The organism is Thioalkalivibrio sp. HL-Eb18 (genome assembly GCF_000364985.1).
Lineage (GTDB): Bacteria > Pseudomonadota > Gammaproteobacteria > Ectothiorhodospirales > Ectothiorhodospiraceae > Thioalkalivibrio.
The window spans coordinates 66997-123593 of the sequence record NZ_KB822961.1 but is presented as its reverse complement, the minus strand read 5'-3'; the positions used below and the strand labels follow the sequence as shown (position 1 = coordinate 123593).

Sequence of the window (56597 nt, the reverse complement as noted above, 5' to 3'; positions counted from 1 at the left end):
CCACGCCGCCTGGCTGGCCCGCCGCGCGGACGATCCCGCGTTCATCGACGGATTCCCCGTGTTCTACACCCCGCGCTACTGGGAAGAGCACATCCTGACCCTGCGGGAACAGGCGGCCGCACTGGACGAGCCTGCACTGGAACTGGACAGCCCGGGGGCCGTGGCCAGGGGCTACTGGGATCTGTAGTCCTCAGGCCTGCAGGTCAAAGTGCGATCCGAGGTGCTCGTTGGAGTTGGACTGCACCGAGCCATCGGGCATGAAGGTCTGGCCCATGTCCGCTTTGTCGTCCGGATCGGCGTCCATCCGGGGGGCATCGTCAGCCTGCTGGGTCCCATTGACCTGACCGCCAGCCAGCGGCATCGCGGTGGCCTGGGTTGGCGGGGACGCGTTGATGCCCTGGGGCGAAAATGCCGCCTCGTGTGCCGTGGGGGCGTGCGTGGTGGCCGCAGGCTGAGCGACATGCGGGGAGGTCGAGACGCCCGCGCCCAGCCCGTTGACCGGACCGTTCCCCTGCGCTTGCATGGCGGCCTGTGCCTGCTGGGCGGGCTGTGCGTGTGCCGCGGGCCCCGCCTGTGCCGCCTGGTTGCCGGCCTGCCCGGCGTTGTTCGTGGCCTGCGCCGAATGGGCCGGCCGCGCCAGGGCCGCCTGATTCATGCCAATGCCGTCGATCATGGGGTGCTCCCGGTTTTCATTGCATCCGGCTCCCAAGCAGCGACCATGCCAGAACAGTGGCATTGACCGCGAAGGGCACCATGAGGCGCTCCCCGGGGCGCCTGCCCCTTGTCGCTGCCTTGTCCGGGGCGGCAACCAATATCCGCCCGCCAGCAAGGGTGTTCCGGTCAACCCGGGGTTATTCGCAACCGATATCCTCGTGCCAGAGGTCCGGGTGGCGTTCGATGAAGGCGGTCATCAGTTCCTGGCAGGCGGCATCCTGCAGCACATCGACCTGCACACCATGCGAGCGCAGCCAGTCCTCCTCCCCCATGAAGGTGGCGTTTTCGCCGACCACCACACGCGGGATGCCATACAGTACGATCGCCCCGCTGCACATCGCGCAGGGCGAGAGCGTCGTATAAAGCGTGCATTCTCGGTAGACGCTCGCGGGCTGGCGTCCGGCGTTTTCCAGAGCATCCATCTCGGCATGCAGGATGGCGCTGCCGCTCTGAACCCGCCGATTGTGCCCGCGGCCGACGATGCGGCCGCCGTGCTCGATGACCGAACCAATCGGGATACCCCCTTCATCCCAGCCGGTTCGCGCCTCGTCCAGTGCTGCTTCCAGAAACGGATTCATGACATTCGTCCAGGGTTGCTCGCAGCGCATTGTGTACACTCAAACACGCGGGTTCTACACCGGCACCACCCAATCCCTCCCCGCCCTCCCTGTAGCGGGTTCGATACAAGAGGCCTACCATGCGCCGCCGCGTCATCGGCATTCCTGTCGGTATCCTCCTGGGCCTCGCGCTTGCCTTCGTGCTGGTGAACGTTGCCCTCTTTAACCTCCTGCCGAAACCCGACCGGGTGAAGTCTCCGGTGGCCATCGACTACGGCACCTCGGACAGTGCATTTCGCCGCGGGATGGGGCTCACGCTGCAACAGCCGATTGTTTCCGGCAATGCACTGGAACTGCTGCGTGACGGCGAGGCGATCTACGACGCCAAAATCGAGGCCATCGAGGCTGCCGAGCATACAGTCACGTTCGAGGTGTACGAGTTCTGGGGCGACCAGGCCGCGCGCTTCGCAGAGGCGTTTGCACGCGCGGCAGAACGCGGGGTTAGGGTGCATGTGGTCATTGATTACATCGGCTCGGTCCACGCCTCTCAGGAAAAATTCGACCGCATGACCGATGCCGGCGCGGAGGTTGTGCGCTGGCGCAAGCCCTCCTGGTATCAGATGTCACGTTTCAACCACCGCACCCACCGCAAGATTCTGGTGGTGGACGGTCGCACAGGATTCATTGGCGGCGCCAATGTGGCGGATTCCTGGGTGCCCGGTGAGGATCGCGAACCCTACCGTGACAACCACTTCCGCGTTACCGGACCTGTGGTGGGCAATCTGCAGGCCGCGTTCATGGAAACCTGGCTGGATGCGATGGGCGAACTACTGCTGGGCGATGCCTACTACCCAGAGCTGGAGGCTGAAGGCGAGCTGGATGCGCAAGTCGTCAACAGTGCCCCGCGCGAGGGGCGCCATCGGGTCCGCAAAATGTTCCTGCACGCACTGGCCGCCGCAGAAGACCAGGTGACCATCGCCACGGCGTATTTCTATCCCGACCCGGACTTTCTCGTCGCCCTGACCGAGGCCGCGGAGCGCGGCGTGGAGATCCGGGTACTCATGCCGGGCGACACCATGTCCTTCGGCTTCGTGCGTCACGCCTCGGTTAATCGCTGGCGACCGATACTGGAAGCCGGCGTGGAACTGTACGAATACCACCCGCGGATGTATCACTCCAAGCTGGTCAGCGTGGACGACCGCTGGGCCAGCATCGGGTCTGCCAATCTGCATAACCGATCATTCCGCCTGAATGACGAGACCAACCTGAACATTTTTGATGAAGACTTTGCCCGCTCGATCCGTGAACTGATCGAGGAAGACAAGGCCGATGCCGAGCGCATGACGATCGAGGCCTGGGAGAATCGCCCCTGGAAGTACCGGATCTATGGCTGGATCGCGCGCATTATTGGGCCCTACATATAGAGGGCCCGCGCGCTGGGTCAGTCGGTGACGGGCCGAGCCCGACCGTCGGCATCGAGCTGTACCACCAGCATATCGCCCGCACCGAGACTGCGCCCCGACAGCCCCATGACGTTCGCGCGATGCGTGACATATACCGCCGGTCCCGCATCGCGCGCGACCTCCGCCGCCAGATGTGCGTGCCACGCGCGCATCCAACGCTCCCGATCGGATTCGTTAGTGCGAAAGATCGAGCCCAACGCACCCAGGATCTGCGGCTCGCCATAACCCAGCAAACGGGCCGTATCCGCATTCCGGCACCATGGGCCGGCGAACACCCGGATTGCGTCCAACCCGGCCGCGCGCAGGCGCTCGCCAATCTCGCGAGCCTGCTCCCGCCCCGCCGCAGAGAGGTTGCGCTGGGTGGAACAGTCTTCCAGTTCGAAGCCCGCGGGGTCGCCGATCCCCGGCGCGGCCGCATGCCGCATCAACAGGATCCGGTGGGGCTCCTGTAACTGGGCCACGAGCGCGCGCTCGCTGGCCAGGTCATTCGCCCACAGCGGGGCCATGAGGATCCACCCCAGTACACAGACCACACCAACCAGCAGCCGCTTCACGGACGCGTTTTCCTCGAACGGTGACGCCAACAGGCGTCGAAATACCGGGGAAATGCGGTGGCCCCGTATATGCCTAGCGATTGGGGTGACAGACCCCGTGATCGCAGCGCGCCCGCCAGCGTCGACGGGCAATCCAGTTATAGGCCCGATCCATCAGGCGCACCACGGGAGGCAGCCGCGCGAGCACCGCCCCCAGCGCGCGGTAATACGGCAGCTGCCGCCAGACAACGACAAACGCCCAGGCGCCACTGTGGATCTGCCCCGTGGCGTCGACCGCGTGCATCCGCCGCATCGCGGCATCCCAGTCGATCCCCCACGGCTCGAGTGGCGAGGCGTCGGCATGGATATCTCGCCAGTCCACGTGACCCGCGTGATCCAGACGCTGGTAGTGCCCGATCTCGCGACGGCAAAGCGGACAGCCACCATCAAAAAAGACCACTGGACGCCGCGGGGAACCCATGGGGTCAGGCGTGACCCACCGGGCCCAGGTACTGGTGCTCGGACTGCTGCAAGGACCCCAGCGCGCGTTCGACGACATCCCGCGCCAGGTCACGCGTCATCTCCGGATGTGCAGGGATCATGTCCGTGCGCACGGCGAGTGCCATCGCCAGCGCCTGGAGCACGTCACCATTGCAGGTGTCGCCCAGCACCCCGATCTCGTGATCAAGGGTATCGACCAGCCGGTCAAGCAGCTGCTGTACGCGTACAGCGGAGCCGGTTTCGGGGTGCAAACGAAACTCGAAGGAAACAGCCTCACCGCTGGGTGTCGTATACCGATAGGGCATTACGTCCATGAGTCTCTCCTTCTCTTTCGCGTGGATGGGGTGGGGTCACCAGACAATACTCCGGCTTGCAAGGTTGGGCCACGTACGACACAAACAGTTCACCCGATGACGAGATTCCTCACCGGACGTCACTGAATGGGTATCCACGTGAAGGGCGCTAGTCGAGGTATTCTTTTGCCCATGAACGCCGTTTGCTGCTTGCACCCAGGGAGATACTGATGGCCCGTCAACAGCGCGGACTCATCGCACCCCTCCTGAGCGCGCTGGCCTGGCTGCTGGCCGGGGCGCTTGCTCTTGTGATTACCGTCGCACTCGGGCTGATTGTCCTGTTCGCCAAGGTCAACCCGCCTTATGGTATGGCCATGGTGGTCGCCACGGACTGGCAGACCGCCTCGCGCCTGCGCCCGGAATGGCAGCGACTGGATGATCTGCCACGCCACTTGATGCTCGCGGTGATCGCGGCGGAAGACCAGAACTTCCCCGTGCATCGCGGTTTCGACTGGGGATCCATGCGTCAGGCCGTGGATGACCACATGCTGCGGGGACAGCGCCTGCGCGGGGCCAGTACGATCAGTCAGCAAACGGCCAAGAACCTCTTTCTGTGGCACGAAAGATCCTGGATGCGCAAGACACTGGAAGCGGGCCTGACCGCGGGCATGGAGACCGTCTGGCCCAAGCGACGCATCCTCGAGGTGTACCTGAACCTGGCGGAATGGGGCCCCGGCATCTACGGCATCGAGCACGCGGCCCAGCACTACTTTGGCGTCCCGGCGCGCGAGCTGGACCGCCACCAGGCGGCACGCCTGGCCGCGATCCTGCCCAGCCCCGGTGCCTACAACCCGGTGCACCCGGGACCGCGGCTGACCCAGCGCATCGCCTGGATCGAACGCCAGATGAATCAGCTGGGTATCGCCTGGCTGGATCCCATGCTGCTGGAATAGTCCCTGCGCTCGCTCCGCGGGCGTGAAAATGCCTTGTCGTTTCCCTAGACTACATGCCTCCGCTGTCGCACGGATGCTCGCACTGGCGTCCTCCTGGCGACCCGCGAACCCCGTCCAAACCCGAGGTCCGCCCGTGTCCCCCAGCCGCTTTTTGCGTCTCCCCATCTTCCTCCTCCTGACCCTCTTCTTGCTGTCGCTGCTCATGCCCCTGGGGACCGTTCAGGCCCAGGAGGGCGGTGACGGACGCGATCTGCATGACGCGCTGATCGAGGCACTGGAAAACGAAGAGGCACGCGAGCGCCTGCTCGAGACATTGCGTGCCGAACGGACCGGGAACGACGAAAGCACGGCAGACGAGGCGGCCGTCGACACCGACGAGCCGATGTCGATCCCGCGCCAGATCGCCCAGGTCACACAATCGCTCGCAGAAGGCACGGTGCAGGAGATTCGGGCGCTGAACGAGATCGCCACGGACATTGGCGAACAGATGCGCACGATCGATCTAGTGGTGTTTGGCGCCGGCGTGCTGGACCTGGCGATCCTGATTGTGCTGACGGTTGCCGGCTTTCTGATTCTGCGACGCCTGGGCCACCCGATGTTCGCCGCCCTGGATCGCTGGGTGATTCACTCACCGAGGCAGTATCACCTGCTGCGTGCGCTTCCGGCGGTCCTGCTGGCGGCGCTGATCGACTTTCTGGTCGTCCTTCTGGCCTGGGTGGGGGGCTATGGGCTCGCACTCTTTGTCCTCGGGGAATCCGGCGAGATGCTCATGCGGCATTCGTTGTTCCTCAATGCCTTCCTGCTGATCGAAGTGACCAAGGCGGCCCTGCGATTGATCTTTGCCACGCGCTATCAAGGCCTGCGGCTGCTGCCGATGGCCGGTGACGAGGCGGCCTACTGGAATGCCTGGCTGGCACGCCTGGTGACCTACATCGGTTACGGCCTGCTTCTGCTGGTACCGATCACCAACAATCACATCTCCAGCGAGGCCGGCCGTTCGCTCGGCCTGCTGGTGATGCTGACCGCCTTCCTCTATGCAGCGGTCATCATCCTGCAGAACCGTCAACGCGTGCATGACCGCCTGATCCTGGTCGCCAACCGCGCCGGCTTCGCCTTTACGCGCATGATGCTGACGTTTCTGGCGAACGCCTGGCACTGGATCGCGCTGCTCTACTTCCTGACCCTGGCGATTGTCAGCATTACCCGCCCGGAAGATGCCCTGCCCTTCATGGCCAGGGCCACCGGGCAAACGATTCTGGCCATGTTCATCGGCGTCTTTGTCGCCAACGTGCTCAGCCAGATCATTGGCCGCGAGATCCGGGTCCCGGACGAGACACGGGTCAAGTTCCCGATGCTCGAGGCCCGCCTGAACTCCTATATCCCCAAGGCCCTCAAGACGATGCGCCTGGTGATCCTTCTGATCGTGCTGGCTGTCATCCTGGACGCCTGGGGCCTGTTCAATCTCGGCGCCTGGATTGCCTCCGATGCAGGCATGTATGTCCTCGGCACCGCGATCTCGGTCGCCCTGATCCTGATCGGTGCGCTGGTCATCTGGCTTGTATTCGCCAGCTGGATCGAGCACCGCCTGAGCCCGAATACCGGCGAGGGCGAGCCCGGCGCACGCGAGAAGACCCTGCTGACCCTGTTCCGTAACGCGGTCGCCGTCGTGCTGGCCGTGATGACCACCATGATCGTGCTGGCCGAGATTGGCGTGAATATCGGCCCGCTGCTGGCCGGCGCCGGTGTACTCGGCCTGGCGGTTGGCTTCGGCGCGCAAAAACTGGTGCAGGACATCATCACCGGGGTGTTCATCCAGCTGGAGAAAGCCATCAACACCGGGGATGTGGTCACGGTGGCCGGGATGACCGGCGTGGTCGAAAAGCTCACGATCCGCTCCATGGGGCTGCGCGACCTGTCCGGGACCTACCACCTGATCCCGTTCTCCTCGGTGGATGCCGTCTCCAACTACATGCGCGATTACGCCTATCACGTGGGCGAGTATGGCGTGGCTTACCGCGAGGATATCGACGAAGTCATCGTGCGCCTGCGCGAGGCCTTCGAAGAGCTCAAGGAAGATCCCGATCAGGGCCCGAACATCCTCGACGAGATGGAGGTCCATGGCGTGACCGCGCTGGCCGACAGCTCGGTCAACGTGCGCATCCGCATCAAGACCCTGCCGGGGATGCAGTTCGGCCTCGGCCGTGCGTTCAATCGCCTGGTCAAGAAGCACTTCGACGCCGCCGGCATCGAGATCCCGTTCCCGCACCAGACCATCTACTTCGGTCAGGAAAAGGACGGCAGTGCCCCGCCCGCGCACTTACGCCTGACCCAGGAAAAGGGCGAGGGCACCGACGACGGGCGCGACTACTCGAAAGACCAGCGGGCGCGCCCCAATCCGAAGCACAAGGGCGATTACGACGAAGCCGAGGACTGAGGCCGCGTGGAATTCGCACGGGCTACTTCCCCCGGGACGGAAGTCGAGCCATGATGAAGGCATGCGACTGCTGATTCTGCTCGCACCGCTCGTGCTGCTCCTGGCCTGGGCCCCGAGCTGGTGGGTACGCCAGACGATGAAGAAGTACAGCCAGCCGGAGGACCGCTACGACGGGACCGGCGCAGAGCTGGCGCGTGATCTGCTGGATCGCCATGGCCTGCAAGACGTGCGTGTCGAATCCACCCGCGACGGCGACCACTACGACGCCTTTGATCGCGCGGTACGGCTGTCGGAGGACAACCACGATGGCCGCTCGCTCACCGCAATCACCGTGGCCGCGCACGAAGTGGGTCATGCGGTGCAGCATGCTCAGGAATACCCGCCCCTGCGCATGCGCAGCAACCTGGTCTGCCTTTCCCGTTACGGCCAGCAGATCGGGGCCTGGCTGATGGTCGCAATCCCCGTGATCACTCTAATCGCCAGGCATCCGGCGCCGGGCATCCTGTTTTTCCTGGCCGGGATCCTGTCGATGGGGCTCGCCGCGCTGGTGCACTTCGTCACCCTGCCCACCGAATTCGACGCGAGCTTCCGCCGGGCCCTGCCCATGCTCCGCCGGGGCAATTACCTGCACCCGCCGGACTACCCGCATGCCCAGCGCATCCTCAAGGCCGCGGCCTATACTTACCTCGCTCAGTCCCTGATGAGCCTGTTGAACATCGCGTCCTGGTTCCGCTTCCTGCGCCGTTAGGGAAACACTGACGCATGGCCCGATGTCCGTTGTGCGCCAGCCTTCTGCACCCGTTCTTCAGCCGCGGGGTGCGTGATCCCTCGCCCGGGGGTTACCAGCGCTGTCGCCATTGTTCCCTGATCGTCCTCGAGCGCGAGTACTGGCCCACACCCAACTTCGAGCGCGACTACTACCAGACGCACGAGAACCGCCCGGATGATGCCGGATATCGGCGCTTCCTGGGCCGCCTGCTTGCGCCGCTGGAGGCGCACTGTCCACCGCCAGCACAGGGCCTTGACTGGGGCTGTGGCCCTCATCCGGTACTGGCGGACATGCTGCGTGCGCGGGGCTATTCCATGCAGGCCTTTGATCCGGTTTTTGCGCCCGACCGCCCGCACGCCGGCGAATGCTTCGATCTCGTCACCTGTACCGAGGTCCTCGAACACCTGCATGACCCGATCGCCACACTTGCGGGGATGGCCGCCCTTCTGCGCCCCGGCGGCACGCTGGCGATCATGACCGGCTGGCCGCCTCCCGCGGCGGCCTTTCATCGTTGGCACTATCGCCGAGACCCCACCCATGTGGCCTTCTACGGGCCCGACACCCTGCGCTGGATCGCCGCGCATCTTGGCTGGGAGATCCACCTGACGGCGCCGGACATTGCGCTTTTCGGAACCCCACGGCCCTAGGGAGACGCTGATTGAATCGCACGTCCGCGTTGGTGCCCCCTGTTTTCCGAGACAAGGCGCGTCGTGCAGCGGGTAGTGGTTCTACCCACAAGCGGCGCAACGCAGGATCGGGGAACAGGGGGCACCAGCCCCACCAGCCATTCAAAGCAGGGGCTCGGCCGCCCGTTGTTGATCAAAAACGGGCGCGCGCACAACGTTGCGGTTCCCTTGTGCAGAATGACTGCACGGCAGTCACCGCGCCTTGTTCGCACGCAAAAGCGACTCGAGCGCGGACGCGCGATTCAATCAGCGTCTCCCTAGTCAGCGTCTCCCTAGAGCGTCGAAAAACGAGAAGCCTGCAACGAAAACCGGGGTGCCCCGGAAACGCACGCTCGCGCCTGTTAAGCTGTTGTTAAGTCGCCACGCACTAAGCTTCCCACCGTACTTTCATGAGGAGAATTGTTATGACGAACCGTTCCCGGCCTCTCGCCGGTTTGATTGCCGCCGCCGCGCTCGCGCTCGCCAGCCCGCTGGTCATGGCCCAGGGCATGGGTCAGGAAGGCATGGGCCAGCAGGGACAGCAGCAAGGCGGTGCCGACCCGCAAATGGAAATGCAGCAACTGCAGCAGACCCTGGCCGAGACCCAGCAGCAGGCGATCGAGAACAACCCCGATCTGGAACAAAAGGGCGAAGAGCTTGAAAACCTGGTGCTCAACAAGATGGAAGAGGCCGGCTATCAGCCGCGCCAGGATCTCGAGACCCTGGAAGGTGCCGAAGAACGCCTGCGCGACCCGGACCTGAGCGCCGAGGAACGCCAGCAGGTAATTCAGTCCGAAGACGTCCAGCAGGCGCAGATGAACCTGCAGGAGGCCCAGCAGGCCGTGGCGCAGGACGAGGAGATCATCTCCGCTCAGGAATCGCTGCGTGAAGACCTGATGGCCGCGATGCGCGAAGAGAATCCGGACATCGATGATGTCATCGCGCGTCTGGAAAACCTGCAGCAGGAAATGCAGCAGGGCGGCAGCCCGGGCATGGCACCCCCGCAGTAAGCCACGCCGAAGCATACGCCGAAAGCCCCGGTCACCGTTGGTGACCGGGGCTTTTTTGTTTGAACCTCGACGGTCCATCACGCCCCGTTACATTTCTTATGCTCTATATGTCGCATTGAATACCTTTGATAGAAGAAAATAAGCCAACCTTCTATAATCTGCGCTCCCCTGACTGCGCCCGGCCCAAGCCCGGGCCAGACATGGCTGCCAATCACGTGACGACGGCCCTGGCAGCCATACGGCCCGGGTGCGCCGGGCACGCGGGATCGCTCGACTAGCCGTCGTCTTCGTCACGAACAGGCCAAGCGAGTACCGCCATGAATTCGATCCTGCTGCGCATCTTTCCGTTCCTGAGCTGGCGCCCCACCAAGGAAACGCTCAACGCGGATCTGATCGCCGGGATCTCGGTGGCCCTGGTCCTGATTCCGCAATCCATGGCCTATGCGCAGCTGGCCGGCCTGCCTCCGGTATACGGGCTCTATGCCTCGCTGCTGCCGGTGATGGTGGCCGCGCTGTGGGGTTCCTCGAATCAGCTCGCTACCGGCCCGGTCGCAGTGGTATCCCTGCTGACGGCATCGGCCCTGGTGCCGCTTGCGGCCGAGGGCTCCTCCGAATTCATCATGCTGGCAATCGCACTGGCCCTGATCGTGGGCGTGATCCAGCTGGTCATGGGCCTGTTCAAGCTAGGTGCGCTGGTCAGCTTCATCTCCCACCCGGTGATCGTCGGTTTTACCAACGCCGCCGCGATCATCATCGGGCTGTCCCAGATCAACAAGCTGCTGGGGGTCCCGATCGACACCTCCGGCCACTTCCTCCTGGGTCTCTGGGGCGTCGTACTGGAACTGGGCCACACCCACTGGCCCACCCTCGCCTTTGGCCTGGGCGCGATCGCGCTGATGGTTGGCATGAAGCGCGTCACCCCGAAGATTCCGGGCGTGCTGGTCGCAGTGGTCGTCACCATCCTGATCTCCTGGCTGATCGGGTACGAGCGCAAGGCCGACACGACGCTGGCTCAGATCGCACCGAGCGAGCTGGTCGAACTCGCCCAGCAGATCGAAGAGAAGCGGTCGCAAGCGGCCGATCTGGACGACCGCGTGCGCGAACTGGAAGTCGAGATCCAGGAGGCGGCCCGCGGCGATGCGCCCGCCTTGCGCTTCCAGCAGGAGCAGGCCGAACTGCAGCGCGATGAACTGCGCGCCGAGCTCGTCCCGCTGCGCGACGAGTTGCGCAACACGACGTTGCGCCGACTCCCGGCGACGGACGACGAACCCGAGCGCTTCATCGCCGATGATCACTTGACGGACGCCGAACGCGAACGCGCCGAGCGCACCGCGTGGCGGATCGAGCGAGTGGACGGCGACGAGGTCTCGCTGAATGGCGGTGGCGCTGTGGTGGGCAACGTACCCCAGGGCCTGCCATCGATCACCGCGCCGGAGATCACCTTCGGGACGATCACCACGCTCCTGACTACGGCCTTCGTGATCGCGCTGGTCGGCTTTACCGAGGCCATTGCGATTGCCAAGGCCATGGCCGCGCGCACCGGCCAGCGTCTCGATCCGAGCAAGGAGCTGATGGGACAGGGCCTGGCCAACATCGCCGGCGGCTTTACCCAGGGCTACCCCGTCAGTGGTTCGTTCTCGCGCTCGGCGGTCAACCTGAATTCGGGTGCCCGCACCGGTCTGGCGTCAGTATTCACGGCCGTGATCATCGGGATCGCACTACTCTTTCTGACGCCGCTGATCTATCACCTGCCGCAGTCGGTGCTGGCGGCGATCATCATGATGGCGGTGGTCGGACTGATTAACTTCAAGGCGATCAAGCACGCCTGGGTGGCCAACAAGCATGACGGGGCGGCCGCGGTGGTCACCTTCATCGCCACCCTGGCGATGGCTCCGAACCTCGACTACGGCATCCTGATGGGCGCCGGTCTGGCGATCGTGCTGTACCTGTACCGCACCATGCAGCCGCGCGTGTGCGAACTGGCCCGCTTTGAGGACGGGACGCTTCGCGAGGCCCAGCGCTACGGCCTGGAGACCAACGAGAAGGTCGGCCTGATGCGCTTCGACGGCTCGCTGTACTTCGCCAACGTCCCCTACTTCGAGGACGCGGTACTCGACCTGATTGCCCGCCACCCGCAGGCCAAGTATCTGATCGTGGTCGGCAAGGGCATCAACGAGATCGACGCCTCCGGCGAGGAAGTGATCCACCAGCTGGTCCACCGCCTGAAGGCGCGTGGCATCACCCTGGTGTTCGCCGGCGTGAAGGCACAGGTCCTGGAGGTCATGCAGCGCACCGGACTCGAGGACATCATCGGCAAGGACAACATCTTCAAGTCCACCGACCATGCGGTGAAGGAGATCTCCGAACGCGTGGGCGAACCGATCAAATGATGGCGAAAGCCCGCGCCAAGGACGGCGAAAAGGGCTGCAACCACCGACGTCAGTCGCTACACTGAGCAGGCTACGAACCCAAGAGGAGTTGACCCGTGTCCCGAGACCAGATCGTTCGCTCGAGTCGCAACCCGTCCAGTACCGGTTCCATCAGCGAGACCATCTCGACCAACAAGGTCATCCGACAGACCTACATGCTGCTGTCGGTCACCCTGGCGTTCAGCGCGGTGATGGCCTTTGTGGCAATGGCCGTGGGCGCCCCGGCGGTGCACTGGCTGGTCCTGCTGGCCGTGCTGATTGGCGGTCCGTTTGCCATCCATGCCGCGCGCAATTCCGCGCTCGGGCTGGTGCTGACCTTCGCCTTCACCGGCGTGTTGGGCTTCTTCCTCGGCCCGATCCTGAGCATGTACCTGGGCCTGCCCAATGGCCCGCAGATCGTCGGCAATGCCTTTACCGCCACGGCGGTCGCCTTTGTCGCGCTGTCCGGCTACGCCCTGGCCACCAAGAAGGACTTCAGCTTCCTGGGTGGCTTCCTGGTGGTCGGCCTGATCGTCGCCCTGCTCGCGATCGTCGCCAACCTCTTCCTGGCGATCCCGGCGCTGTCGCTGACCATCTCGGCGGCCGTGGTGCTGCTGCTGTCGGCGGCGATCCTGTTCGACACCAGCCGCATGATCCACGACCCGGAGGCCAACTACATCATGATGACGGTCTCGCTGTACGCGAACCTCTACGTGATGTTCCTCCACCTGCTGAACCTGTTCCACGCCTTCATGGGCGACAACTAACCGTCGCAGGCTGACAGGCAAGCGATTCGGGCCCCGCGATGCGGGGCCCTTTTGTTGGGAAACACTGATCAATGTACACGCTCGCGTTGGCACCCCAGGTTTTCCGAGGCAAGCCGCGTCGCGCCGGGGGTAGTGCTCCTATCCGCAAGCGTCGTAACGTCATTTTCCCTTGGTAACCGCCATGACTGAACTGCGACACGGGGTATTTCTCGACCTGTCCACGGTGGATCGTGACGACCTGGACCTCGCCCCCCTGCGCGAGGCCCTCCCCGAGTGGGATCTGCACCCGCGCACAGAGGCAGATGACATCGCCGCCCGCATTGCGAATGCCGAGGTGGTGGTCACGAACAAGGTGGTACTGGACGAGTCACGTCTGGGCACCGCCGCAAACCTCAAGCTGGTCTGTGCCGCGGCCACCGGCACCAACAATATCGATGTTGCCGCTGCAAACCGGCTGGGCATCACCGTCAGCAACGCGCGCGACTACGCAACGGACTCCGTGGTACAGCATGTATTTGCCCTGCTGCTGACGCTGGTCACGCGGCTGGACGACTACCGCGCCGATATCCGCGCCGGCCACTGGAGCGCCTCCGACCAGTTCTGCCTGCTGGACCATCCGATCCGGACCCTGGCTGGCATGCGCCTGGGCATCATCGGCTACGGCGTACTGGGGCAGGCCACGGCACGCGTCGCCCGGGCCTTCGGCATGCAGGTCCAAGTGGCCGCAAGCCTGCGGAAGGCAGTGCCCTCGCCCGCGGATGACGCGTATCGAATCCCGCTGCCGGAGCTGCTTGCGACCAGCGACGTGGTCAGCCTGCATTGCCCGCTGTCGCCCGAGACGCGCAACCTGATCGATGACAACGCTCTGCGGCAGATGCCACCGGGGGCAATCCTGCTCAATACCGCCCGGGGCGGTCTGGTCGATCCCGAGGCCCTCGCACGGCATCTGCACGAGGGACATTTGGGTGGTGCCGGCATCGACGTCCTGGAGCCCGAGCCCCCGCCCGCGGACTACCCCTTGCTGGCAGCGGACATCCCGAACCTCGTGCTGACGCCGCATACGGCCTGGGCCGCCCGCAGTGCCCGCCAGCGCGTGATCGAGGAGATTGCGGCCAATATCCGCTCTTTCGCCCAGGGGCAACCCCGCCATGTCGTCAGCTGATCCCTCCCGCACCGAGCGCGAACTGATCGCGCGGATCGAGGCGCTGGAGGTTCGCCTGGCGCATCAGGAGTACACCCAGGACGAGCAGGCTCGCGTCCAGCACGCGCTCCAGCAGGACAACCAGGAACTGCGCCGCCAGCTCCAGTGGCTCCGCGACCGGTTGCGGGAACTCGAGGACCAGGGTGGCAGTCCTGGAGCCGACAACGAGCCGCCTCCGCCGCACTACTGACCGTGACGCTTCAAATCCGCGCAGAACCCGGGCAGGAGGCCCGAGCCGGGGAGATCGACCGCGACCTGCAAGCCCATGGCTATCGTCACCTGGGCGCACCCCTGGTACTGGAGGTCGGCGCGGACGGGCTGTCGCTGATCCGCGAGGAGGGCCGGCGCGAACTGCGTCTGCATCTGGACTTTGCCACCGGCCGTCAGGGGTATCGTCTGGCGCACAGCGGGCGCCAGCGAGAGGGCCTGATCCGGGCCATGGGCAATATCCCGCGGGACAGCCATGTGGTAGACGCCACGGCGGGCCTGGGGCGCGATACGCTGCTGCTGGCCGCGCACGGCTTCCGCGTGGACGCCTGGGAACGCCACCCGGTCGTCTACCTGCTGCTGGCGGATGCCCTGCAGCGCGCCGCCCATGACGAGGCGCTGGCCCCGATCGTCGAGCGCATCACGCTGCACGCGGGCCTGGCCGCGCCGGGCACCCTGAGCACGCCGCCCGTCGCCGCCGTATTCGATCCCATGTTCCCGGAGCGGGCCAAGCGCGCCGCGGTCAAGAAGGACATGCAGCTGACCCAGGCCCTGATGGAGGGCGACCCGGATCCCGAGCCGGAAACCACACTGCAGACGCTGCGCAACGCGGCCACGCGACGGGTCGTCGTCAAGCGGCCCCTGCATGCCCCTGCCCTGGGTCCCGACACGCCCCAGGGCAGCGTCAGGGGCAAGAGCGTGCGTTTCGACGTCTACGCACCCACCGCGCAATCCTGAATCCGGGCCGCGGGACCCACGCCCGCCTCGGGATTACGAACCACCCAGAATCAGCCGGTCGTCTCCAGAGAAGCGATACTCGGGGATGGACAGGTTGCGCCGGGCATCCTGCCCGTCATACACCCGCCCGGCGGCGTCGTAGCGACCGCCACGGCAGCGATCGACAAACCCGCCGGACCAGCCATCGGCCTCGTCCGGATGAACCAGATCCAGCTCGCAGCCGAGATCGGTGCTCTCGCCGATCACCACCAGCCACTGTGGCCGCAGGCTGCGCAGTGGCAGCTCCAGCCCGTCCGGCTGCTGACCGCGACGGGCGCGCGGATCCACCAGCTCATCGTCCTTGCCCAGCGCCTGCTGCAGGTCGGAATCACGGTGCAGAACAAGGATGCGCCGGCCTTCCCAGTCCAGTCGCTTGAGCTCGCCGGGCCCGATCCCATCCAGCTCCACGATGCGACGCTCGCTCTCCCCACCCCCCAGCACGGACAGCGCGTAACTCCCCAGCACACCGGCAAACACGATCACAGCCCCCAGCACCATCAGCTTCAGCAGAGCGCGGATCCGCATTCGATTCAGGCTGTCGCCCGCGGGCTGTATCATCAGGTCTCCACCAATAACGAAATGTGCTTTGCGGCTGGCCGGCGTGCCTCTACACTACGCGGATGACTACAGCCAGACGCTCCGGAAGCCGCCACTACGTCGGCATCCACAATGACTTGTACGGCGGCATGACGCCGGTCGGCAATATTATCCGCGATGCCTGGGTTTTCGGCTTCCTGCCGGAGACCGAGACCTGCGAGGGCTGGGACCTCGGCCGCATCCAGCAGCTGCACGACCAGGTCAACGCCGAATGGGACAAGTACGACCTGCGCATTGCCAACCTCCCGCCCGATCTGCGTGAACGCCACACGCGCATCCACGATGCAGCGATCGCGCGGGCCCGGGAACACGGCTGGGTGCCCGGGCAGGACTACGATAGCGACATGGGCGACGACGCCTAGGGAAACACTGATCGATGTACACACTCGCGTTGGTACCCCACAAACCATTCAATGCAGGGGCTCGGCCTCCCGTTGTTGATAAAAACGGGCACGCGCACGGCGCTGCGGCTCCCTTGTGCAGAATGGCTGCACGGCCGTCGCCACGCCTTGTTCGTACGCAAATGCGACGAAGCGGCGAGCGTGTACATCGGTCAGTGTTTCCCTAATGCCGGGTACGGAAAGCGAACCGCTGATCCGCGCACTGATCGTAATCGCGGCCCTGCTCGCCGCGATCGCGGTCGTGCTCGGTGCGTTCGGCGCACACGCTCTGCAGGAGCGATTGTCCGAGCGCGCGCTGGCCACCTGGCACACCGGCGTCCAGTATCACTTCATCCACGCCCTCGCCCTGCTCCTGCTGGCGGCGCTGTGGGCGCACCTGGCCAGCGGCTGGGCCACCGCCAGTGCCGTGGCCTTCGTGCTCGGCATCCTGCTCTTTGCCGGCAGTCTGTATGCCCTGGCCCTGGGGGCCCCGCGCGTACTGGGCGCCATCGCGCCACTGGGCGGCACCGCCTTCATCCTCGGCTGGGTGGTCCTGGCGATCGCCGCCTGGCGAGCATAGGAAGGCGTTGACCCCGTCCGGAACGCCGACATCGCTTCATTCAGCGCTTCCTCCTTTATACTGCCCGCGCCAAAGCATCGACCGAACCGAGAGACCCATGAGCCAGCCCTCCTTCGCCGTATTTGCCGAACAGACCCTCGACGAGATCTACAACCGCCTGAGCGACCAGGACGGTCTCGACGACCTGGACATCGACCTGATCGACGGTGTCCTGACCCTCGAGTTCGAGGACGGGGCGCAGATGATCCTGAACCGCCAGGAGGCCGCGCAGCAGATCTGGCTGTCCTCGCCCGAGGGACCGGCCCACTTCGGCTACAACGAGGACGAAGATGCCTGGCTGGATGACCGTAACGGGGACGACCTGCACGAGACCGTGGCCCGCGTGATCGGGCAGAAGCTGGGCGTACGCGTCGAGCTCTAGGGAGACGCTGATTTAATCGCACGTCCGCGCTCGAGTCGCTTTTGCGCGGGAACAAGGCGCGGTGACTGCCGTGCAGTCATTCTGCACAAAGGAGCCGCAACGCCGTTCCCGCGCCCGTTTTTGATCAACAACGGGCGGCCGAGCCCCTGCTTTCAATAGCTTGTGGGGTTGGTGCCCCCTGTTCCCCGATCCTGCGTTGCGCCGCTTGCGGGTAGAACCACTACCCGCTACACGACGCGCCTTGTCTCGGAAAACAGGGGGCACCAACGCGGACGTGCGATTAAATCAGCGTCTCCCTAGTCCCGGCCCGACCGGCCGTCTTCACTCTCTTCCGACGGCGCCCCCGGGGATCCCTCCTCGTCCAGCGCCCGCAGGTGGGCCTCCAGCTCCGCCAGCACCGGGTGCGGCCGGTCCTCTTCCAGCGCGTTATCCAGTGCCCGGGTCGCCTCCAGCGCCGCGGGGTCCCCTCGCAGCGGCATGCGCGCGATCCCCAGCGCCAGCATCCGGAACTGGCGAAACACCAGGTAGCTGACGGTCGCGGTAATCAGCGCCGCCCACATCTGCTCCTGGAACCACAGCCAGACGGCGATTCCGTAGCCACTGAAGGTCAGCACGAAGATCCCCAGCGCGACACGATGGGCACGGGCCACAATGCCCTCCAGCACATCGCGATTGCGCAGGACAAAGTCACGTTCGAAATGCATGCAGTTCGGTCCTCGGCCGCCAGGGAAACACTGATTAATGCGCGCGCTCGCGCTCGAGTCGCTTTTGCGTGCGAACAGGGCGCGGTGACTGCCGTGCAGTCATTCTGCACAAGGGAGCCGCACCGCCGTGCGCGCGCCCGTTCTTGATAACAACGGGCGGCCGAGCCCCGTGGGGTACCAACGCGAGCGTGTACATTAGTCAGTGTTTCCCTTACGGCTATGGTTGCTGGGCGCGCCAGCGTTCGAAGGTCGGATAGTCCTCGTAGCCGCGCGTGAGCACATAGTCCATCACGTTGCGCAGCCGGTTCAGGTGCACGACCGAGTCGATGCGGATGATCTCCTCGCCCGCCTCGTCGAAGAAGATCAGCGTCGGCGCCCAGTGCACGTCCAGTTCCGCCGCCCACTCACGCGGATTGGTGCGCTGACCGTCCGGGGTCAGTACCGGCGTGTCACGGTCCTCGGCGTCCAGCTGGACGGCATCCATCAGGGCGATGCGGTCCAGCACCTCGTCTTCCTGCAACGGCTCGGTGTGCAGGATATCGCAGGCATGGCAGGCCTCGCGCTCGAAGAACACCACCAGGGGCCGTTGAGCGGGAATTTTGCTGCGATCCAGCGCATACGGCTCGTTGATGAAGAAGTCGCGCTCGTTGATGTCGTCCGTGTCGAACTTGGGCGGAGGATCGGCGCGGTCGAGATAATCACGGAAACTCATCTCGCGGTCGTGGCGCTCGGTCACGTAGTCGAGCAGCGCGCGGAAGCGATACGGCGGGTAATAGCCCCGCATTTGGTGAATGCGCTCGCCGTCAGCATCGTAGAAAGCAATTGAAGGCGTAAAGTTAAGCCGTTGTTCAGAAGCATATTCGCGTTCGAACCGGACCTCGCCATCGAGCCCCGTGACCTCGCGGTTTCCGAGCACGTCGATCGCCACCACGTCGAAATTGTCCGACAGCTGCGCGCGAATGTCCTCCTTCTCGAAATTCACCTCGAACAGCTGTTCGCAGTACGGGCAGTCGTCCATCCCGTAGTACACGGCCAGGCCCTGCTTGCCGCGCTCCACGGCGCGCTCCAGGTCTTCCGGCAGATCGAGAAAGCTGAGCTCGAACCAGTCCGGGGTGTGCAGACCGATGATGCGCGGCGCATCGTCGAAATCGAAACCCTCCTCGATCTCGGCCTGCGCCCACAGCGGCCAGCACAGCAGCAGCGCCAGCAGGCTGGCGATCGCGACTGGCTTTCCGATTGGTTTCACACCCACTCCGTCTGAATCAACTTACTGTTCAGACGGCGGCTTCAGCAACGAGGTTCCACCGAGATAGGGACGCAGGCGTTCCGGGATCGCGATCGAGCCATCCGCCTGCTGGTGGTTCTCGAGCAGGGCGACCAGCGCACGCCCCACCGCGACGCCGGATCCGTTGATGGTATGCACCAGCTCGGGCTTGCCGCCCGCCTGCGGACGGAAGCGTGCCTGCATGCGCCGCGCCTGGAAGGCCTCGAAATTGGAGCACGAGGAGATCTCGCGGTAGGCCTGCTGGCCCGGCAACCAGACCTCCAGGTCATAGGTGCGCGCCGCCGCAAAGCCCATGTCGCCGGTACTCAGCAGCATCACGCGGTAGGGCAGCTCCAGCGCCTGCAGTACCGCCTCCGCATGCCCGAGCAGCTCTTCCAGGGCCGCCTCGGACTGCTCCGGATGCACCACCTGCACCAGCTCCACTTTCTCGAACTGATGCTGGCGAATCAGGCCGCGCACGTCTCGGCCATAGCTGCCCGCCTCGGAGCGGAAGCACGGGGTGTGGGCGGTCATCTTCAGCGGCAGCGCACCGGCCTCGAGGATCTGCTCGCGCACCAGGTTGGTCAGCGTGACCTCGGCGGTCGGGATCAGCCGGAAGCGCTGGTCGCAGTCCACCGAGAACAGATCCTCGTCGAACTTGGGCAGCTGACCCGTCCCCTCCAGCGACTCCGGGTTGGCCAGGTACGGGACATAGGTCTCCTGGTAGCCGTGCTGCTGGGTGTGCAGGTCGAGCATGAACTGGGTCAGCGCCCGGTGCAGACGCGCCATCTCGCCACGCATCACGACAAAGCGGGAGCCGGCCACGCGTACCGCCGCCTCGAAATCCAGCCAGCCGCCGGGCAGGCCCAGATCCACATGGTCGCGGGGCGTGAAATCGAACTCGCGCGGGGTACCCTCGCGGCGCAGTTCGACGTTCGACGCCTCGTCCTTGCCAACGGGCACGTCCTGCTGCGGCAGGTTCGGGATGCGCATCAGCAGCGCGTCCAGTTCCTGCTGCACCGCCTGCAGATCGGCCTCGCACTGCTTGAGCTCGTCACCCAGACGGCCGACCTCGGCCTTCAGGGGCTCGATATCCTCGCCCCGCGCCTTGGCCTGCCCGATCCCCTTGGAACGGGTGTTGCGCTCGTTCTGCAACTCTTGCGTGCGCACCTGCAGGGCTTTCCGCCGTGCTTCCAGCGACTCGAAGCGCTCGCGATCAAGCTCAAAGCCGCGGCTGGCCAGCGCCGCCACGGTCGCATCCAGATCCTGGCGCAGACTGCGAATATCCAGCATGTCGGTCATCCGTTCACAAACGACGGGGAAGTCTACGGTCGCGGCCGCGCCCCGTCCATGGCCGGCTCTGTCAGGCCCGCGCGGCCTCAGCCGCGTGATGCAGCGGCATTCCAGCGACGCCCCTGCGTGCTGCCCAGCCACACGCCCGCCAGCCACAGCACCAGGGAGACGGACACATACAGCGCCGCGCGTCCGGGATCGCCCGCCTCGAACAACCACAGGCTCTCCAGGCTGAACACCGAAAACGTCGTAAAGCCCCCGCAGAAGCCGGCCAGGACAAACTGGCGGGTCACCGGGTCGGCGGGCCGGCAGCCCTCCGGGGCACTGATCACGGCGTAAAGACCGATCAGCCAGGACCCGGCCACATTCACCGCCAGCGTGTCCCAGGGAAACCCGGTGCCCATCAGGTGCAGCCCGGTCCACGACAGGCCATAGCGCGCCATGCTGCCCAGCGCGGCGCCCAGGGCGACGAACGCGGACAGGCGCCACGAGTACCCCGTCATGCCGCACCACCCACGACACGGCCTAGCGCATGGCCGATATACACCAGCGCCAGCCCGCCACCTAGTGTGAGCAGGACGTAGACGATCGCAGGGCGCGGGCCGTCCCGTTCCGCGACTCCCACCGTCTGCAGGCTGAACGAAGAGACCGTCGTGTAACTGCCGAGCACGCCCACGACCAGCAACAACCAGAGCCAGGACGCGCCCGAGGGATCCACCACCAGCCCAAGCGCTACGCCAATCAGCAGCGCGCCCGAAGTATTCACGGCCAATGTCCCCCACGGGAAATGGCCCCCGGTGCGGCTGTCGATCCATTGCGACAGCCCGAAGCGCGCAAGTCCCCCCAGCGCACCCCCCGCCCCCACCAGCAAAAGGCCTTCCCACCACGCGATCATGCCGGCATTGTCCGTGGCCTCGGTCGACCTGTCGAGCCTGTGCACCCGGCAGGGCGGGATCCCCTGACAACACGAGCTTCCCGGCGCATGATGGAGCCACTGGGAATTCCCCGAGTGGTCATGCATCAGGGAGACGCATGAGCGAACGCGAACGCCCCCGCAACTGGCACGACCTGTCCGTCGACCATGCCCTCGACGCCCTCGGCACTGATGCCCACGGGCTGGATGCCGACGCCGTGCGCCAGCGGCTGGAAGAACACGGCTACAACCGCCTGCCCCAACCCGCACGCCGTGGCCCGCTGCTGCGCTTTCTGGCGCAGTTCCACAACGTACTGATCTATGTACTGATCGCTGCCGCCCTGGGCACGGCCTTTCTCGGTCACTGGCTGGATACCGGCGTGATCCTCGGGGTGGTGCTGATCAACGCCATCATCGGCTACATCCAGGAAGGCAAGGCGGAGAAGGCGCTGGACGCCATCCGCCAGATGCTCTCGCCGCGTGCCCAGGTGCTGCGCGACGGCCAGCGACGCAGCGTCCCGGCGGAAGAGCTGGTCCCCGGCGACATCGTCTATCTGCAGGCGGGCGATCGCGTCCCGGCGGACCTGCGCCTGATCGGGGCGCACAACATGCGCATCGACGAGGCCGCCCTGACCGGTGAGTCGGTGGCCAGCGACAAGCAAACCGACCCGGTGGAGACCCAATCCGACCTGGGCGATCGCCGTTCGATGGCCTACTCCGGCACGCTGATCGCGTTCGGCCAGGGGCGCGGCGTCGTGGTCGGCACCGGGGCCGATACCGAGATCGGCCGCATCTCCACCCTGATCGGCGAGGTGGAGACCCTGACCACCCCGCTGCTGCGCCAGATCGCCCAGTTCGGCCGCTGGCTGACGGTAGCCATCGGCATCCTGGCGGCGGCAACCTTCGCCTTCGGCTACTGGGTGCGCGACTACGACCTGCTGGAGACCTTCCTCGCCGCGGTCAGCCTCGCGGTCGCGGCCATCCCCGAGGGCCTGCCGGCGATCATGACCATCACCCTGGCGATCGGGGTGCAGCGCATGGCCGCCCGCCACGCGATCATCCGCCGCCTGCCGGCGGTGGAGACTCTCGGCTCGGTCACCACCATCTGCTCGGACAAGACCGGCACCCTGACCCGCAACGAGATGACGGTGAAGAGCATCATCACCACGCAGGCGGAGTACGCGCTGGGCGGGGTGGGCTACGAGCCACACGGCGGGATCACCCGCGGCGGCCAGGAGGCCGACCCGGAGTCCGATCCCCTGCTGGCCGAGACCCTGCGTGGCATCCTGCTGTGCAACGACGCCGAGGTCTATCTCAAGGACAACCAGTGGACCATGGAAGGCGACCCCACCGAGGGCGCCCTGATCGCCGCCGCCATGAAGGGCGGCCTGGAGCCGAAGGAGATCAATGAGCTCTTTGTGCGGGACGACGTGATCCCCTTCGAGTCGTCCTACAAATTCATGGCCACCCTGCACCACGATCATGAAGGGGGCGCCTTTCTCTTTCTCAAGGGCGCGCCGGAACGGGTGCTGGCCGTTTGCAGCCACCAGCGCACGGCCGACGGCGACGAGCCGCTGGACGCCGAGCACTGGCAGCAGTGGATGGATGGCGTCGCCGCGCGTGGCCAGCGCCTGCTCGCCCTGGCCACGCGACGCATGGAGAACCACCGCCGCGAGCTCGAATTCGCCGACGTCGAGGATGGCGGACTCACCCTGGTGGCCGTCTGCGGGATCATCGATCCGCCGCGCGAGGAGGCAATCGAGGCGGTGGCGCACTGCCAGGAGGCCGGTATCCGCGTGAAGATGATTACCGGCGATCACGGCGTGACCGCACGCGCCATTGCCGATGAACTGGGCATCAGTACCGAGGGCGGCGTAGTCGTCGGCCACGAGCTGGAAAACAGCTCGGACGACGACCTCAAGGCCATGGTCCGACGGGTGGATGTATTTGCCCGTGCCACACCGGAGCACAAGCTGCGCCTGGTACAGGCCATACAGAGCCACGGTGACGTGGTGGCGATGACCGGCGACGGCGTCAACGATGCCCCCGCGCTCAAACGCGCCGATGTCGGCGTGGCCATGGGCGTCAAAGGCACCGAGGCCGCGCGCGAGGCCTCCGAGATGGTGCTGGCCGACGACAACTTCGCCTCCATCGCCAACGCGGTCGAGGAAGGCCGCACCGTCTACGACAACCTGAAAAAGGCGATCCTGTTCCTGCTGCCCACCAACGGCGGCCAGGCCTTCACCATCGTCGCTGCGATCCTGCTGGGGCTCACCCTCCCGCTAACCCCCGTGCAGGTCCTGTGGGTGAACATGGTGACCGCCGTCACCCTCGCGCTGGCCCTGGCCTTCGAGCCGACCGAACCCGGCACCATGCGCCGGCCGCCGCGCCCGCCCAACACGCCCCTCCTTTCGGGCTTCCTGATCTGGCGCGTAGTGTTCGTCTCCGCGCTGCTGGTCGCCGGCACGTTCGGCCACTTCCTGTGGCTGGAACAACAGGGCGTCCCGGACGACTTTGCCCGCACCGTCGCCATCAACACCCTGGTCATGGGACAGCTGTTCTTCCTGTTCAACAGCCGTTACATCCTGGAACCGGCCCTCAACCGGGAGGGCCTGCTCGGCAGCCGTCCGGTCCTGATCGCCGTCGGCGTACTGGTCGTGCTGCAGGGCCTGTTCACCTACGCCCCGCCACTGCAGTTCCTGTTCGGCACCACCGCCATCGGGGCGGAAGAATGGCTGCGCATCCTCGTCTTCGGGCTGATTCTCTTTGCCCTGGTGGAGCTCGAGAAGGCCCTGTTGCGCCGCAGGGGCTTTAACCCGCACCAGTAAAGGAGCCCCGCCCCAGCCACCGCCGCCAGCAACTGGCTCACGCCGGACCACCCGCCGAGGCCCCGTACGCCTCCCGTGACGAAGGGCCAGACTTTGCAATCGGCCCTCTTGTTTTGTATCCAGACGGCGTGTTTTTGGGTGTTTCTTTACCTATCATCCGGTAGATCGAAGTCAACACCCCGACGGTCAGTCAACAGCGCCAACCAAGGTCAACACAATGATCGAGACGCAGTGGCTGATCCCTCTCCTTCCCTTTCTCGCGGCGCTACTGGTCCATTTGTTTGGTGCCCGGCTGGGCAAGCGCGTCGCGCAACTGAGTGTCGGCCTCAACCTGGTCGTGGTGCTGGTGGCCGCTTTCCAGCTGACTGCCTATATCGTCAACGACACAGGGCCCCAATGGGCTGGCCTGGCCGGCGGCCTGGGCAGTCTGCAGATCGATCCGCTGAGCGCGATCATGGCGCTGGTGGTCGCCGGCATCAGCCTGGTGGTCCACATCTACTCGATCCGCTACATGATCGAGGAACCGGGGTACGCCCGTTTTTTCATGCTGCTGGACCTGATGACCGGCTCGATCCTGCTGATGGTGATGGCCGGCGACCTGATCACCCTGCTGGTGGCCTGGCACCTGATCGGCGTCTTCCTGTATTTCCTGCTGGCGCACAACACCGAACCTCTCAACGCGCAGCGCTACGCCTTCTGGACGTTCATCACCTATCGCCTGGGTGATCTGCCGCTGGTACTGGCCGCGATGGTGCTGTTCCAGGCCTACGGCGCGCTGGACTTCCCCACCCTGTTCGCCCGCATCGAAGCGACGCCGGACGCCCGCACGTTCCTGGACCTGCCGGTCGCCGGAACCGTGGCCTTCCTGGTGGCATTGGCGGCCTTTGCCAAATCCGCGCAGTTCCCGCTGCACACCTGGCTGCCCTATTCCATGGAGGGTCCGACGCCGGTTTCGGCATTGATGCACGCGGGTATCGTCAACGCGGGTGGCATCATCATCAATCGCTTCGCACCGGTATTCGTCCACAGCAGCGAGGTCCTGCATCTGCTGTTCATCGTGGGTCTGCTCACGGCGATACTCGGCTCGATGCTGATGCTCGCCCAGAACGACATCAAGAAGTCGCTCGGCTATTCCACGGTGGGTCAGATGGGATTCATGATCATGGAGACGGGCGCCGGCGCGTTCGCGCTGGCAATCTTCCACCTGATTGCCCACGGACTGTTCAAGGGCACCCTGTTCCTCGGTGCCGGCAAGGTGATTGGCGCCGCACGCAAGCACGACGGCGTGCCCAACGACCCGCTCTACGATTTTCTGGTCGAACGCAAGCCGGCCCCCACCCGCCTGCCGTGGCTGCTGATCGGTGCGGCGATGCTGATCGTGCCGCTGGTGATTCTGGTGCTGGCACATGCCTGGGTGGCCCCGGACTTTTTCCAGAAACAGGGCGCGATCGTGCTCCTGTTCTTTGGCTGGATCACAGGCGTTCAGGTGCTGTTCGCCACGCACCGGCTGGATACCGAGAACCCATTGCGCATGATGGCCCTGATCGTGCTGTCGTTCGCGGTGATCGTGATCGGTTACAGCTTCATCGGACACAGCTTCGAGAGTTTCCTGTATCCGGATGCCGAGTTCCGCGCAGCGCTTTATGCCGCCGCGGGCATTGATCAGATCACCTTCGGTGTGCTCATCGTGCTGCTGGCGCTGGTCATGGTGGCCGGCTGGCTGGGTGCCTACCTGACCCATGTGCGCCGCCAGCGGGTCGACAGGGAACATGGACGCACCTGGCTGACGCTGTACGCGCTGTTCTCCCGCGAGTTCTATATCGCAGACCTGTACCACCGCATGACGGTCTCGATGCTGGCGCTGTCCCGGCGCCTGAACATCTGGCTGAGGTGGGGTTGAGATGTCCGTTCTGCTGATCTTCCTCGCGGCAGTCTTCCTGCCACTGTTCCCGATGAGCCTGGTGTTCAATGCTCTGGCCGCGCGTATCACCAGCACCTACGTGCAGGTCTTCCTCTTCGTTATCTGGCCGCAGATCGGCGTCGCGATCATCCTTTGGGGTGATCTGGCACCGGCCCACGGACTGCTTATCGCCTGGGCGGGCCTCAGTGCGATCCTGTACGCCTTTCGCCTGCTGACCATACGGGAAGTCGGGTGCTGGGCGGCCATGCTGGCCAGCTCGGCCTGGCCCTTGGTATGGCTGTTCGTGATGCAACGGCCGACTGATGCCAACGTGATCGGCTTCGCCCTCGCGATGACAGCCGCCCCAGTGCTGATGCTCCTGGTACGCGATGCGCTTGCTCGACGGCTGGAGTCGGCCTATACCGGACTGCATGGCGGATTGGCCCGCGACCTGCCGCGTCTGTCGGGCGTGATCGTGGTGACCACGCTGGCAGCCATGGCCCTGCCACTGTTCCCGGGCTTCTTTGCCCTGCTGGCGCTGCTGGGCAGCGCCACGCCCGGGATCGCCCTCGGGGTGCTGCTGACCTGGTTGCTGTGGAGCTGGGCGGGAGCGCGGCTGCTGCAAGGCACGGTGTTCGGCCCACGCAGCGGCCCCGTCGCCGAGGACCTGTCGGCCACCACGACATGGGCCTTCACCAGCCTGTTGGTATTGCTGGTGATATCCGGCCTGCTGTGGACTGGAGGTGTCCTGTGAAGCTGACGCTAGGACGCAAGCTCAAGATCCGCTCGATGGTGCACATGGCGGCCGAGCCCATTCCCAACTTCTGGCCCATGCGCACCTTCATCCATCACAACCCGCTCCACGGGCTGGAAGACCTGCCGTTCCCTGAAGCCATCCAGCGCGGTGAAGTACTGTTTCACGGGCGGGGGTTCCTGCCCCGGGCCGACTACCAGCGACTGTTCCGCGAGGGCCACGTGGACCGCGACACCCTCGAGACGCGCGTCGAGGCCGCCCTCGAGAACCGCCCGGCCCTCCAGGCGATCGGCGGGATCGACCTGCTCTGCACGCTGCTGACTGAATATCATGATCCGGTCATCACACCGCGCACGCTCGCCGATGTCGACGACGTGGCGGCCGCCCTGAACGGTCGCGAACACACCCCCTCTGCGACCGATACCGGGATACTCGCCGAACGGCTGCATGCCGCCTTTCCGGTCATACGGCCGCTCTACGAGGCACTCGATTCGCTGTTCGGCACACGTATCGGCACCACGCTGGACGAACAGCTCACCAAGATCTGCCTGGATTACTTCGACGAGGGTCAGTCAGCATGGCAGATGCCCGGACGCGAGCACGGCCTGTTTGCCGCATGGAAGACGATCGTCCATCACCACCCGCGCCTGCTCCTGCGTGGCCAGCACACCCAAACGATCCTGGCAGACCACGACAGCCCCGAGGCGATCATCGCCCATGTCCTGGACGAGATCGGCATCCCCGAAGAGGCCTGGCCCGATCTGATCGTGCGCGAACTGACCCGCCTGCACGGCTGGGCCGGCTTCATCCGCTGGCGCTCGACGGCAAACCACTATCACTGGGCACGCGAGCATCCGGCCGACCTGATTGATTTTCTCGCCATCCGTCTAGTGCTCGGGCTGTCCCTGATTCGCGAGCACAGCCGTCGCCACAAGATGCCGGGCGACCGCAAGGCCCTCGAAACACTCCTCGATGAGCGCCCCGCCGAGTGCTACCTGCGCCGCGAGTTTTTCGGCGGCGAGGTACTGCCCGTCTACGCCGAGACCGTTGAGGCCGTCATTGCACGCGGCAAATCCAACGAGATCGCCCGGCAGCTGGACCAATACCTGCCGGCCAAGCGCCGCGCCGAAGGCCGCGACCAGGCCCGTGCCCTCGGCTCGCTGGCCTCGCTTACTGGCAATCCGTCGCTGTTTGCCGATCTCGATCGTAGCCAACTCGCCGCAGTGCTTGAACAGCTGGGCGACTTCGAGCAGCACGAGGGTATGGTCTGGCTGGAAGCCATGGAGGCGACCTACCGCCGCAGCGTGCTGTCAAGCCTGCGGCTCGAACCGCCCGCGCCGCGCGCGAAACGCCCGTTCGCGCAATTGCTCTTTTGCATCGACGTACGCTCCGAACGCGTGCGCCGTCAACTCGAGACCATCGGCGACTACCAGACCTACGGCATTGCCGGCTTCTTCGGCGTCCCGGTGAGCTTCATCGCGCTTGGCAAGGGCAGCGAGGATCACCTCTGTCCGGTCGTCGTTACACCCAGGAATGTCGTACTGGAAGTCACCACCGGTGGCGAGCCGCTCGACCTCGACCTGTACTCCTCGGCCGAGCATCTGCTGCACGACCTGAAGAACTCCGTTCTCTCGCCGTACTTCACCGTCGAGGCCATTGGCCTGCTGTTCGGCTTTGACATGATCGGCAAGACCATCGCTCCGGCGGCCTACCATCGATGGCGCGACAGGATCGAAGCGGATCAGCCCTCGACCCGTCTGATGGTCGACAAACTCACCCGCGAGCAGGCGGACTCGGTCGTTCGCGCCCAGCAACGGGCCATCATCGTCCAGGCCATCCACCAGGCGTTCGACATCGAGCGTGAAGCCATCACCGATGCCATGATCCGCGAGCTGCGCGAAACGGCATTGGGCCACTGCAGCGGACAGACCCATTTCGCCCGCGACTTTGGCCTGAACGAGCGTGACGAGTCGGCTTTCATCAAGACCTTGCAAGATGACTACCGCATCAACCGTTCCTATGCGCAGATGCAGCTGGAGCGCCTGGGCCGGATCGGGTTTTCGCTGGACGAGCAGACCTATTTCGTTGCCCAGGCGTTGCGCTCGATCGGCCTGACCGAACAGTTCTCGCGCTTCATCATCCTCACCGGCCATGGCAGCCGGTCGGACAACAACCCCTACGAATCAGCGCTCGACTGTGGCGCCTGCGGAGGCAGCCACGGGATCGTCAGCGCCCGGGTACTCGCGCACATGGGCAACAAGCCGGAGGTGCGCCGACGGCTGCGTGCCCAGGGCATCGACATCCCGGATGACGCCTGGTTTCTGCCGGCCATGCACAACACCACCTCCGACGAGATCCGGCTGCACGATCTCGACCTGCTGCCGACCAGCCACCTGGTCTACCTCGAGCGCCTGCGCAACGGCCTGCGCGCCGCCACGCGCCTCGTTGCCCGCGAGCGCCTGCAGGCCCTGGACCCGGACCGCGAGCCAGCCCCGGATGCTGTCAAGGCCGCGCGCAAGGCACAGCGCAATGCGGTCGACTGGGCGCAGGTACGCCCCGAATGGGGTCTGGCGCGCAATGCAGGCTTCATCATCGGCCGACGGCACCTGACCGAGACAACCGATTTGAAGGGACGCACCTTCCTGCATTCCTACGACCACCGGGTCGACCCCAGGGGCCGATTGCTGGAAAGCATCCTCACCGGCCCGCTGATCGTCGCCCAATGGATCAACATGGAACACTACTTCTCGGCGGTCGACAATGAACACTACGGTTCAGGCAGCAAGGTCTACCACAACGTTGCCTGTCGCATCGGGGTCATGACCGGCAACCTGTCGGACCTGCGCACCGGGCTGCCCGCGCAGACCGTGCACTACAACGGTTTGCCCTACCACGACCCGATCCGTCTGCTGGCCCTCATCGAGGCGCCGCTCGCGCACGCGCGCCGGGCCATCGAGAACGTGCCCAAGGTGCGCAGCCTGATCGCGAATGGCTGGGTGCAGTGCGTCGTCCTGGGCCCCGAAACCGGCGGACTGCACCGATACGTCGACGGCAACTGGCACGACGAACCCCTGCCCAACACCGCGCAAGGCACAACCGATCGACCTGCTGTGGAGGACCACCCTGCATGAACGACCTGAATCTCAAGCCACTGAAAAAAATCGAGATCATCCTCGAAGGCGAACACCAGGCCTTCGCCACCGATCTGCTGGACCGCGCCGGAGTGAAGGGCTACACAATCATTGGCAACCTCTCCGGCAAGGGCAGTCAGGGCTTCCACGAAGGCCACTTGATGTTCAACGAGGACGAGGTGCTGATCATGATCATCGCCGCGATCCCCGAAGAGCTGGTCGAGCCGATCCTCGAAGGGTTCACGCCCTTCTTCAACCAGCACAGTGGTGTCGTCTTCATCTCCGACATCCAGGTCAGCCGTCTGGTGAAGTTCAAGGGCTGAAGGCGGTGATTTCATGCCCGGGAACGCAGCGCCCGACCCCCTGTACACGGGTAGCGGGTACTGACCCGGTCACCCCAGCAAACAGGCCCTGAGTCCCCAATCGCTGTTTAGCGCCGGGATCATGCGCCCCTGTACCCCTCGGGATGGTAAAGTGCGGACCCAGCGCGGGTCGTCAGTGGCCTGCCCCTCATTCAAACCGCATTGGTCGCAGGAGCATCATGGCGCAGTACATCTTCACGATGAACGGCGTGGGCAAGATCGTCCCGCCGAAGAAGTACATCCTCAAGGACATCAACCTGAACTTCTTCCCGGGCGCCAAGATCGGCGTGCTGGGCTACAACGGTGCGGGCAAATCCACCCTCCTGCGCATCATGGCCGGCGTGGACACCGAGATCGTCGGCGAGGCGCGGCCGCAGCCGGGCATCAACATCGGCTACCTGCCGCAGGAGCCACAGCTCGACGAAAGCAAGGACGTGCGCGGCAACGTCGAGGAGGCCGTGGCCCCGATCAAGGAAGCGCTGGCCGAGCTGGACCAGGTATATGCGGCCTATGCCGAGCCGGAGGCGGACTTCGACGCCCTGGCCGCCAAGCAGGCGGAGCTCGAGGCGAAGATCGAGGCCGCCGACGGCCATAACCTCGAACGCAAGCTGGAAGTCGCCGCGGACGCCCTGCGCCTGCCGCCGTGGGATGCGGACGTGACGACCCTGTCCGGTGGTGAGCGCCGCCGCGTGGCGCTGTGCCGCCTGCTGCTGTCCAGCCCCGACATGCTGATCCTTGACGAGCCGACCAACCACCTGGATGCAGAGTCCGTGGCCTGGCTGGAACGCTTCCTGCAGGAGTTCCAGGGCACCGTGGTGGCGGTCACCCACGATCGCTACTTCCTCGACAACGTGGCCGGCTGGATCCTCGAGCTGGACCGCGGCCAGGGCATCCCGTTCCAGGGCAACTACTCGCAGTGGCTGGAGCAGAAGGAAAAGCGCCTGAAGCAGGAAGAAAAGGCCGAGGCCGCCCGCGTGAAGGCGATGGAATCCGAACTCGAGTGGGTGCGCTCCAACCCGAAGGGCCGGGGTGCGAAGAGCAAGGCGCGCCTGAAGCGCTTCGAGGAGATCGCCTCGACCGACTACCAGAAACGCTCCGAGACCAAGGAGATCTACATCCCGCCGGGACCGCGCCTGGGCGACAAGGTGCTGGAGGTGGAAAACCTGTCCAAGCACTTTGGTGACCGTGTACTCTACCAGGGTCTGTCGTTCTCCGTGCCGCGCGGCGCGCTGATCGGCGTGATCGGCCCGAACGGCGTTGGCAAGACCACCCTGTTCCGCATGATCGCCGGGCAGGACCAGCCGGACGACGGCTCGATCGAACTGGGCGAGACCGTGCAGCTGGCCTATGTCGACCAAAGCCGCGATGCGCTGCAGGACGAAAAGACCGTCTGGGAGGAGATCTCGGGCGGCCAGGACATCATCCAGGTCGGCAACTTCCAGATGCCGTCACGCGCCTATGTCGGCCGCTTCAACTTCAAGGGCACCGACCAGCAAAAGCGCATGAAGGAACTGTCCGGCGGGGAACGCAACCGCGTGCACCTGGCCAAACTGCTGCAAAGCGGCGGCAACTTCCTGCTGCTGGACGAACCGACCAACGACCTGGACGTGGAGACCCTGCGCGCGCTGGAAGAGGCCCTGCTGGACTTCCCCGGCTCCGCGATCGTGATCTCGCATGACCGCTGGTTCCTGGACCGCATCGCCACCCACATCCTCGCGTTCGAGGAGGACGGCAACGTGGTGTTCTTCGACGGCAACTACCAGGAATACGAGGAAGACCGCCACAAGCGCCTGGGCGCCGAGGCCGACCAGCCGCACCGGGTCAAGTACAAGCGGCTGGCCTCCTGACGCGAACCCGTCCGGGCGCTCTCCGCGCCCGGACTTGGCCTTACAGCCGTTCCAGCACGCTGCGTGTCACGCGCTCGGCGTAGTCATTGCGTTTCCAGTGCTCCGGACTCCAGCCGGCCAGAAAACGCTGGAAATCCGCCTGGGCCAGCGGGAATAGCGCGCGCCATTCCTGCTCCAGTGCGTCCAGGTCCGCGCCAGCTCCGTGCGTGGCGACAACCTCCGAGCGCAGCGCCGCGAAATATCCCCCCAGCAGTTCCTTCTCGAAGCGTTCCTGATCGGCCTCGTCCAGACAGCTGCCGATGAAGTACGCGACATCCTTCATCCCGCAGCCACCGCCGACATACTGGAAGTCCACCGCGGCCACGCGATCACCGCGTTCGCTGAAACAGAAGTTCGCGACCTTGGCATCGCCATGCACCAGCGTCTGAAAGCGCGCCGCACTGAGTCGCTGATCGAGCTTCGGGGCCGCTTCGCGCAGTTGGGGATCAGCAATGGCCGCCCACTCGTCCGGCCGGGTCGCGAGGTGCCAGTAGGTGCCCGTAGTCCAGAGCCCCGAGGGCCTGGCACCCAGAAAGGTCGCGTGAAAGGCCGCGAGCCATGCCAGGCAAATGCCGGCCTGCTCCACCGACAGGTGATCGTGGCGAAGCGGAAAACCGGCGGCATCCAGGTCCTCCAGCACAATCAGGTGGGCATCGCCCAGGTCCTGCGCGAGCTGGCATCGCGGGACACGACAGGCGTCGCTGCAACGCCCCGCCCAGTCGCGATACCAGTGCATCTCGACCTGATAGGAGTGTCGCTTGCGCTCATGACCTCGCGTCCCCGACCAGCCGCGTGGGTGGCGACGATCATCGGGGAACACAATGTGCTTGGCGATCACGGTGGGAACGTACGCGTCTTCCAGATGATAGCGAACGATCTCGCCATAGCCGCTCCAGAGGGTCTGGACACGCTCGACGGGGATGGCGCGGCGGGCGCCCGTGGCTGCGCATACTGCAGCGGCGACCGCCGCCTGCGATCGGTCGCGGCCTGGCTCAGACACCCGGGTCGTTGCAGGTCGCGGTCAGGCGCCCCTCGACCGGATCCCGCGTCATTCCGGTATCGGAAAAGAGCCCGTCGGCGGTCAGGTCCGCGCCGTCGATCCGGATCAACGGTTCGGAGGGGCCATCGGCGGCGGAGAACCACTGATCGCCGGAACGGCTGCGGTTGGCCTCCAGCACCTCGCCCTCGGGGGACATCACATCCCCGATCTGAACACTGACCGTGTGCATCAGCATGCCGCTGACCTCATTGCGCGAGACAAACACACGCATCGGGCCATCATCGGTCTCGGCATCCCCGACCAGGGTCTGAAGATCGCCCTCGTCTGCCTCGCCCGAGAAGTCACAGACCTGAACATCCAGCGTGTAGGTCTCGCCGTCCAGTTCCAGCTCGGCGCTGTTGGAGGCCTGCGCACTACCGGCACCGGCCAGTGCCAGGCCAGCAGCGGCCAGGATCACGAATGAGCGTTTGGACATTCCCTTTCTCCCGATGGTGGCGAGCGTCCAGTATCGCGACTCGCCCTGCCGGGAACAAACGTTCACCGATTACCGGGTCACGCAGTGGGCATCATCGAGGAGTGGTGGTGCACGATTTTCCATTCCCCTTCGCGGTTCTCGTAGACGAAGGTATAGCGAGCGGGGACTTCCTGCGTCTCGCTGCCGTCGGTCACGCGGAAGGTATAGGTGCCCGCGTCGGTCAGCTTGTTGCAGCCGAGCTTCACGTTGCGCGTGTTGATGGTGCCGAAGGGCTTCTTCTCTAGGAAATGCTCGAAGTAGTCCTGGATCTCGGCATGGTTGGTGCGCGGAACATTGGACACGGTCGGCAGCAGCACCGCGTCGTCGGCGTACAGGGCGGTCACGCGGCGGGCATCACCCGTCTGCAGGGCGTCGTTCCAGGCATCGAACAGTTCCTCGGCCAGACGGCGCGTGGCCGGTGCACAGACCACGCAGCTCTCGTTCGGCGGGGTATCGATCGCGGCGGCGAGCAGGTCGCTGCCCGTCCCGGTCACCGGGTGGTGCTGGTCACGGTGCGAGGCGCTCAGACTCAGGCGCGAACGCGGCGCCTCGTCGGCGTTGATGAACTGGGTGCCGCTGATGCGCGGCCGGGTGACGGTGCTCACTGCGTGTTCTCCCACTCGGGCCGATGGCGGCCGGGCAAAGCGTGAATTGTAAGGGACCCTCCAGGGCCTGTCATGGCAGCCACTCAGCCGGCCTGGGCCTTGAACGCAGCCAGCAGGTCTTCGACCTGCGCCCGCACCCGGGCCTCGTCCTGGATGGCAAAGTCGAGAAAGGTCTGGGCGACGACGGACAGGACCTTCTTCTTCGGGTAGACGATATGCCACTGGCGATGGATCGGGAAGTGCTCGACATCCAGCAGCGCCACCGGGCCCTCGGCCCCCTCGGCGCTCAGGGTGTGCAGCGACAGAACGGCAATCCCCAGACCGCCGATCACCGCCTGCTTGATCGCCTCGTTACTGCCCAGCTCCATGCGCACGGGCGGGCTGATCCCGTGTTCCTGGAACAACTTGAGCGTCGCCTCGCGGATCCCCGAGCCCGGCTCCCGCATCAGAAAGGTTTCCTGCTCCAGCTCCTTGAGCGGGATGTTGCGTCGGCCGACCAGTGGGTGATCGCGGCTGGCCATCACCACCAGCGGGTTCGGAGCGAACGGGTGCACGGCGACATCGGTCAGCCGCTCGGGGACATGCCCGATGATGTAGAGGTCGTCGTCGTTGTTCGACAGCCGTTCCAGCACCCGGTCAAAGTTGCTGACCTCCAGCGACAGTTCGATATCGGGATAGCGCCGGGCGAACTGTCCGAGAATGCTGGGCGCGAAGTACTGCGCGGTGGTGATCACCGCCAGGCGCAGACGCCCCCGCTTGAGCCCGTGCATCTCGGCCAGTTTCATCTCGAGGTTGGTCAGCGCGCCGAGCATCTCGCGGCAGGTGTCGTACAACAGCAGCCCGACCTCGGTCGGGAAGGCCTTGCGCCCCACGTACTCGAACAGCGGGAGCCCCAGTGCCGTGGAGAGCTTCTTGATCTGGATCGAGACCGTTGGCTGGGTCAGATGCAGCTCTTCCGCCGCGCGGGTAAAGCTCCCCAGGCGCACGATCGCCTCGAACACCTGCAGCTGACGCAGCGTCGCATGCCGGATCAGGTGCGCCGGAAGCTCCGATTTAAGCATCACCTGGGGGAGACCGGACTCCTTCTGCGTCGGGGACTGTGCCATGCGTCGCAACCGGTTACCGCGTAAGACCGGCGTACAGCATCGGCAGCTTTTCCGGCAGCCGGTCGATCTGGTCCAGCACCATGAAGTGCTGGGCCCCGAAGATGCGCTCGACGTATTCATCCGCCTGCGGATCGAGACTCATGCAGAAGGTGTACACGCCTTTGCGCCCGACCTCCTCTACCGCCCGCTTCGCATCCTGACGCAGGTACTGCGGGTCGCGCACATCGGTATCCGCCGGCTCGCCGTCGGTGATGATCAGCAGCAGCTTTTTCGCCGTGCCCTGATTGTGCAGCAACTGGCCGGCATGGCGGATAGCCGCTCCCATGCGGGTGGATAGCTGGCCTTTCATCCCGGCGAGACGCGCCTTCGCGGTGTCGTCGAACGGGGCATCGAAATCCTTGAAGCGGTAATACTCGACGTCGTGGCGCCCATCGGAGGCGAAGCCGTGGATGGCGAACGGGTCGCCAATGCGCGAGATCGCGCCGGACAGCAGCGTGGCCGCCTCGCGCGCCAGTTGCACCACGGTCGTCTCGCCGTCGCCGATCGTCTCGTTGGTCGACTCCGACAGATCCAGCAGCACCAGTACGGACAGGTCGCGTACATGGCGCAGATTGCGCACATAGATGCGTTCGTCGGGCTGGCGCCGCATGCGGACATCAATCTGGGCCTCGACCAGCGCGTTCACGTCCAGCTCGTCGCCCTCCGGCTGCTTGCGCATGCGCTGAACGCCCTGGGGCTGCATCGCCTCGATCAGGAACTTCAGGCGCGAGACCAGCGGCTTGTGCTTGTCGTAGATCGCCTCGATCTCCTCGATTTCGCCCTTTCTCGGGCGTCGCTCCAGCAGTGTGACCCAGTGCGGACGTTCCAGCTGCATCTGATAGTCCCACTCGTGATAGTGGAACGGCAGCGAGATCGGCTCCTTGCCCTCCTGCTGATTGATGCTTTCGTCTTCGCCGTCGCGGAACCACTCGGTCGCCAGCACCAAGATCTGCTGGGCGTCGTCGCCGGCGTTCGGCACGTCCAGCGTATTGATCATCTGCATCGGCGTGACATAGAAACGCTCCTGCCCGGAGCCATGCGCGGCCAGGACCTCCGCCTCTTCCTCTTCGCGCCCGAAGTTCCAGAGATAGCGGTTGTCGTCGCGATAGAGGACCTCCGGCGCGACCTTGGCCGGATTCATGTAGCCCTGCTCGGGGAACTCGGGCGCCAGCGCTTCGGCCAGCTCGCGGGCCAATCCAGCGGCCTCGAGGTCGTCTACCCGTTCCGCAAACGCACTCACGGCCTTCTGCACAAACGCATGGGGGTCGTAGTAATCCGGATCGAGCAGGGCACGCGCGGTGCGCGCCAGCAATGCCTGTGGCGTTTCGCCATCCTCCGCCGTGGCGGTATGCAGCGGCACCCAGATCTGGCGCAGGCCCGGGAACGCGGCGATCGCCAGGGCCTCGATGCGCGCATCCTCGAACAGCTCGGTCAGGATGCCAACCACGCCCCGTGGCCCCTCCTCCGACTGCATCTCGCGGGTATGCACCACATGGGATGCCGCATGCGCGGCCGCCGCGCGATAGAGATCCAGACCGGTCAGACCCTCGACATCGTCGTAGGCGTCCGGCAGGAAGATCGTGAAGCCCTCGATGTAGGGCCGATATCCCTCGCGCGACTCGAAGTCGCCACTGGTCGGGCGCATGAAAAAATCGCGCGCCCACAGCGAGCGCAGATAGAGGTTGATGCGTCGCTGCACGTCCACGAACAGGGTGCCGCGGCGCTCCTTCTGGAACACCGAGCGCGACTCCGGCGACTCCAGGCCGAAGTAGGCAATCTGCGCCTCCAGGTCCGTGCGGTGGGCCTGTGCGCCCCACGTCGCCCAGCGACGAAGCCCACCCAGCGTCAGGTGGGTTAGCAGCTCGTCGAGGTGCTCCAGCATCGGGCGCACGCCACGCGGCGCCTGCCCCAGCAGGTTGTCCAGCAGGCGCAGATACCCTTCGAACAGCGAATAGTCGCCAAGCCGCTGGGCCGCAACCGGGCTGGTCTCGATCACCAGGGTAATGACCGCCGCGGAGGTCTTGGAGTACATCTTGATCGCGGAACCGAGCAGCTCCGCAACGGCATCCTCGCCCAGTTCCTGGGCCAGTGCCGGCGCCTCCTGCACGAAGGCGACGACCATCTCCGAACCGCGTCCCAGGGCTTGAAGACTGCGGGCCCCTTCAAGGTAGTAGCGCTTGAGACCACCGGCGCTGAAGGCACGGCTGGCCTCCTGCCAGGAACTCTCCAGCACCTCGGCGGCGTGGTTCCCCAGATCTTCGAGGAGGTCCTGGTAGTCCTCCAGATGAACGCTCATCGGTACGGGTACGCCGCGCGGTGCGCTAGAAGAAGGTGGTGACGGCCGAATCCAGCGCGTCGCGCATGTCCGGATCGTCGGTGATCGGCCGCACCAGGGCCATACGGCAGGCGCCCAGCGGCTCCACGCCCTTGGCGATCAGCGAGGCGGCGTAGACCAGCATGCGGGTGGAGATGCCCTCGTCCAGCCCATGGCCTTTCAAGTTGCGTGCGCGCTCGGCCACGCTGACCAGCTTGCCGGCCATCTCTTCGTTGACCTTGCCCTCGTGAGCGACGATCTTCGCCTCGGTCTCGTGATCCGGATAGTCGAAATCCAGCGCGCCAAAGCGCTGCTTGGTCGACTGCTTCAGGTCCTTCATCAGGCTCTGGTAGCCCGGGTTGTAGGAAATAACGACCTGGAAGTCCGGATGGGCCTGGACCATCTCGCCCTTCTTCTCCAACGGCAGTACGCGGCGATTGTCCGTCAGCGGGTGGATCACCACCGTGGTGTCCTGGCGCGCCTCGACGATCTCGTCGAGATAGCAGATCGCCCCGTGGCGGGCGGCCAGGGTCAGCGGACCGTCCTGCCAGCGCGTGCCGTCGGCATCGAGCAGATAACGCCCGACCAGATCGGACGCCGTCATGTCCTCGTTACAGGCGACCGTAATCAGCGGCTTGCCGAGCTTCCAGGCCATGTGCTCGACGAAGCGGGTCTTCCCGCAGCCCGTCGGGCCTTTCAGCATCATCGGCATGCGCACCGAATACGCCGCCTCGTACAGCTCGATCTCGTCCGCGACCGGCTGGTAATACGGCTCTTCCGTGATCAGGTGATCGCGCAGATCGTCTTGCATTGCCCAGACTCCTCAATCAAAAAAGGCCGGGGGACGGGATGGTCTCCATCCCGCCCAGCCCCGGCCCCGAAACGCCCCGGCTCAGTCCGGCCAGATACGATTCGGGTGCAGGTTCTTCCACGGCTCGTCGGCCGTCGCCTTCGCCTTGCCCGGATCGAGCTCGGCGATGGTGCGGCCGCCGCGGCTGGCGCCGCTGGACTTCGTGGCCGCCGCCTTGGTGCCCGACGTCTTGCGTGCAGACTGTGCGACCGGCTTCCTGGCCGGTGCCTTGCGCTTGGCCGTCGACGCCTTGCGGGTCGCCGTCTTGCGTCCCGTGCTTTTGGGCGTCGCCGCCTTTTTCGTTGCGGCTGCCTTGGTGCTGGCCGCCTGATGCGTTTGTGCGCTCGCGGGGGTCGTGCTGGTGTCTTTCTTCGGCGCGCTGGCCGCCGCGGCGTTGTTGTCCTTGTTCTGGTCTTCCCGGGCGCTGCGCACTCCGGCCGCCAGCTTGTCTTGCAGATTGCTCATTGCGACACCTCCTCGATGATGGCTTCGATCTCGGCCGCCGCCGGTTCGCCCGGTTTGCCCAGGTCGTACACGGAACAGCCTTCCAGCGCGGAGCGCCGGTAGATGGCCCGCCGACGGAGCGACTGCTCCAGGGCGGGGATGTCGATCTCCATCAGTGCATGCTTCATCGCACGCGACAGCGCACTGCGGACCTCGAGCTGGTTGACCACGACATAGGGGCGCAGCGAACGATTCTTCATCTGCGCCTCCTCCAGACCGCGCCCCATCCGGACGCTGCCCCAAAGATCCACGGGGGACGGCAGAACGGGGATCAACACGACATCCGAACCCGCGAGGGCAGCGGTCACCGCCCCACCCTCCAGGGTTGGCGGGCAGTCGACCACGATGTGATCGTAGTCCTTGCGCAGCGCCTTGAGTTCGCGGTCCAGCGGCCCCGCGACGGAAAACACGGAGGCGGGAAAGGGACGGTCTTCCGAAGACATCCGCGCCCATTGGCCGGCCGATCCCTGCGGATCCGCATCGACCACCAAGGTGCGTCCTCGACGCGCCAGACCGGCGGCGAGATTCATGGAGAGGGTGGTCTTGCCGGTACCCCCTTTCTGATTGACTACCGCGAATACCCGGGAACCCACGTCTCAGCCTCCTGTAGAGCCACTGCCCCTTGCAAGACACGCCCTGTCTCGAAAAATCCGGAGAACCAACGCGCGTGTGTGCATCGACCAGCGTTTCCCGTTGCCAGGAACCGGCCGAGCCAGTCCCGTGGCCTCTGACGTGATGATCGATCAGCCAGTCGTTTCGCTGGCCAGCCGATCCACCTCTTGCGCGAAACGCTGATCCGCCTCGCCAATCCGGTCGCCATCGCGCGCATCAATGGTGATGTTCACATACGTCGTACCGAAACTGATATTCGGATGATAGCCATCCTCCTCCGACAACTCGGCGACACGATCGAGAAACTCGCGCGTGATGCCGTAACGGTCAAAGGTGAACTGTTTGCTGATGGTCGCCGAAGAGCCCTTGCCCGGCTCCCAGCCGGCCGGCACCACGAGATCGCTATCCGCCATGTACTACTCCAGAACGTTGGACGGGCGCGTCCTTAACGAACGGCCGCATCCTGTGCGTCGATCTCCCGTACATGCTCAAGCTCATCCTCCAGGATGCTCTCGAACAGCTCGGCGTCCGCCGCGGCACCCACGCGCCGACAGTACACCGCCGCCTCGTCATACAGGCGCACGGCGTCCATCTCCAGTTCGCGGTTGCGCTCCAGCAACTCGGCCATCGAGCGCCCCAGACGTACGGGTGCCAACTGGCTCCCGTTGGGGGCCACCCCATAGTGAAACATGCGGGTCATGAATCGATCCGCATGGTCCAGTTCCTCCTGGGCGTCCCGACGCAGGCATTCGCTGACATCGCTCATGCCCCACATCGCCGTTAATCGCGCCTGGGCCAGATACTGCTGAACCGCGGACAGCTCATGCGCCACCGCACGGTTCAGGTAACCCACGATCCGCGGATCCGCCATCGAGGTTGCCTCAGCTGGCCGAGCCGTCGGCGGTCGGGGCCTTCGGCAGGATGCTTTCCACTTCGGAGTGGACACGGGCAATGATATGCGCAGCGACCAGACCGTCACCCACACGCTCGCAGGAATCCGCACCGGCACGCACCGCCGCATTCACGGCACCGGTCTCGCCACGGACCAGAACGGTCACGTAACCACCACCGACGAACTGACGACCGATCAGGCGCACTTCCGAGGCCTTGGTCATCGCATCCGCCGCTTCAATTGCCGGCACCAGACCACGGGTCTCGATCATGCCGAGGGCCACACCAGAAATTTCGCTCGCCATTGCTAACCTCTTTTACAAACGGGCCGCCGGGCCGCTCGGCCGCGGCGGCGTTGATCCGCCGTAGGGACTTACGGCTTTTCCGGGAGGATGTTTTCCACCTCGGAATGCACACGGGCGATGATGTGCGCAGCCACCAGGCCGTCACCCACACGCTCGCAGGAATCCGCACCGGCACGCACCGCAGCGTTCACGGCGCCGGTCTCGCCACGCACCAGAACGGTCACGTAACCGCCACCGACGAACTGACGACCGATCAGGCGCACTTCCGAGGCCTTGGTCATCGCGTCAGCGGCTTCAATCGCCGGCACCAGACCACGGGTCTCGATCATGCCGAGGGCCACACCAAAGTTTTCGCTAGCCATTACTCAACTCCTATCAAGCGTTACTGATGAATTACTTTTCAACCTGCTCGGGCAGGATGCTTTCCACTTCGGAATGCACGCGGGCAATGATGTGCGCAGCCACCAGGCCGTCGCCCACACGCTCGCAGGAATCCGCACCGGCACGCACGGCAGCGTTCACGGCACCGGTCTCGCCACGCACCAGAACGGTCACGTAACCGCCACCGACGAACTGACGACCGATCAGGCGCACTTCCGAGGCCTTGGTCATCGCGTCAGCGGCTTCAATCGCCGGCACCAGACCACGGGTCTCGATCATGCCCAGCGCCACACCAAAACGTTCAGTTGCCATTTCTCTTTCTCCTGGAGTTACAGTTTTTCCAATTAAAATGACGCTCAAGCCGCCTTGTGGGCACTAGCAGAGCGCTGTGCATCGGTCTGGTCTTGTCCAGCCTTGTTCGTCGACCCTTCCGCCTTCCTGCCACCATCGTCCCAGTGGTCGATGATGCCGCCGATCGTCAGATCGGTTGTCACCTTGGGGTCATCGAGCGCGTAGCGCGCGGCCGATCCAGAGATCGTGAACACCCAGTTGCCCGGGTGTGCACCCACTGGATCCACGGCGACGCTGAGCGCACCCTTTTGATCCACCAGCACGCGCAGTGACATGGTCTGGAGTCCGTCCACCCGACGGGTCACCACCAGTTCGTCCTGCACCTGCATAATTTCCATGGAGCTACTGCTCCTCCCAGTAATCGATGATCCCTACGATCGTCGCGTCACTGGGGTATTCCTTACTGCCGGCCGCCTCGCGCGCCGCGGACGATCCCACCACGATCACCCAGTCCCCGGGGACACAACCCACCGCGTCCACCGCGACCGTGCGCGGCCCGCCGGCCTTCTCCTGGACCACCAGCAAGGGACGGTGACCCAGATCCCGGATCCGGTTGGTCGAAACCAGCGTCTTCTCTACCTTGCAGATCTTCATTCCGTGTCCCGTTAGCTCAACCGGCGAGCGGTTCCAACTGGCTGCCGCTGCGCTTGTCGCGAATCACCATGTGGCACCCGATCAGGCCTTTTTCGGCCAGTTCGCGGTAGCGCGCCATGATCTGGTCGCGAATCCGCCGGCAGCGGGCTTCAACCCGCTCGCGCGACCCCGGCACCTTGCGGTCGTAGCGGTAATGGATCACCACCGGTACCGGCAGGCCCCGCTCGACATTCAGCTGCCGAAAAATCTTGTTCACCCCCACGTCCATCCCGTGGGCGCCTTCTTCCATCGTTTCCAGGTGCGCGAAGTAGGCAAAATTGCGTACCTGCATCTCCTCGACTTCCTGGCCGACGATGATCACCCGCTCGCGGTGCCCCACATCGGCGTAATGCCCGTTGTGGTAGCGCGCCACGTAATCGAGCTGCGAAATATTGTTCAGCAGCAGCCGCGAGATCAGCCGAAGCATCCCCTCGTGCGGCGCCCCGTTGCCGTGTCCCCAGCCCTGCTGGTGGATCGCGTCCTGGATCGACTGATACACGCGCAATTCCGCCTCACGGCCGTCCAGGTCCTGCGTCTCCCGATACACCTTCGCGCTATCCACGAAGCGGTACAGACTCATCCGCGTATCGGCGTCGGGGATATGGATCTTCACGGCATCCGTATCCGTGTCCACGCCAATCAGCAGCGTGTCGACCGAGGCCCCACAACAGTAGGTATTCTCGATCGCCTGACGAAACGCCCGCAGCTGCCGCAGCGCGGCATCCGCCGCATCCCGTTCGCTGTTGCCGTGCGCCGCACACCCCTGGTGATGCGGGTCCGCACTGCTGTAGTGATACGCCGCGATCTTCAGGTAGCGACTCGGCACATCCGCCGTGGTCGGCCGTCCTTCACGAAAGCGCAACAGCTCGCGTTTCGTCCAGTGGCGGACATCCTCTTCGATGTCGAACTGCGCCCCGGCATAACTCTTCACTCGAACCGCCAGATCCGGCAGGCGCAGGATAAAACGCCGCAGGCTCAACAGCCGTCCATCCGAACAGGGCGAGATGTCCACTTCGTGGAAGTCGCAGTCGAGGAAATACGCGATCGCGCGTTCCGCCTCGTCCACCAGGTCATCCCGACCCGCCCAGTATTCATTGACCAGCTGATCGAACAGCTCGAACGTCCCGTGCAGGTACAGTTCGCGCGTGTCCAGATCATTGATCCACGCATCCTCCAGGACGCGTTCCGGCAACCGATAGCCGAGGTTATCCTCCACAATCCGTTGCGCCTTTTCCTCGAAGTCCCGCTCGTGTTGCAGCGCATGGACCTCTTTCAGTACCGGCACCAGATTCGCGAACCGATCGCGAAAGCCGCTTTCAAACGCATACAGCCGTTCGTTGTCGGCAACATCCGCCAGGGGATGCCCGGGCTTCAACACAGAAGGCACATCCAGCGGCGCCTGCGCCTTCGGCGGCACCGCGCTCACCAAAGGTTGCGCAGCCACCGAAGTGGCACCTTGTGCTACCGGCGACCGGACGGCACTTCCCCGTGGCGTCGCGTAACGCGTGCCAAAGGGCGAAGTCTTGCGGCGGCCTCGGCGCACCATCGTGGTCGTATTGCCTCCTTATTCGCCGCTTAGCCGCGGGCACCGCCGGACAGGGTCACCAGCGAACCGCTGCCACTGTTCCCGGAGGAACCGGTGATCTTGCTCATCGGCACTTCCTTGCGTTCCAGCTCGCGATTGGCATAGGCGCTCCGGCCTTCGCCCCGCGGGTTGCCCTTTTGCGTCGCATTGCGGCGCGTCGAGAACCCTTCGGTCCCGGTCACACGGTCACCCCGTTGCCAGTCATCTCCCGTGATGGAGACGCCGTTACTGCTGCCGTTGACCGTCACCCGCTCGGCACCGACCTTTTGGCCTTCTTCCACCGGTGCCGCCGCTACTTCCTGCTGGCCACGGTTGTAGCGAAATTCCTCGGTCCCAGATACCAGACCCATCGCCTTGTTGATCGAACCGGTCAGGCTGCTGCTGCTGCCATAAGCGGTTCCAGTGATACGTTCGCGGCGCTCCGCCGCACTCCGTGCGGGCGTATTGACACTGAACCCCGCGTTGGGCATCGGGCGGGCCGGGGTTGCCGGCTGCGCGGGTGCCGGACCCTGCATACCGTCCGGACGCAGACGCGGATGCAGCCTCCCGGCCACACTGGCGCAGGTCTGAACAAACTCGTTGGCACCGACATACGGGGCCCCGGAAACATCCTGGCACGCTCCACGCTCGGTACCGGTTACCCGCTCGTCGTAGCCCGGCTGGGAGCCCGACACCTCATGCGCGGGCGTCGAATGCCGTTCGGCTACGCGGACTTCCGCCGCCTGACTGTCGGACGTGTCGCAGAATGCCTCGTACTGATCCGGTCCAATGTACGCGGTGCCGCTCACGGGCTTGCAGGCCCCGTATTCGTCCCCGGTCACGCGGGCTGAGCGCCCAACTGCCGTCCCGGACACCATCTGCTGGTTCCACGTCCGACCCACCGTCACCTTCTCCGGTGCGGCTTCCGGACGACGGCCGCCGCAAAAGGCGTCGTAGTGCTCGGAGCCGGCATATTCCGTACCGGTGATCGGCTTGCAACCGCCGTACTCATCACCCGTTACATGGATCGAGTGGTCTACCTGAGTGCCAGACACTTCACGGCCCCGAAGGGTATGCATCACCCCCACCTTGGGCACACCACCAGCCGCCGGGCGATCACACACATCACCGAAGTCGGCCTGGTTGTAGTACGGCGTCCCGGTCAGCGGGCGGCAAGAGCCGGATTCGTCGCCGGTCACCTTCGGGCTTCGGCCCACAGCCGTACCCGTTACGCTCTGGTCTTCCATCGTGTGCAGCTCCTGCACCTTGGCCGGCGTCGGCTCCGGGCGGGTACCGCACATGCCCTTGAACTGTTCCGTACCAATGTATTCGGTCCCGGTGACCGGCTTGCAGCTGCCGTATTCATCACCCGTGACTCGCGAGGAGCGCCCGACTTCGGTCCCGGTCAGTTCACGACCGCGAAGCGTATGCATGACGCCGACCTTCATCGGCGCTCCGTTGGACTTTCCCGTGTTGCACGGAACCTCGCTTGCCTGCGTGTTCAGGTACTCGGTGCCGGTGATGTCTCGGCAGGAGCCCGATTCGTCCCCGGTGACACGCGGGCTACGGCCGACACTGGTGCCGGAGACACCCTCGCCGTGGCGCGTCACCATTACGCTGGTCCGGGGCTTGCTTGACGGCGCGCCCGTCCCGCAGAAGCCTTCGTACTGCTCGCTGCTCAGGTACTCGGTACCGGTGATCGCCTCGCAGGACCCAGATTCGTCCCCGGTCACGCGCACAGAGCGCCCGACCTCGGTACCGCTGACTTCCTGGCCGCGGCTGGTATGGGAGTGTCCCACCTTGGCCGGATTGGCACTCGGGCGCACATGGCAGTAGCGCTCGTAGTGCTCGAGACCCAGGTACTCGGTCCCGGTAATATTCGAGCAGCTGCCCGCTTCGGCGCCGGTGACGCTGCGCGTCGCCTCGACCTGCGTGCCGCTGATGTGGCCACCGGCGAGGGTGGTGCCCTCTTCTACCTTCGGCGGTGCTTCGCTCGTCTGACCACGGGGACGACCACAGGGGCGACCCGGATCGGACGAACCTCGCCCGATGGTGCACAGCTCTTCACGACGCTGGCGTGCCACCTCGCGAGTGGACATACCCTTGCGCTTCGCGGCCTTCCACGAGCCTTCCTGCGGCATGGCACCGCGACCCTTGGAGCCGTTGAAGCGGCGCTTGGTCGCACGCTTGCCGTTCTGAGCCATCGCCTCGCGGCGGGCCATGCAGATCGCGCGGACCTCGGAGATCATCGGATGCGGACCCGCGGACTCGCCACCGGACTCGACCTTGTCGCACAGCTGGTCGAGGCCGCTTTCCACGACGGTGTCGCTCTCGGCGCTGGCCGCGCTATAGGTGTCGTCGCGCCCGGACGTCTCGTCCTTGCAACCACAACCACAGCCCTTTTTCTCTTCCTGCGCGGACGGCGCGAAGGAACCCTCGCCTTTCAGCAGGTCTTCACGGCGCGGCTCGGCGGCCATGGCCTTTTTGCCGTCGGTCGCCAGTGCCTGACGGCGCAGGCGGCAGATTTCGCGCCCGCTCATGTTGGAACAGTCGATCTCCATACCCTGGTTCTGCGACAACGCTTCGAGCTGACGCGAGCGGTCGGAACCTCCACGGGCCAACCCGCCCAGGGCCCGCGCACGGGTATTGGAACGACCGACGGCCTTCTTGCCCTGGCGCGCCATCTTCTGGCGGCGCTCAAGAGCGGCCTGGCGGCCGTTCGAGGCACCGGCGTGGGCGCCCGGTTCCGGGCGGCGCGCAGGTGCGCTGCTGCCGACCTCGAACGAGGTCGACGGCTGAGATTCGCTGGAGTGCGACTCCGGCTCCCGCGCCTGGGGGGCCGGTTCGGAAACACGCTGAGCCTGGCGCGCCTTTTGCGCGGCCGCGGCAGAACGCGACGTTCCCTTGGTTTGGCCGGTCGGCTTCACGGCAGCCTTGCCATTATGAGACATGGCCTTGCGCCGTTCCCGGGCGAGTTCTCGACCCGAGAGACCTTCAGACGCGGATGTCGGATTACTCATGGCACTTCCTTACAGTTGGCGGCAGCAACGGTAATAACGCTTGATGGACGGGCCGGGTGCCACAGACACCCGGCCTCCACCGAACCGGGGTCCTAGCGACCGCGGTCGACCACGAAGGCCATGCCCTGACTCTGGGCGTAGTTATCGTACGCAATGAAGCGCACCATCATGCCCGGGTTGGCACGACGGCATTCTTCGATCTCCTGCAGCACCGCCTCGACGGACTGCTCGCCGAAGAACGGCAGCTTCCACATGTACCAGTAGTGGGCCATGGCGTTTTCTTTTTCGCTGTACTCGATCGCCGGGTTCCAGCCCTGCGCGAGGCAGTATTCGATCTGCTTGCGCACCTGGTCGGCATTCATCTCCGGCAGATAGGAGAAGGTCTCGTACTTCTGCGACTGCTTGAAGTTCTGGATATCAGACATGTCGGTAATCCTGTGCTCTGGTTCTTTCTGGGCACGAACGGCGCCCTAGCGCCGCCCGTGCTCGGACGATCACTTGTGCTGGGTATCCAGCTTGTCGACGGTGTCGAACTCGAACTTGATCTCTTTCCACGTTTCCATGGCGATCTTCAGTTCGGGGCTGTGCTGCGCCGCCTGAGTCAGGATGTCCTTGCCTTCCTTCTCGATGTCCCGACCTTCGTTACGCGCCTGGACACAGGCTTCCAGCGCCACACGGTTGGCTGCCGCACCCGGGGCGTTGCCCCACGGATGGCCCAGCGTACCGCCGCCGAACTGGAGCACGGAGTCGTCGCCGAAGATGGAGACCAGGGCCGGCATGTGCCAGACGTGGATACCACCAGAGGCCACGGCAAACACGCCCGGCATGGAACCCCAATCCTGATCGAAGAAGATGCCGCGCGAGCGGTCTTCCGGAATGAAGGATTCACGCAGCAGGTCGATCCAGCCCAGGGTCGCGGCACGGTCGCCTTCCAGCTTGCCGACCACGGTGCCGGTGTGCAGGTGGTCACCACCGGACAGGCGCAGAATCTTCGCCAGCACACGGAAGTGGATACCGTGCTTCGGATGACGGTCGAGCACCGCGTGCATCGCACGGTGAATGTGCAGCAGCACGCCGTTGTCGCGGCACCAGTTGGCCAGACCCGTGTTGGCACAGAAGCCGCCAGTGATGTAGTCGTGCATGATGATCGGCGCACCAATTTCCTTGGCGAACTCGGCACGCTTGTACATCTCTTCCGGGGTCGGCGCGGTAACGTTCAGGTAGTGACCCTTGCGCTCGCCGGTTTCGGCTTCGGCCTTTTCGGTCGCTTCCTGCACGAACTCGAAGCGATCACGCCAGCGCATGAACGGCTGCGAGTTGATGTTCTCGTCGTCCTTGGTGAAGTCGAGGCCGCCACGCAGGCACTCGTACACGGCACGGCCGTAGTTCTTCGCGGACAGACCCAGCTTCGGCTTGATGGTGCAACCCAGCATCGGACGGCCGTACTTGTTCAGCTTGTCGCGCTCGACCTGGATACCGGAAGGCGGGCCACCGCAGGTCTTCACGTAGGCCATCGGGAAGCGCACGTCTTCCAGACGCAGGGCACGGATGGCCTTGAAGCCGAACACGTTACCGACCAGCGAGGTGAACACGTTCACCATCGAGCCTTCTTCGAACAGGTCGATCGGGTAGGCGATGAACGCGTAGAAGGACTCGTCGTCACCCGGCACGTCCTCGATGGAGTAGGCACGGCCCTTGTAGTAGTCCATGTCCGTCAGGAGGTCGGTCCACACCGTGGTCCAGGTACCGGTGGAGGACTCGGCGGCCACAGCGGCCGCGGCTTCTTCGCGGTCGATGCCCGGCTGCGGGGTGATCTTGAAACATGCCAGCAGATCGGTATCCAGCGGCATGTATTCCGGCATCCAGTAGGTTTCGCGGTAATCCTTGACGCCCGCGGAGTACTTCTTGGCGGCCATGTGGCTTTCTCCTACGCGTTGGTTAATCGTGACGGTCGCCTAGATTAGGAAGGCGCACTGCTAATAACAAATAAATAATCTAGATACGACCAATAGACTTTCGTTTATATAAGGACCGCTCCGCAGGACTCCGCGAAGCGGCATGGGGGTTCGGTTCGCATCAATGCCCGGCGCCTGCGCGGCAGCCGTAGCCGGGAATGCGGTGGCTGATTGTAGTCCATGACCGCAGCCAATGCATGCCCTCTGGTCCGCGCCGTGATGCGACCCGCCAACTTCCGCCCGCGAGGGGTCTCCGCCGCGAGGTTCAGGCGGAACCGCCCGCGTCGGCCTCCTGCGCGTTCAGCGTGTCGGCGTAGTGGTCACGCGCCACGTAGGTATAGATGGCCGGCACCACGAACAGCGTGAACAGTGTGCCGATCGCCATACCCGCCGCAATCACCAGCCCCATCGCGAACCGCGAACCCGCCCCGGCACCGGTGGCCATCAGCAGCGGCACCATCGCCACCACGGTCGCCGTGGTGGTCATCAGGATGGGCCGCAGGCGCAGGCTGGCCGCCTCCTCGATCGCATCGCGCAAGGGGCGCCCCTGACGCTGCAACTGGTTCGCGAACTCCACGATCAGGATGCCGTGCTTGGCGATTAGCCCGATCAGGGTCAGCAGACCCACCTGTGTATAGATGTTCAGGGAGGTCACGCCCAGGCTGATGAAGATCAGGGCACCGGCAATCGACATCGGCACCGTGGTCAGAATGATCAACGGGTCACGGAACGACTCGAACTGCGCGGCCAGCACCAGGAAGATCACCACCAGCGCGAAGAAGAACGTGACGACCAGATCCCCGCCCTCGGCCTTCAACTGGCGCGACTCGCCGGCATAGTCCACGTTCACATCCGGCGGCAGCACCTCGGCAGCAATCCGGTCGATGATGTCCAGGGCCTCGCCCAGCGTCACGCCCGGGCGCGGCACCCCCTGCAGCGTCACTGCATTCAGCTGCTGGAAGCGGTTGAGCTGGCGCGGCGTGACGGTCTCCTCCAGCGTCACGATACTGGACAGCGGCACCGGCTCGCCGTCCGCGGTGCGCGTGTACAGCTCTTCGAGTTGCTCCGGCGTCAGACGATCGGAGCGCTGAACCTGCGGGATGACGCGATAACTGCGGTTCTCCATCGCAAACCGCCCGGCGAACCCGCCGGACAGATACGTCGCCAGGTCGGCATTCAGCGTCGCCATGTCGATCCCGAGCTGCGAGGCACGCTCGCGGTCGATCTTCAGATCCACCCGTGGCTGGTCGAAGTTGAGATCGGTATCCAGAAAGATGAACCGACCCGTGGCCATCGCACGATCCTTGATCTCCTGGCTCAGTTCGTTGAGCTCCTCGAACGAGCTGGTCGAGCCGAACACGACACTGACCGGCGCGCCCTGCCCCGGGGTCGGCAGCTGTGGCGGCTGGATCGCAAACACCTCCAGCCCCGGCAGCCCTTCCAGAGCCGGCTGCAGGTCTTCCTCCAGGATCTTCGCCGTCGAGCGCTCGCGCTGGTCCCAGGGCGCCATGACAAAGCCGCCCAGAGCCTGGTTGGTCGCACCGGCCATGCCCGGCCCGCCGCCAAAGCCGTTCACGATAAAGATATTGTCGAGCTCGGGGATGCGGTCGAAAAAGCCGTCCGTCAGCGCAGTGTTGCGCTCCAGGTAGTCGATCCCCATGTAGGCGTCGCCCTCCATGATCGAGAAGGCGAAGCCCTGGTCCTCCTGCGGCTCCAGTTCGGTCTGCGAGGTCACGAACAGGAAATAACAGGACACCAGCACGATGGCGCCAAAGGCGGCGACCGTGAAGCGGTCATTGAGCGCCCCGTGCAGCCGCCGGCGGTATCGGCCACGCAGGCTGTCGAAGCGCGCATCCAGCCACGACTCGATACGCCCGCGCTTCTCCACCGAACCATCGCGCAGGATCTTCGAGCACATCATGGGCGAGAGCGTGATCGCGACAATACCCGAGATCACGACCGTCGCCGCGAGGGTAAATGCGAACTCGATAAAGAGCGTGCCGGTCAGGCCGCCGATGAACCCCAGCGGCAGGAAGACCGCCACCAGCGTGGTCGACATCGCGACAATCGGCCAGGCGAGTTCGCGCGCCCCCTGGATCGCCGCATCCATACGCGACATGCCCTCCTCGATATGCCGCGAGATGTTCTCCAGCATGATGATCGCGTCGTCGACCACGATGCCGATCGCCAACACCATCGCCAGCAGTGTCAGCAGGTTCAGCGAGAACCCCATCAGGAGCATCAGCATAAACGTGCCGACCAGTGACAGCGGTACCGCCACGGCCGGAATCAGCACGCTGCGCCACGACCCCAGGAACAGATAGATCACCACCAGTACGATCAGCAGCGCCAGCACGATGGTCGTCAGCACCTCGTCGATCGCGCTCTCGATGTACTCGGTGGAGTCATAAACGATCTCGCCCTCCAGCCCCGAGGGCAGGCGCGGCTCGATACGCTCCTCGAAGATCTCGCGAACCTCGGCAATTACCTCCAGGGCATTCGCATCCGGCGCCAGCTCGATGCCGATGAAGGTTGCCGCCTGACCGTTGAAGCGCACCGAGGTGTCGTAGTTCTCCGACCCCAGCTCCACCTCCGCAATGTCGCCCAGGCGCACCAGGTCGCCATCCTGCTCGAACAGGATCAGCTCCTCGAAGGCCTCCGGGGTCTGCAGATCGGTATCCGCGGTCAGATCCAGGCTCACCATCGAGCCCTTGGTCTGCCCCACCGCGGAGAGGACGTTGTTGCCCTCCAGTGCGGAGCGCACGTCGCGTCCGGTCACGCCATAGGCCGCCATGCGGTCGGCATCCAGCCAAGCGCGCATCGCAAAGCTCTGGTCACCGAGGATTTCGGCCCGCTGCACACCGTTGACGGTCGCCAGCTCGGGCTGCACCTCTCGGATCAGGTAGTCGGTGGTCTGGTTGTTGGAGAGCCGCTCGGAATAGAACGACATGTACATTGCCGCCACGTCCTGACCCACGGAGAGATCCACCACCGGATCCTCCGCCTCGGACGGCAGGTCGCTGCGAATCTTGTCCACCTGGGCGGATATCTGTGTCAGGGCCTGGTTCGGGTCGTAATCGAGCTCCAGGAACGCCTGCACCGTGCTCATCCCCGGCAGGCTGTTGGAGACGATGTAGTCGATCCCCTCCGCCTCGGCGATCTCGCGCTCCATCGGCGTGGTGATGAACCCCTGCACCAGGTCCGCATCCGCGCCGATATAGGCGGTGCTGACCGTAACCACCGCGTTCTGCACCTCGGGGAACTGGCGCACGTTCAGATCAAACACCGCGCGCACCCCGAACAGCAGTATGAACAGGCTGACCACAGTGGCCAGCACAGGCTTCTGGATAAAGATATCGGTAAAGCGCATCGTCGCGGGCCCGCTCAGCGATTCGCCGGCCGCGGATCGCGTTCGGAATCAGGCTGAGCATCCTCCGTGATCTTCACGGGGGTGTCGTTCTGCAGCTTCAGCAGACCGCTGACCGCGATCTCGTCGCCCTCTTCCAGGCCATCTACGATGCGCACCAGGTCACCGCGCCGTTCGCCGATCTCCACCAGGCGCTGTTCCACGCGCTTGTCGCCGTCATCGTCCTCGTAGATCACGAACACCGAGTTGCCCCAGGGCGCAAAGCGAACCGCCGTCTGCGGGACGACCAGGCCTTCCTCCGGCTCGCCACGCTGCAGCGTGACCCGGGCGAACTGGCCGGGGCGCAGGCGATGGTCCTCGTTGGTGATCATTGCCTGCACGCGGAACATCCTTGAAGCAGCTCGGACACGTGGCTCGATCGCGGTAATCTGCCCCTCGAAGGTCTCGCCATAGGCATCGACGGTGACCTCGACCGACTGCCCCAGTTCGACATTCGCCAGCCGGCGTTCGGGCAGCGTGAAGTTCACATAAAGTGGGTCCAGGGACTCCAGCACCACGATCGGGTCGCCCGGGCCGACAAACTGGCCCTCGTTCACCTGGCGAATACCCAGTTGCCCGTCAAAGGGCGCCCGCAGACGCTTCTGACGAATCCGCGCCTCCTGCGCATTGACCGCCGCCTGCGCCTGTTGCGCCTCGGTGGCACGGCGCTGGAACTCCGAGTCGGAGATATCGTTGCGCTGCACCAGGCCCCGCGCCCGTTCCAGCTCGCGTGCGGACAACTGCGCCTCGGCGCGCAGGCTTTCCAGCTCCGCCTCGTCCAGCTCAGTGTCGAGCTCGACCAGCGTCTCGCCCGCCTCGGCGAAGGCCCCGTTGGCGAAGTGGATGCGATCGACAATGCCCTGCGCCTCGAAACTCAGCGTGGCGCCCTGCACCGCCTCCAGATCCCCCACCGCGCGCAGCTGCGGGGCCCAGCGATCGGTTTTCACGGTCGCCGCATTGATGGTCGCGGTCGGCTCCGGCATTTCGTCAAAGAACTCCGCGATCTGCTGATCCACGAAGGCCTTGAAACCGAAGATGCCACCCAGGACCAGGGCTACGCCCAGCAGCATCAGAAAGAATCGCTTGCTCATGAAGTTGCCTCGGGAATGTGCTCGCGCAGGACCGCGCGCACCCGCTCCGTCTCGGCGCGCACGACCGAGGGTTCGTCCGGATCGATCCGCGGTTCCCAGCGCCAGCCGGTCAGCAGTGCATGGGTGTGGCGAATCAAGTGTTCATACGGGCGGTGGATGTCGTAGGCATCCAGCAACCCCTGGGCATTGGCAAGAGTCTGCATTCCGGTATTGAGCGCCCACGGGCCCAGCCCCATCTCTTCCTCGCCCAGTTCCTGGGCCAATGGAAGGTCCTGGTTGGCCCGAGCCTCGGAAACAATCACGGTCACCGCCTCGCTTATGGGCTGCGCGGCCTCCAGCAACTCCTCCCGGCGCGCCTCCGACGTACTCGCCCAGACCACCTCTGTCGTCACGAACTGAGTCAGGCGATAGTAATCCGGATTCACCTGCGCGAAATCGATATCGGCCAGCACCATGGCCAGCATTCGTGAACGCGTTCCCAAAGGCAGCCGCGGAATCCGCCGAAAAACCTCGGCACGCTGGCGCGTCGTCCGGGTGGCGACGGCCGCCAGCAGGTCCTCCTTGGAGTTGAAATGCTGGTACAGCGTGCCGGTCGCGTACTCGCACGCGGCCGCCAGACGCGACATCTGCAACGCCAGAAGGCCCTCCGAGCGGATCAGCTCGTGGGCCTTTTCGACAAAGAGGGTCTCACGCGCCTCGCGCTCGCGCTGCTTTCGGTTCTCGGTACCCATCGGCGCAGCCTACCGAATTGGAACCAAGATTTGAACCTCGTTCACGCATTCAGCAAAAAAACCGGGGCCCAGAAGACCCCGGTCGCCTGTCGTCGGCACCCAGTCAGCCGGCTTCGCGCAGAAGGCGCACGATCGCGTCGGCCACGCTCTTGCTGGACTGCGGGTTCTGCCCCGTCACCAGCTTGCCATCGACCACGACATGGTCGGCCCAGTCCTCGGCAGTCTCGACCTCCCCGCCCAGTTCGGCCAGGCGGTCCTGAAGCAGAAACGGCACGGCCTGGTCGAGCTGTACCGCCTTCTCCTCACTATTGGTGAACGCGGCCACCTTGCGACCCTTCACCGCCGGGCTGCCGTCCTTCAGCATCGCGCCGACCAGGCAGGCCGGCCCGTGACACACCGCGCCCACGACCTTGTCGTTTTCCAGAAACTCGGCCACCAGGCGCTGCACATGCGGGTTTTCCGGGAGATCGAACATCGTCCCGTGCCCGCCGGGGAAGAAGATCGCCGCGTACGCATCATGGTGCATGCCTTCATCGAGATGGATCGTGTCGTCCAGGGCCTCCTGCGCGGCGACCGCGGCCGGGCCGGGATGATTCGACTCCAGGCTCTTGGGGTCCAGCGGCACGGGCCCGCCCCTGGGGCTGGCCACCTTGATCTCGAAACCGGCCTTGCGGAAGCGGTCATACGGCACCGAGAACTCGTCGAACCACACGCCCGTCGCGTGGCCATCGCCGATCTCGCCGTGACTGGTCACCACCATCAATATCGTCTTGCTCATCCCGCGAACTCCTGTTGCGTCCGTACAAGTCGGTGGACTCGTCATGCGGCCGGCGGGTTCCGGGGATTCCAGGTCATTGAGCCGCCCATCAGCACGGATACGGTGTTGGCAGCCCCTCAGGCCGCCGCCCACCACGCGCGCAAGGCCGTCACGTCCACGCAAGACCCCGGCAACGCCGGACCCTCCAGAACGGTTGCGGGCTGATCTGGCTCGCCGAACCCGTCGAGTACCGCCAGCGCACCGGCAAAATCCTGCCGGCGGGTGTAGTCGTTCGTGGTCACCACGACCTTCAGGCCCGCGCCCCGCGCCGAGCGTACGCCGTTGTCCGAGTCCTCAAGGGCCAGGCACTCCTCGGGACCGAGATTCATCGCCTCCATCGCGTGCTGGAAGATATCCGGGGCGGGTTTCTTCTCCGGGACGACGTCACCAGCCGAGATCACCTCGAATCGGTACGGGCCCTCTTCGCCCAGCGTCGCCACCAGCAGCGCAGTGACGTTCTCGGGTGTCGTGGTGGTGGCAATCGCCAGGCGCAGGCCCGTGGCCGCCGCTTCGTCGAGCAGGCGCTCGACGCCTGGACGCAGCGGTATCGCACCCGTCTCCAGTAGCGCCACGTAGTGCCGTGTCTTGGCCGCATGCAGATCGCGGATGCGCTGATCGATGCCGGGCTCGGCCAGGATCTCCGGGTGCTCCTCCGAGAGGTACTGGCGGATGCGTTCCTTGCCACCCGTGACGCGCAGCAGCTGTCCGTAGCGCTCGACGCTCCACTCCCAGTCCAGCCCGGCCTCGGCAAACGCCTTGTTGAAGGCCACGCGGTGGCCGTCACGCTCGGTATCGGCCAGTGTGCCGTCGACATCGAAGATCAAGGCCTTCAGTTCCTGCATCCGAGTTCCTTTGATATCAGTCTGATAAATGGGCATTCACGCTTGGACACACACAAAAACCCTGGCACGGGACTTGCCCGCCCGCACCGTCTCTGGTACTAAGTGCGCCTCATTTTTCCAGCCGGAGAATGCCCGCATGGCTGCCGACAAGAAACAGGACCAACCCTCCACCAAGCACATGGTTGCCGGAGGTATCGCGCCCTACGAGCCGAAGTCCGGCGAAGAGTACATGAATCCGGAACAGCTCGATCATTTCCGCAGCCTGCTGCGGGCATGGCGCCAGGAGCTGGCCGAAGAGGTCGATCGTACCGTGGGCCACATGCGCCAGGACGCCGCGAATTTCGCGGACCCGGCCGACCGCGCCACCCAGGAAGAAGAGTTCGGCCTGGAACTGCGTGCCCGCGATCGCGAGCGCAAGCTGTCGAAGAAGATCGACGAGGCGCTGCGCAAGATTGACACCGGGGACTACGGCTACTGCGAGACCTGCGGCGTCGAGATCGGCATCCGCCGCCTCGAGGCACGCCCGACCGCCACGATGTGCATCGACTGCAAGCAGCTGGCGGAAATCAAGGAAAAGCAGATGGCCTAGGGAGACGCTGATTTAATCGCACGTCCGCGCTCGAGTCGCTTTTGCGTGGGAACAAGGCGCGGTGACTGCCGTGCAGTCATTCTGCACAAGGGAACCGCAACGCAGTTCCCGCGCAAAAGCGGCCGAGCCCCTGCTTTCAATGGCTTGTGGGGTTGGTGCCCCCTGTTCCCCGATCCTGCGTTGCGCCGCTTGCGGGTAGAACCACTACCCGC

General features: G+C 64.9%; 57 protein-coding genes (1 of these 57 running past the window's edge). 22 read left to right on the top strand and 35 right to left on the bottom strand.

The window, feature by feature from the left end:
• Positions 1–187 carry the end of a serine/threonine protein kinase gene (locus F813_RS0102025; protein ID WP_012982319.1) on the top strand. It extends 839 nt beyond the left edge of the window, so 187 of the gene's 1026 nt are visible here — the last part of the coding sequence; the start codon falls outside the window, past its left edge; it ends in the stop codon at positions 185–187.
• Positions 188–190: 3 nt separating this feature from the next.
• Here F813_RS0102025 and F813_RS0102020 read toward each other — a convergent pair whose 3' ends face one another.
• A complete protein-coding gene (locus F813_RS0102020; RefSeq protein ID WP_012982318.1) occupies positions 191–673 on the bottom strand; it encodes a hypothetical protein in 483 nt (160 codons plus the stop codon).
• A gap of 178 nt (positions 674–851) precedes the next feature.
• Complete coding sequence (locus tag F813_RS0102015) at positions 852–1292, bottom strand: nucleoside deaminase (protein ID WP_012982317.1); 441 nt, start codon at positions 1290–1292, stop codon at positions 852–854.
• Between the two features lie 119 nt (positions 1293–1411).
• Between F813_RS0102015 and F813_RS0102010 the strand changes: the two genes are divergently transcribed.
• Entirely contained in the window at positions 1412–2695 is a 1284-nt protein-coding gene (locus F813_RS0102010) for a phosphatidylserine/phosphatidylglycerophosphate/cardiolipin synthase family protein (protein ID WP_012982316.1), read from the top strand.
• 17 nt (positions 2696–2712) lie between these two features.
• On the opposite strand, the gene F813_RS0102005 is transcribed toward F813_RS0102010, so the two are convergent.
• The 3 genes from F813_RS0102005 to F813_RS0101995 form a co-directional block, all read right to left on the bottom strand.
• Positions 2713–3288, bottom strand: coding sequence for a histidine phosphatase family protein (locus F813_RS0102005; RefSeq protein WP_012982315.1), 576 nt, complete (start codon positions 3286–3288; stop codon positions 2713–2715).
• Between the two features lie 73 nt (positions 3289–3361).
• Positions 3362–3748 (bottom strand): thiol-disulfide oxidoreductase DCC family protein, encoded by a 387-nt coding sequence (locus F813_RS0102000; protein ID WP_012982314.1) that lies wholly within the window; start codon positions 3746–3748, stop codon positions 3362–3364.
• Between the two features lie 4 nt (positions 3749–3752).
• On the bottom strand, positions 3753–4082 hold the full coding sequence (locus tag F813_RS0101995; protein WP_012982313.1) for a hypothetical protein: 330 nt from the start codon (positions 4080–4082) through the stop codon (positions 3753–3755).
• A gap of 209 nt (positions 4083–4291) precedes the next feature.
• Here F813_RS0101995 and mtgA point away from each other — a divergent pair, with 209 nt between their 5' ends.
• From mtgA to F813_RS0101945, 10 genes are all read left to right on the top strand, one after another.
• Complete coding sequence (mtgA, locus tag F813_RS0101990) at positions 4292–5014, top strand: monofunctional biosynthetic peptidoglycan transglycosylase (RefSeq protein WP_012982312.1); 723 nt, start codon at positions 4292–4294, stop codon at positions 5012–5014.
• A 133-nt stretch (positions 5015–5147) separates the two neighbouring features.
• Positions 5148–7448, top strand: a complete 2301-nt coding sequence (locus F813_RS0101985) for a mechanosensitive ion channel domain-containing protein (RefSeq protein ID WP_017925351.1) — start codon at positions 5148–5150, stop codon at positions 7446–7448.
• Between the two features lie 61 nt (positions 7449–7509).
• Entirely contained in the window at positions 7510–8196 is a 687-nt protein-coding gene (locus F813_RS0101980) for a zinc metallopeptidase (protein ID WP_012982310.1), read from the top strand.
• A 14-nt stretch (positions 8197–8210) separates the two neighbouring features.
• Entirely contained in the window at positions 8211–8864 is a 654-nt protein-coding gene (locus F813_RS0101975; protein ID WP_012982309.1) for a class I SAM-dependent methyltransferase, read from the top strand.
• A 443-nt stretch (positions 8865–9307) separates the two neighbouring features.
• The gene (locus F813_RS0101970) at positions 9308–9892 is read left to right on the top strand and encodes a hypothetical protein (RefSeq protein ID WP_012982308.1); all 585 of its coding nucleotides are present in this window, start codon (positions 9308–9310) and stop codon (positions 9890–9892) included.
• Between the two features lie 317 nt (positions 9893–10209).
• Complete coding sequence (locus F813_RS0101965) at positions 10210–12282, top strand: SulP family inorganic anion transporter (RefSeq protein ID WP_012982307.1); 2073 nt, start codon at positions 10210–10212, stop codon at positions 12280–12282.
• A 95-nt stretch (positions 12283–12377) separates the two neighbouring features.
• Positions 12378–13067 carry a Bax inhibitor-1/YccA family protein gene (locus F813_RS0101960; protein WP_012982306.1) on the top strand — a complete coding sequence of 230 codons (690 nt, stop codon included), beginning with the start codon at positions 12378–12380 and terminating at the stop codon, positions 13065–13067.
• A 181-nt stretch (positions 13068–13248) separates the two neighbouring features.
• On the top strand, positions 13249–14229 hold the full coding sequence (locus F813_RS0101955) for a D-2-hydroxyacid dehydrogenase (RefSeq protein ID WP_017925349.1): 981 nt from the start codon (positions 13249–13251) through the stop codon (positions 14227–14229).
• On the top strand, positions 14216–14458 hold the full coding sequence (locus tag F813_RS0101950) for a SlyX family protein (RefSeq protein WP_017925348.1): 243 nt from the start codon (positions 14216–14218) through the stop codon (positions 14456–14458). The genes F813_RS0101955 and F813_RS0101950 overlap by 14 nt, the downstream gene beginning before the upstream one ends.
• 2 nt (positions 14459–14460) lie before the next feature.
• Positions 14461–15213 (top strand): class I SAM-dependent methyltransferase, encoded by a 753-nt coding sequence (locus F813_RS0101945; protein WP_012982303.1) that lies wholly within the window; start codon positions 14461–14463, stop codon positions 15211–15213.
• Between the two features lie 33 nt (positions 15214–15246).
• On the opposite strand, the gene F813_RS0101940 is transcribed toward F813_RS0101945, so the two are convergent.
• Positions 15247–15807 carry a ubiquinol-cytochrome c reductase iron-sulfur subunit gene (locus F813_RS0101940; protein WP_026148099.1) on the bottom strand — a complete coding sequence of 187 codons (561 nt, stop codon included), beginning with the start codon at positions 15805–15807 and terminating at the stop codon, positions 15247–15249.
• A gap of 131 nt (positions 15808–15938) precedes the next feature.
• Between F813_RS0101940 and F813_RS0101935 the strand changes: the two genes are divergently transcribed.
• From F813_RS0101935 to cyaY, 3 genes are all read left to right on the top strand, one after another.
• A complete protein-coding gene (locus tag F813_RS0101935) occupies positions 15939–16211 on the top strand; it encodes a hypothetical protein (RefSeq protein WP_026148098.1) in 273 nt (90 codons plus the stop codon).
• A gap of 205 nt (positions 16212–16416) precedes the next feature.
• A complete protein-coding gene (locus tag F813_RS0101930) occupies positions 16417–16809 on the top strand; it encodes a DUF423 domain-containing protein (protein ID WP_017925346.1) in 393 nt (130 codons plus the stop codon).
• Positions 16810–16906: 97 nt separating this feature from the next.
• The gene (gene cyaY, locus F813_RS0101925) at positions 16907–17230 is read left to right on the top strand and encodes an iron donor protein CyaY (protein ID WP_012982299.1); all 324 of its coding nucleotides are present in this window, start codon (positions 16907–16909) and stop codon (positions 17228–17230) included.
• A gap of 296 nt (positions 17231–17526) precedes the next feature.
• Here the strand turns inward: cyaY and F813_RS0101920 are convergent, their stop codons facing one another.
• The 5 genes from F813_RS0101920 to F813_RS0101900 all read right to left on the bottom strand — a co-directional run bounded on the left by F813_RS0101920 (position 17527) and on the right by F813_RS0101900 (position 21386).
• The gene (locus tag F813_RS0101920; protein ID WP_017925345.1) at positions 17527–17934 is read right to left on the bottom strand and encodes a hypothetical protein; all 408 of its coding nucleotides are present in this window, start codon (positions 17932–17934) and stop codon (positions 17527–17529) included.
• Positions 17935–18151: 217 nt separating this feature from the next.
• Positions 18152–19180, bottom strand: a complete 1029-nt coding sequence (locus tag F813_RS0101915; RefSeq protein ID WP_017925344.1) for a thioredoxin fold domain-containing protein — start codon at positions 19178–19180, stop codon at positions 18152–18154.
• Positions 19181–19201: 21 nt separating this feature from the next.
• Positions 19202–20491 (bottom strand): serine--tRNA ligase, encoded by a 1290-nt coding sequence (gene serS, locus F813_RS0101910; protein WP_017925343.1) that lies wholly within the window; start codon positions 20489–20491, stop codon positions 19202–19204.
• Between the two features lie 86 nt (positions 20492–20577).
• Entirely contained in the window at positions 20578–20994 is a 417-nt protein-coding gene (gene crcB / locus F813_RS0101905) for a fluoride efflux transporter CrcB (protein WP_017925342.1), read from the bottom strand.
• Positions 20991–21386 (bottom strand): CrcB family protein, encoded by a 396-nt coding sequence (locus tag F813_RS0101900; RefSeq protein ID WP_051048344.1) that lies wholly within the window; start codon positions 21384–21386, stop codon positions 20991–20993. Before F813_RS0101900 ends, crcB begins: the two co-directional genes overlap by 4 nt.
• A gap of 137 nt (positions 21387–21523) precedes the next feature.
• Here F813_RS0101900 and F813_RS0101895 point away from each other — a divergent pair, with 137 nt between their 5' ends.
• The 6 genes from F813_RS0101895 (at position 21524) to ettA (ending at position 32226) form a co-directional block, all read left to right on the top strand.
• On the top strand, positions 21524–24232 hold the full coding sequence (locus F813_RS0101895; RefSeq protein WP_017925340.1) for a cation-transporting P-type ATPase: 2709 nt from the start codon (positions 21524–21526) through the stop codon (positions 24230–24232).
• A gap of 217 nt (positions 24233–24449) precedes the next feature.
• Positions 24450–26132, top strand: coding sequence for an NADH-quinone oxidoreductase subunit L (locus F813_RS0101890; protein WP_012982292.1), 1683 nt, complete (start codon positions 24450–24452; stop codon positions 26130–26132).
• Between the two features lies 1 nt (position 26133).
• Positions 26134–26886: a hypothetical protein gene (locus F813_RS0101885; RefSeq protein ID WP_017925339.1), complete on the top strand. Its 753-nt coding sequence runs from the start codon at positions 26134–26136 to the stop codon at positions 26884–26886.
• Positions 26883–30017, top strand: a complete 3135-nt coding sequence (locus F813_RS0101880; RefSeq protein WP_017925338.1) for a DUF2309 domain-containing protein — start codon at positions 26883–26885, stop codon at positions 30015–30017. Before F813_RS0101885 ends, F813_RS0101880 begins: the two co-directional genes overlap by 4 nt.
• A complete protein-coding gene (locus F813_RS0101875; protein WP_017925337.1) occupies positions 30014–30340 on the top strand; it encodes a P-II family nitrogen regulator in 327 nt (108 codons plus the stop codon). Before F813_RS0101880 ends, F813_RS0101875 begins: the two co-directional genes overlap by 4 nt.
• Positions 30341–30558: 218 nt before the next feature.
• Positions 30559–32226 (top strand): energy-dependent translational throttle protein EttA, encoded by a 1668-nt coding sequence (gene ettA / locus F813_RS0101870; RefSeq protein ID WP_017925336.1) that lies wholly within the window; start codon positions 30559–30561, stop codon positions 32224–32226.
• A gap of 40 nt (positions 32227–32266) precedes the next feature.
• Here ettA and F813_RS0101865 read toward each other — a convergent pair whose 3' ends face one another.
• From F813_RS0101865 to F813_RS0101750, 24 genes are all read right to left on the bottom strand, one after another.
• The gene (locus tag F813_RS0101865) at positions 32267–33265 is read right to left on the bottom strand and encodes a phosphotransferase (protein ID WP_017925335.1); all 999 of its coding nucleotides are present in this window, start codon (positions 33263–33265) and stop codon (positions 32267–32269) included.
• A complete protein-coding gene (locus tag F813_RS0101860; protein ID WP_017925334.1) occupies positions 33258–33740 on the bottom strand; it encodes a hypothetical protein in 483 nt (160 codons plus the stop codon). The genes F813_RS0101865 and F813_RS0101860 overlap by 8 nt, the downstream gene beginning before the upstream one ends.
• A 77-nt stretch (positions 33741–33817) precedes the next feature.
• Positions 33818–34384 carry an SgcJ/EcaC family oxidoreductase gene (locus F813_RS0101855; RefSeq protein ID WP_017925333.1) on the bottom strand — a complete coding sequence of 189 codons (567 nt, stop codon included), beginning with the start codon at positions 34382–34384 and terminating at the stop codon, positions 33818–33820.
• Between the two features lie 83 nt (positions 34385–34467).
• A complete protein-coding gene (locus tag F813_RS0101850; RefSeq protein WP_012982284.1) occupies positions 34468–35445 on the bottom strand; it encodes a LysR family transcriptional regulator in 978 nt (325 codons plus the stop codon).
• Between the two features lie 58 nt (positions 35446–35503).
• Positions 35504–37825, bottom strand: a complete 2322-nt coding sequence (locus tag F813_RS0101845; RefSeq protein WP_017925332.1) for a nitric oxide reductase activation protein NorD — start codon at positions 37823–37825, stop codon at positions 35504–35506.
• Between the two features lie 25 nt (positions 37826–37850).
• Positions 37851–38654: a CbbQ/NirQ/NorQ/GpvN family protein gene (locus F813_RS0101840; RefSeq protein ID WP_012982282.1), complete on the bottom strand. Its 804-nt coding sequence runs from the start codon at positions 38652–38654 to the stop codon at positions 37851–37853.
• An 81-nt stretch (positions 38655–38735) separates the two neighbouring features.
• A complete protein-coding gene (locus tag F813_RS0101835; protein WP_017925331.1) occupies positions 38736–39158 on the bottom strand; it encodes a hypothetical protein in 423 nt (140 codons plus the stop codon).
• Complete coding sequence (parA, locus tag F813_RS0101830; protein ID WP_012982280.1) at positions 39155–39790, bottom strand: ParA family partition ATPase; 636 nt, start codon at positions 39788–39790, stop codon at positions 39155–39157. Before parA ends, F813_RS0101835 begins: the two co-directional genes overlap by 4 nt.
• A gap of 150 nt (positions 39791–39940) precedes the next feature.
• On the bottom strand, positions 39941–40222 hold the full coding sequence (locus F813_RS0101825) for a 4a-hydroxytetrahydrobiopterin dehydratase (protein ID WP_012982279.1): 282 nt from the start codon (positions 40220–40222) through the stop codon (positions 39941–39943).
• Positions 40223–40254: 32 nt separating this feature from the next.
• Complete coding sequence (locus tag F813_RS0101820) at positions 40255–40680, bottom strand: bacterioferritin (protein ID WP_012982278.1); 426 nt, start codon at positions 40678–40680, stop codon at positions 40255–40257.
• Between the two features lie 10 nt (positions 40681–40690).
• Positions 40691–41005, bottom strand: a complete 315-nt coding sequence (locus F813_RS0101815) for a BMC domain-containing protein (RefSeq protein ID WP_012982277.1) — start codon at positions 41003–41005, stop codon at positions 40691–40693.
• Positions 41006–41073: 68 nt separating this feature from the next.
• Positions 41074–41367: a BMC domain-containing protein gene (locus tag F813_RS0101810; protein WP_012982276.1), complete on the bottom strand. Its 294-nt coding sequence runs from the start codon at positions 41365–41367 to the stop codon at positions 41074–41076.
• Between the two features lie 31 nt (positions 41368–41398).
• Positions 41399–41698, bottom strand: coding sequence for a BMC domain-containing protein (locus tag F813_RS0101805; RefSeq protein ID WP_012982275.1), 300 nt, complete (start codon positions 41696–41698; stop codon positions 41399–41401).
• 44 nt (positions 41699–41742) lie between these two features.
• On the bottom strand, positions 41743–42075 hold the full coding sequence (locus F813_RS0101800) for a carboxysome peptide B (protein WP_012982274.1): 333 nt from the start codon (positions 42073–42075) through the stop codon (positions 41743–41745).
• Positions 42076–42079: 4 nt separating this feature from the next.
• A complete protein-coding gene (locus F813_RS0101795) occupies positions 42080–42331 on the bottom strand; it encodes a carboxysome peptide A (RefSeq protein ID WP_012982273.1) in 252 nt (83 codons plus the stop codon).
• Positions 42332–42347: 16 nt separating this feature from the next.
• Positions 42348–43763, bottom strand: coding sequence for a carboxysome shell carbonic anhydrase (locus tag F813_RS0101790; RefSeq protein ID WP_026148096.1), 1416 nt, complete (start codon positions 43761–43763; stop codon positions 42348–42350).
• A 182-nt stretch (positions 43764–43945) separates the two neighbouring features.
• Positions 43946–46885 carry a CsoS2 family carboxysome shell protein gene (locus tag F813_RS0101785; protein WP_017925329.1) on the bottom strand — a complete coding sequence of 980 codons (2940 nt, stop codon included), beginning with the start codon at positions 46883–46885 and terminating at the stop codon, positions 43946–43948.
• Between the two features lie 161 nt (positions 46886–47046).
• Positions 47047–47379 carry a ribulose bisphosphate carboxylase small subunit gene (locus F813_RS0101780; RefSeq protein WP_012982270.1) on the bottom strand — a complete coding sequence of 111 codons (333 nt, stop codon included), beginning with the start codon at positions 47377–47379 and terminating at the stop codon, positions 47047–47049.
• 69 nt (positions 47380–47448) lie between these two features.
• A complete protein-coding gene (locus F813_RS0101775) occupies positions 47449–48870 on the bottom strand; it encodes a form I ribulose bisphosphate carboxylase large subunit (RefSeq protein WP_012982269.1) in 1422 nt (473 codons plus the stop codon).
• A gap of 304 nt (positions 48871–49174) precedes the next feature.
• Complete coding sequence (locus tag F813_RS0101770) at positions 49175–52279, bottom strand: efflux RND transporter permease subunit (RefSeq protein ID WP_017925328.1); 3105 nt, start codon at positions 52277–52279, stop codon at positions 49175–49177.
• 14 nt (positions 52280–52293) lie between these two features.
• On the bottom strand, positions 52294–53406 hold the full coding sequence (locus F813_RS0101765) for an efflux RND transporter periplasmic adaptor subunit (RefSeq protein WP_017925327.1): 1113 nt from the start codon (positions 53404–53406) through the stop codon (positions 52294–52296).
• Entirely contained in the window at positions 53403–54137 is a 735-nt protein-coding gene (locus F813_RS0101760; RefSeq protein ID WP_012982266.1) for a TetR/AcrR family transcriptional regulator, read from the bottom strand. Before F813_RS0101760 ends, F813_RS0101765 begins: the two co-directional genes overlap by 4 nt.
• Before the next feature lie 103 nt (positions 54138–54240).
• Positions 54241–54915 carry a type 1 glutamine amidotransferase domain-containing protein gene (locus F813_RS0101755; protein WP_012982265.1) on the bottom strand — a complete coding sequence of 225 codons (675 nt, stop codon included), beginning with the start codon at positions 54913–54915 and terminating at the stop codon, positions 54241–54243.
• 116 nt (positions 54916–55031) lie between these two features.
• Positions 55032–55796: an HAD family hydrolase gene (locus F813_RS0101750; protein WP_012982264.1), complete on the bottom strand. Its 765-nt coding sequence runs from the start codon at positions 55794–55796 to the stop codon at positions 55032–55034.
• Between the two features lie 136 nt (positions 55797–55932).
• Between F813_RS0101750 and dksA the strand changes: the two genes are divergently transcribed.
• On the top strand, positions 55933–56385 hold the full coding sequence (gene dksA / locus F813_RS0101745; protein ID WP_012982263.1) for an RNA polymerase-binding protein DksA: 453 nt from the start codon (positions 55933–55935) through the stop codon (positions 56383–56385).
• The last annotated feature ends 212 nt before the right edge of the window (positions 56386–56597 follow it).

What these genes read in the sequence shown, in the direction of transcription:
- F813_RS0102015 (WP_012982317.1), bottom strand. Translation starts at nt 1,292, where the DNA reads ATGAATCCGTTTCTGGAAGCAGCACTGGACGAGGCGCGAACCGGCTGG.
- F813_RS0101890 (WP_012982292.1), top strand. Translation starts at nt 24,450, where the DNA reads ATGATCGAGACGCAGTGGCTGATCCCTCTCCTTCCCTTTCTCGCGGCG.
- F813_RS0101840 (WP_012982282.1), bottom strand. Translation starts at nt 38,654, where the DNA reads ATGCAAGACGATCTGCGCGATCACCTGATCACGGAAGAGCCGTATTAC.
- F813_RS0101805 (WP_012982275.1), bottom strand. Translation starts at nt 41,698, where the DNA reads ATGGCAACTGAACGTTTTGGTGTGGCGCTGGGCATGATCGAGACCCGT.
- F813_RS0101995 (WP_012982313.1), bottom strand. Translation starts at nt 4,082, where the DNA reads ATGGACGTAATGCCCTATCGGTATACGACACCCAGCGGTGAGGCTGTT.
- F813_RS0101950 (WP_017925348.1), top strand. Translation starts at nt 14,216, where the DNA reads ATGTCGTCAGCTGATCCCTCCCGCACCGAGCGCGAACTGATCGCGCGG.
- F813_RS0101980 (WP_012982310.1), top strand. Translation starts at nt 7,510, where the DNA reads ATGCGACTGCTGATTCTGCTCGCACCGCTCGTGCTGCTCCTGGCCTGG.
- F813_RS0101975 (WP_012982309.1), top strand. Translation starts at nt 8,211, where the DNA reads ATGGCCCGATGTCCGTTGTGCGCCAGCCTTCTGCACCCGTTCTTCAGC.
- F813_RS0101765 (WP_017925327.1), bottom strand. Translation starts at nt 53,406, where the DNA reads ATGAGCAAGCGATTCTTTCTGATGCTGCTGGGCGTAGCCCTGGTCCTG.
- F813_RS0101965 (WP_012982307.1), top strand. Translation starts at nt 10,210, where the DNA reads ATGAATTCGATCCTGCTGCGCATCTTTCCGTTCCTGAGCTGGCGCCCC.
- cyaY (WP_012982299.1), top strand. Translation starts at nt 16,907, where the DNA reads ATGAGCCAGCCCTCCTTCGCCGTATTTGCCGAACAGACCCTCGACGAG.
- mtgA (WP_012982312.1), top strand. Translation starts at nt 4,292, where the DNA reads ATGGCCCGTCAACAGCGCGGACTCATCGCACCCCTCCTGAGCGCGCTG.
- F813_RS0101795 (WP_012982273.1), bottom strand. Translation starts at nt 42,331, where the DNA reads ATGAAGATCTGCAAGGTAGAGAAGACGCTGGTTTCGACCAACCGGATC.
- F813_RS0101875 (WP_017925337.1), top strand. Translation starts at nt 30,014, where the DNA reads ATGAACGACCTGAATCTCAAGCCACTGAAAAAAATCGAGATCATCCTC.
- F813_RS0101935 (WP_026148098.1), top strand. Translation starts at nt 15,939, where the DNA reads ATGACGCCGGTCGGCAATATTATCCGCGATGCCTGGGTTTTCGGCTTC.
- ettA (WP_017925336.1), top strand. Translation starts at nt 30,559, where the DNA reads ATGGCGCAGTACATCTTCACGATGAACGGCGTGGGCAAGATCGTCCCG.
- F813_RS0101770 (WP_017925328.1), bottom strand. Translation starts at nt 52,279, where the DNA reads ATGCGCTTTACCGATATCTTTATCCAGAAGCCTGTGCTGGCCACTGTG.
- F813_RS0101810 (WP_012982276.1), bottom strand. Translation starts at nt 41,367, where the DNA reads ATGGCTAGCGAAAACTTTGGTGTGGCCCTCGGCATGATCGAGACCCGT.
- F813_RS0101815 (WP_012982277.1), bottom strand. Translation starts at nt 41,005, where the DNA reads ATGGCGAGCGAAATTTCTGGTGTGGCCCTCGGCATGATCGAGACCCGT.
- F813_RS0101860 (WP_017925334.1), bottom strand. Translation starts at nt 33,740, where the DNA reads ATGTCCAAACGCTCATTCGTGATCCTGGCCGCTGCTGGCCTGGCACTG.
- dksA (WP_012982263.1), top strand. Translation starts at nt 55,933, where the DNA reads ATGGCTGCCGACAAGAAACAGGACCAACCCTCCACCAAGCACATGGTT.
- F813_RS0101820 (WP_012982278.1), bottom strand. Translation starts at nt 40,680, where the DNA reads ATGGCGGATCCGCGGATCGTGGGTTACCTGAACCGTGCGGTGGCGCAT.
- F813_RS0101850 (WP_012982284.1), bottom strand. Translation starts at nt 35,445, where the DNA reads ATGCTTAAATCGGAGCTTCCGGCGCACCTGATCCGGCATGCGACGCTG.
- F813_RS0101775 (WP_012982269.1), bottom strand. Translation starts at nt 48,870, where the DNA reads ATGGCCGCCAAGAAGTACTCCGCGGGCGTCAAGGATTACCGCGAAACC.
- F813_RS0101780 (WP_012982270.1), bottom strand. Translation starts at nt 47,379, where the DNA reads ATGTCTGATATCCAGAACTTCAAGCAGTCGCAGAAGTACGAGACCTTC.
- F813_RS0101970 (WP_012982308.1), top strand. Translation starts at nt 9,308, where the DNA reads ATGACGAACCGTTCCCGGCCTCTCGCCGGTTTGATTGCCGCCGCCGCG.
- F813_RS0101895 (WP_017925340.1), top strand. Translation starts at nt 21,524, where the DNA reads ATGAGCGAACGCGAACGCCCCCGCAACTGGCACGACCTGTCCGTCGAC.
- serS (WP_017925343.1), bottom strand. Translation starts at nt 20,491, where the DNA reads ATGCTGGATATTCGCAGTCTGCGCCAGGATCTGGATGCGACCGTGGCG.
- F813_RS0101825 (WP_012982279.1), bottom strand. Translation starts at nt 40,222, where the DNA reads ATGGCGGATAGCGATCTCGTGGTGCCGGCCGGCTGGGAGCCGGGCAAG.
- F813_RS0101930 (WP_017925346.1), top strand. Translation starts at nt 16,417, where the DNA reads ATGCCGGGTACGGAAAGCGAACCGCTGATCCGCGCACTGATCGTAATC.
- F813_RS0101760 (WP_012982266.1), bottom strand. Translation starts at nt 54,137, where the DNA reads ATGGGTACCGAGAACCGAAAGCAGCGCGAGCGCGAGGCGCGTGAGACC.
- F813_RS0101845 (WP_017925332.1), bottom strand. Translation starts at nt 37,825, where the DNA reads ATGAGCGTTCATCTGGAGGACTACCAGGACCTCCTCGAAGATCTGGGG.
- crcB (WP_017925342.1), bottom strand. Translation starts at nt 20,994, where the DNA reads ATGACGGGGTACTCGTGGCGCCTGTCCGCGTTCGTCGCCCTGGGCGCC.
- F813_RS0102020 (WP_012982318.1), bottom strand. Translation starts at nt 673, where the DNA reads ATGATCGACGGCATTGGCATGAATCAGGCGGCCCTGGCGCGGCCGGCC.
- F813_RS0101885 (WP_017925339.1), top strand. Translation starts at nt 26,134, where the DNA reads ATGTCCGTTCTGCTGATCTTCCTCGCGGCAGTCTTCCTGCCACTGTTC.
- F813_RS0102010 (WP_012982316.1), top strand. Translation starts at nt 1,412, where the DNA reads ATGCGCCGCCGCGTCATCGGCATTCCTGTCGGTATCCTCCTGGGCCTC.
- F813_RS0101900 (WP_051048344.1), bottom strand. Translation starts at nt 21,386, where the DNA reads ATGATCGCGTGGTGGGAAGGCCTTTTGCTGGTGGGGGCGGGGGGTGCG.
- F813_RS0101920 (WP_017925345.1), bottom strand. Translation starts at nt 17,934, where the DNA reads ATGCATTTCGAACGTGACTTTGTCCTGCGCAATCGCGATGTGCTGGAG.
- F813_RS0101835 (WP_017925331.1), bottom strand. Translation starts at nt 39,158, where the DNA reads ATGAGCAATCTGCAAGACAAGCTGGCGGCCGGAGTGCGCAGCGCCCGG.
- F813_RS0101750 (WP_012982264.1), bottom strand. Translation starts at nt 55,796, where the DNA reads ATGCAGGAACTGAAGGCCTTGATCTTCGATGTCGACGGCACACTGGCC.
- F813_RS0101785 (WP_017925329.1), bottom strand. Translation starts at nt 46,885, where the DNA reads ATGTCTCATAATGGCAAGGCTGCCGTGAAGCCGACCGGCCAAACCAAG.
- F813_RS0101955 (WP_017925349.1), top strand. Translation starts at nt 13,249, where the DNA reads ATGACTGAACTGCGACACGGGGTATTTCTCGACCTGTCCACGGTGGAT.
- F813_RS0101755 (WP_012982265.1), bottom strand. Translation starts at nt 54,915, where the DNA reads ATGAGCAAGACGATATTGATGGTGGTGACCAGTCACGGCGAGATCGGC.
- F813_RS0101800 (WP_012982274.1), bottom strand. Translation starts at nt 42,075, where the DNA reads ATGGAAATTATGCAGGTGCAGGACGAACTGGTGGTGACCCGTCGGGTG.
- F813_RS0102000 (WP_012982314.1), bottom strand. Translation starts at nt 3,748, where the DNA reads ATGGGTTCCCCGCGGCGTCCAGTGGTCTTTTTTGATGGTGGCTGTCCG.